The sequence below is a fragment of the Bradyrhizobium sp. HKCCYLS3070 genome, assembly GCF_051167575.1.
In the GTDB taxonomy this organism is placed as follows: Bacteria; Pseudomonadota; Alphaproteobacteria; order Rhizobiales; family Xanthobacteraceae; genus Bradyrhizobium.
Genome location: NZ_JBNPTI010000006.1, coordinates 111,431 through 168,141 on the forward strand (window position 1 = coordinate 111,431; position 56,711 = coordinate 168,141).

Below are 56,711 nucleotides of genomic sequence, written 5' to 3' on the forward strand. Positions count from 1 at the left end.
CCATCGGCACGCCCGTCGTGTCCGGATCGACCTTGTCGGCCGGGTGCAGCGTGTAGGCCCCGAGCAGCTCGGTCTGGCCGTAGAGCGTGCGCAAGGGCACGCCCATGGCGCGGAAGAACTTGAACGTGTCGGGCCCGAGCGCGGCGCCGCCGGTGGCGGCCGAGCGCAACCGGGTGAAGCCGAGCCGGTCGCGCAGTGCCCGGAACAGCAGCATGTCGGCAAGGCTCGAATGCTGGCCCCTCTCCAGCGCGGCAAGGCCGGTCGACATGCCCAGATGATACAGCCGCTGCTTCAGCGGCGAGGCGTCCATGACGGCGGCACGGACGTCGGCCGCGATCTGCTCCCACACCCTCGGTGCGAACAGCACGAAGGTCGGCGCGATCTCGCGGAAGTCGTTCATCATCGTATCGGGCTCTTCGACGAAGTTGACCTTCATCCGGCAGAGCAGACCTTTGCCGAGCACATAGACCTGTTCCATGATCCAGGGCAGCGGCAGCACCGAGACGTATTCGTCCTCCGGTCCCTTGGGATCGAAGGCGAGATAGGTGGCGCAATGCTTGAGCACGCGCGCGGCCGAGAGCATCGCGAGCTTTGGATGCGAGGTCGTGCCCGAGGTGGTGCAGAGGATGGCGACGTCGTCGCCGACGGTTGCATCGACCATGCGGTCGTAGAGATCGGGCTCGCGCGCCGCCCGGTTGCGGCCGAGCTCGGCGAGCTTGTCCGCCGGCAGCAGCCTGGGATCGTCATATTTGCGCATGCCGCGCGGATCGGAATAGACGATGTGCTTGAGCGCCGGCACGCGCTCGGCGAGGTTGAGCAGCTTGTCGACCTGCTCCTCATCCTCAGCGAACACCAGTCGCGCCTCGCCGTAATTGAGCAGGTAGGCGGCCTCGTCGTCGAGCACGTCCCGATAGAGCCCGAGGCTCATGGCCCGGATCGCATGCGTCGCGACCTCCGCGGCAACCCAGTCCGGCCGGTTGTCGCCGATGATGCCGATCACGTCGTCCTTGCCGAGGCCGAGCTCCACCATGCCGAGCGCGAAATCGCGCACGCGCGCCTGGTAGTCGGCCCAGGTGAAGGTGCGCCACAGCCCGAGATTCTTCTCGCGCAGCGCGATCTCCGTCCCGTGCTCTTTCGCGTTCAGCCGTAGCAGCTTCGGATAGGTGTCGGCCTGCTTGACGCGACCCGCATAGTCCATCATGCCGCGTCCTCCGCGATGGACGGCGCCTCGTCGGGATCGACCAGCAGTTCGTCCTCCTCGCCGAGATAGGCACGCTTGACGTGAGGATCGGCGAGCACGGCGGCCGGGTCGCCCTCGGCGATCTTGCGGCCGAAATCGAGCACCATGACGCGATGGGAGATGTCCATGACCACGCCCATGTCGTGTTCGATCATCACGACCGTCATGCCGAATTCCTCGTTGAGGTCGACGATGTAGCGCGCCATGTCCTCTTTCTCCTCGAAGTTCATGCCGGCCATCGGCTCGTCGAGGAGGATCAGATGCGGCTCCAGCGCCATGGCGCGCGCCAGTTCGACGCGCTTGCGCAAACCGTAGGAGAGGGTGCCGGCGGGCGCCTTGCGCACCGACTGCAGGTCGAGGAAGTCGATGATCTGCTCGACCTTCTCGCGATGCTTCAGCTCCTCGCGCCGCGCGCCGGTGAGCCAATACAGAGAGCCGGTGAGGAAATTGTTCTTCAGCAGGTGATGGCGCCCGACCATGATATTGTCGAGCACGCTCATGTGGTGGAACAGCGCGAGGTTCTGGAAGGTGCGGCCGATGCCGATGTTGGCGCGCGCGCTCGGTGGCAGGCCGGTGATGTCGCGGCCGCGATGGAACAGGCGGCCCTCGGTCGGCTTGTAGCGGCCGGAGATGCAGTTGACGATCGAGGTCTTGCCGGCGCCGTTCGGGCCGATGATCGAGAACAACTCGCCCTCGCGCACGCCGAAGCTGACGTCGGTCAGGGCTCGCACCCCACCGAAACGCAGCGACACTCCGCGCGCTTCCAACGTATAGTCCAAGTCGTCCTCCCGAACTGTCTTCGGCGCTTGGCGCGCTCTTCAAGGCATCGTGTCGCGCGACGTTGAGTTCGTCGCATTGGGTGCAATCCTATCCCGGGCATCGGTTCCGCGCCATCCGACGAATGACGGGCCACCCGGGCGGGCGCATTTTGCCGCATCTCGATGCGCCTCGTCCGTGTCCAGAGGCGCGAGTCGAAGACGGTGGTCCTCGATAGGGGAAAGCGCTATCAGGAATTGTCTTGCGCCTGACAATTCCCAGGCAATATTCACTGCAGGATTGTTGCGATGCAATATGGTCGCCGCGAGCTTCGACGAGACGAGATGCCGGCTTGATCTCTCCCGATACCCTTCTGCGCATCGCGCCCTGGTCCCGCCATCTGAAGCCCGAGGAAATCGACACGGCTGCGGCCGGCATCGTCGAGCGGTCGTTTGCGGCCAACGAGCACATCTTCCTTCGCGGCGATCAATTCGACTACTGGACCGGGATCGTCACCGGTCTCGCGCGGATGAGCACGGTGTCGCGCGGCGGCAAGGCGACGACATTCGCCGGCATGTCGGCGGGCGCCTGGTTCGGCGAGGGCAGCGTGCTGAAGAACGAGCTGCGCCGCTATGACGTCGTGGCGCTGCGCGATACGCGCGTCGCGCTGATGGAGCGGCCGACCTTCATGCGGCTGTTCGAGAACAGCGTCGGCTTCAACCGCTTCCTCGTCACCCAGCTCAACGAGCGGCTCGGCCAGTTCATTGGCCTCGTCGAGGTCGGCCGCACGCTGGATGCGACGGCGCGGCTCGCCCGCAGCATTGCCTCGCTGTTCAATCCGATCCTCTACCCGAATACGACCCGCCATCTGGAGATCACCCAGGAGGAGATCGGCGCGCTGTCGGGCCTGTCGCGGCAGAACGCCAATCAGTGTCTCAAGACGCTGGAGCGCGAGGGCCTGCTGCGGGTGGAGTATGGCGGGGTGACGGTGCTCGATCTCGACCGCCTGCGCTGCTACGGGGATTAGGTCCTGCTTTTCGTTGCGCCGATACGGGATTGATCCAACGCCTGTTTTCCGTTGAGCTTGACCGGCGGCTTCGGCTGTGGACTGCTCGCCGGGAACTTCGGCCCGAGGGGGCGCGACGGTGTTGGAGTGAGCATGGCGGGGAAGGATTGCAGCGGCCGCGTGGCGCTGATCACGGGCGTCACGGGCCAGGACGGCGCGTATCTGGCCGAATATCTGCTCGGTCTCGGCTACACCGTGCACGGGATCAAGCGGCGGTCATCGTCCTTCAATACCGCGCGGATCGACCATCTCTACCAGGATCCGCACGAAGGCAACGTGCCGTTCCTGCTGCACTACGGCGACATGACCGATTCCACCAACCTGATCCGGCTGGTGCAGCAGATCCGCCCCGACGAGATCTACAATCTCGCCGCCCAGAGCCACGTCGGCGTCAGCTTCGAGAGTCCGGAATACACCGCCAATGCCGACGCGCTCGGGGTCCTGCGCTTGTTGGAAGCCATTCGCATTCTCGGCATGGAGAAGCAGACGCGCTTCTACCAGGCCTCGACCTCGGAGCTGTACGGCCTGGTGCAGGAGATCCCGCAACGGGAGACCACGCCGTTCTATCCGCGCTCGCCCTATGGCTGCGCCAAGCTCTACGGCTACTGGATCACGGTGAACTATCGCGAGGCCTACGGGATGTTCGCCTGCAACGGCATCCTGTTCAACCACGAGAGCCCGATCCGTGGCGAGACCTTCGTGACCCGCAAGATCACCCGCGGCGTCGCCCGCATCGAAACCGGCCTGGAGGAGACGATCTATCTCGGCAATCTCGAGGCCAAACGCGACTGGGGCCATGCGCGCGACTATGTCGAGGGCATGCATCGCATCCTGCAGGCCGATACGCCCGACGATTTCGTGCTGGCGACCGGTGAGACCCATTCGGTGCGCGAACTGGTCGAACTCGCCTTCGCCGAGGTCGGTCGCCGCATCGAATGGCGCGGCGAGGGGGTCGAGGAGACCGGGATCGACGCCAAGTCCGGCAAGGCGGTGGTGCGGATCGACCCGACCTATTTCCGACCGACCGAGGTCGACCTCTTGATCGGCGATTGCAGCAAGGCGCGCGACAAGCTCGGATGGAAACCAAGGACGAGCTTCGCCCAACTGGTCAAGGAGATGGTCGCCAGCGATCTGTGCGCCGCGCGGCGGGAGGCGAGCAGTGGCCACGCCGTTTGATCTCCGCGGCAAGCGTGTCTTCGTCGCCGGCCATCGCGGGATGGTCGGCAGCGCGCTGGTGCGGCGGTTGGCGAGCGAAGGCGTCGAGTTGCTCACGGTGCCGCGTGGCGAGGTCGATCTGCGCGACCAGGCGGCGGTGTTCGCATGGTTCGCGCGCGCCAGGCCGCAGGTAGTGTTCCTTGCTGCGGCGAAGGTCGGCGGCATCGTCGCCAACAACACGCTGCGCGCCGAGTTCATCTACGACAACATTGCCATTGCTGCCAATGTCATCCACGCCGCGCATGTGAATGGCGCCGAGAAGCTGATGTTTCTCGGTTCCTCCTGCATCTATCCGAAGCTTGCCGCGCAGCCACTGCGCGAGGACGCCATGCTGACCGGGCCGCTGGAGCCGACCAACGAGCCCTATGCGATCGCCAAGATCGCCGGCATCAAGATGGTCGAGGCCTATCGCAGCCAGTACGGCGCCGACTTCATCAACGTGATGCCGACCAATCTCTACGGTCCCGGCGACAACTACCATCCTGAATACAGCCACGTCGTCGCGGCGCTGATCCGCCGTTTCCACGAGGCCCGGCTCGCCGATGCGCCCGAGGTGGTCGTCTGGGGCACGGGAACGCCGCGGCGCGAATTCCTCTATGTCGACGACATGGCGGATGCCTGCGTGCACCTGATGAAGACCTATTCCGACGCCGGGCTGGTCAACATCGGCACCGGCGAGGACATCACGATTGCCGATTTCGCCCGTGTGGTCGCGGCAACGGTCGGCTATCAGGGACGGATCAGCTTCGACACCTCGCGGCCAGACGGCACGCCGCGCAAGCTGCTCGACGTGTCGCGCCTCGCCGCGCTCGGCTGGCGCGCGACGACGTCGCTGAAGGACGGCATCGCGCGCGCGTATCAAGCGTTCCTGCAGGAGAGGGGGCACGCGCAAGCGTAACCCTCCGCTGTCGTCCCGGCCTTGAGCCGCGACCCATAACCACCGAATGCTGTGAGACGCGCGGAATGTGCCGTTTGCCCATGTCAGACATCACGCGGTACGGGTCCCGGCGTTCGCCGGGACGACACCATTAGTTTGGTGAAGCGCGTGGCACTTTCACGCCCAGCGCCGTGGCCATCGCCGAAATCAGCGGCTTCATGAAATAGGCCTCGCCCGCCGGCGTGATCGACGGCGCCAGCCCATGCGCAGCCAGCTCCTCCGTCACCACGGGCCCGACCGAGGCGATCTGCGTGCGTGCCAGCCCCTCGCGCAGGCGTGCCTCGACGCCGTGCGCCCTGGCCACGTCGAACAGCCGCCGCGGCTGGCCGGAGCTCGTCAGCGCGATCGCATCGACCTTGCCGGCGATCATCTCGTCGATCGCGGTGAGGATGTTCGCATCCGCCGCCTTGGCGTCATAGACGTAGGGCAGCACGGGATCGACCTCGGCGCCCGCGGCCTTGATGGCGCCGATCAGTGCCGAATGGTCCTTGTCGGGATAGAGCTGCAGGCCGAGCCGATGACCCTGGAGATCGTAGCGCGACAGCAGCTCAGCCACGCCTTCGGATGTCGGCTTCTCGGTCGTGACCTGCGGCTCGAGCCCGAGCTCGCGCAAAGCGCGACCCGGCTTCGGGCCACGGGTGAACTTGCGTGTTTTGCCGAGCGCGGCGATGAACTCCGCTTGGAGGCCGATCCGGCGCACCACGGTCATCAGCCGCCGCAGGCCTTCGCCGGTCATCAGCACCACGTCATCGAACGGCCGCTCGATGCAGCGGCGGATCCAGGCCTCGATCGGCACCGGGTCCGGCGCATCCTCGATCGTGAACATCGGACATTGCAGCACGTCGGCGCCCTGCTCGGCGAGCAGTCGCGAGAACTGCGCCTCCTCGCGGGTTTCCAGGATCAGGATGCGGTTGCCGGTCAGCCTGTCAGCCATGGCGATGCTCGAAGTTTGAGAGTTGATGTTTTGTTCATCCTGCCCCCGCGCCGGGCGTTGGCGCAAGCGCGCGGAGGGTGATAGAGCAGGGCCCGAACGGGCGCCAAGCCTGCCGCATCATTCACCCCTTCGTCATCCGCCCGGTAACGTCACGCCATGTCCGACCACCAGTATGTCCTGACCCTGTCCTGCCCGGATCGTCCCGGCATCGTCTCGGCCGTCTCCACCTTCCTCGCCCATAACGGCCAGAACATTCTCGATGCCCAGCAGTTCGGCGACTTCGAGACGGGTCACTTCTTCATGCGCGTGGTGTTCACGGCGGCCGACCTCGCGGTCAACCTGCCGGCGCTGCAGACCGGCTTCGCCGCGATCGCCGAGCGGTTTGCGATGGACTGGCAGATGCGCGACCGCGCCGGGCAGCGCCGGGTGATGCTGCTGGTGTCGAAGTTCGACCATTGTCTGGTCGACATCCTCTATCGCTGGCGCACCCGCGACCTCGCGATGATTCCGACCGCCATCGTCTCCAACCATCCGCGCGAGACCTATGCCGGGCTCGATTTCGGCGACATCCCGTTCCACCACATGCCGGTGACCAAGGACACCAAGCGCGACCAGGAACAGGCGATCCTGAAGCTGGTCGATGAGACGAAGACCGATCTCGTCGTGCTGGCGCGCTACATGCAGATCCTGTCTGACGAGATGTCCGCCAGCCTGTCGGGCCGCTGCATCAACATCCATCATTCGTTCCTGCCGGGCTTCAAGGGCGCCAAACCCTACCACCAGGCCTATGAGCGCGGCGTCAAGCTGATCGGTGCGACCGCCCATTACGTCACCCGCGATCTCGACGAGGGCCCGATCATCGACCAGGACGTCGAGCGCATCAGCCATCGCGACACCCCCGACGATCTCGTGCGCAAGGGCCGCGACATCGAGCGGCGCGTGTTGGCACGGGCGATCCGCTATCACCTGGAGGACCGTGTCATCCTCAACGGCCGCAAGACCGTCGTCTTCATGGATTGATGTCGTCACCGCTTGTCAGCGGCCGGGGACGGTCGCCTGCGCGTTGGCATTGGACTGCGTCTCCTTGTCGCGTTCGGCGGCCGGCATCTGCCGCTGCCGCTCGCGCTCCTGCATGAACCGGTCGTATTCGGCGGTGCCCGGCCGGGGTGGCGCGTCGGCCGGCAGACCGCCGGCCCATTGCGGCATCAGATCGCCCATCCCCGCGCCGACCTTCTCATTGATCGACGAGCAGCCGGAAAGGATCGGCCCGGCCATGGCGAGAAGCATCATCGCGGCCGGAAACAGTCTGGTCCGGTGGGGGTGTCTGGCCGGCATTGATGGGTGACCTTTCGTGCTGCGGGCGACCCGCGGCCTGGACCCTAACGACTTGCCATCAATTGGCAAAATTTGGCCGTTCGATGATTTGGGTATTAATATACCAATCACGGATTGGTGGTCCGTTGCGGAAACCTACCGTTCACGAAGCCTCCCATGATCGCCATTGACAACGGGGTCCCGAGTCCGCAGCGATGCGCCCGCGGTATCGTGAACGAGATCGCACGGTTAAGACAACAATGGCCGGGGGCTGCGGTCCTGATCCGACCAGGGAGGTAGTTTCAATGTTCGTGCGAAGCAAGACACTGACGCTCGCCAGTGCGGCTCTTGCCGCGGCTGCGCTCGCGTCGGGTGCGGCGCGGGCCGAAGACGTATTCAAGATCGGCCTGATCGTGCCGATGACCGGCGGCCAGGCGTCGACCGGCAAGCAGATCGACAACGCGATCAAGCTGTACATGCAGCAGAACGGCGACACCGTCGCCGGCAAGAAGATCCAGGTCATCCTCAAGGACGACGCGGCGCTGCCCGACAATACCAAGCGTCTGGCGCAGGAACTGATCGTCAACGACAAGGTCAACGTGATCGCCGGCTTTGGCGTGACGCCGGCGGCCTTCGCCGCCGCGCCGCTCGCCACCCAGGGCAAGATCCCGGAAGTCGTCATGGCGGCCGGCACCTCCATCATCACCGAGAAGTCGCCCTACATCGTCCGTACCAGCTTCACGCTGCCGCAGTCCTCCACCATCATCGGCGACTGGGCGGTCAAGAACGGCATCAAGAAGGTCGCCACGCTGACCTCGGACTACGCGCCCGGCAACGACGCGCTGGCCTCGTTCAAGGAGCATTTCACCGCTGGCGGTGGCGAGATCGTCGAGGAAATCAAGGTTCCGCTGGCGAACCCCGACTTCGCTCCCTTCCTGCAGCGCATGAAGGACGCCAAGCCGGACGCCATGTTCGTGTTCGTGCCGGCCGGCCAGGGCGGCAACTTCATGAAACAATATGCCGAGCGCGGCCTCGACAAGAGCGGCATCAAGGTGATCGGACCGGGTGACGTCACCGACGACGACCTGCTCAACGACATGGGCGACGCCGTGCTCGGCGCCGTCACCGCGCACATCTATTCGGCGGCGCATCCGTCGGCGAAGAACAAGGAGTTCGTCGCGGCCTACAAGAAGGCGTTCAACAGCCGTCCAGGCTTCATGGCGGTCGGCGGCTACGACGGCATCCATCTGATCTACGAGGCGCTGAAGAAGACCGGTGGCAAGACCGACGGCGATTCCCTGATTGCTGCGATGAAGGGCATGGCGTGGGAGAGCCCGCGCGGTCCCATCTCGATCGATCCGGAGACGCGCGACATCGTTCAGAACGTCTACATCCGCAAGGTCGAGAAGGTCGACGGCGAGCTCTACAACGTCGAATTCCAGACCTTCGACGCCGTCAAGGATCCGGGCAAGGCCAAGAAGTGACGCGATAGGCGTCATCGAGGGACGCGCGGCACGACAGGTGCCGCTCCCTCTCCCGCTTGCGGGGGAGGGCTGGGGTGGGGGCGCCCCACGGCGCGCTGGTCGTGTGCAGAGAGATCCCCCACCCGGATCGCATCTTCGATGCGATCCGACCTCCCCCGCACGCGGGGGAGGCGCAGACCGAGCGAAGCGTGACATGTGTGCCCTTCCCTGGAAGGGATAGGACCGGGGACCGACTTACACTTCAATGACCGCCATCCTCACCAACCTGTTCGACGGCGTCGCCTACGGCATGCTGCTGTTCGTGCTGGCCTGCGGGCTCGCCGTGACGCTCGGCCTGATGAACTTCGTCAACCTCGCCCATGGCGCCTTCGCCATGGCCGGCGGCTATGTCTGCGCCGTGCTCGTCAACCGGATGGGATGGCCGTTCTTCGCGGCGCTGCCGCTGGCCTTCGTCGCGAGCGCCATGATCGGCGCGCTGCTGGAGCGGACGCTCTATCAGCATCTCTATGCGCGCAGCCATCTCGATCAGGTGCTGTTCTCGATCGGGCTCGTCTTCATGACGGTGGCCGCGGTCGACTACATCATGGGCTCCTCGCGAATCTTCATCAATCTGCCCGACGTGCTGCAGGGCCAGTTCGACGTCTTCGGCGTCGGCATCGGCCGCTATCGGCTGATGATCATCGTGATCTGCGGGCTGCTCACGGTGGGGCTGCAGCTGGTGCTCTCCAAGACCCGGTTCGGCAGCCGACTGCGCGCCGCCGTCGATGATCCCCGCGCGGCGAGCGGCCTCGGCATCAACGTGCCGCAGGTGTTCGCCTTCACCTTCGCGTTCGGCTGCGGGCTCGCTGGCCTGGGCGGCGCGCTCAGCGCCGAGATCCTCGGCCTCGATCCGTACTTCCCGCTGAAGTTCATGATCTACTTCCTGATCGTGGTCACCGTGGGCGGCTCGTCCTCGATCACCGGGCCGTTCCTGGCCTCGCTGCTGCTCGGCATCGGCGACGTCGCCGGCAAATACTACGTGCCGAAGCTCGGCCCCTTCGTCATCTACACCATCATGATCGTGATCCTGATCTGGCGTCCGAACGGCCTGTTCGGTCGCACGGCGACGCGGTGAGGATCGCATGACCACGAACGCACAAGCCGAGGTCGGATTTCACGCCAGGCAGCATGGCCGCTGGCACTGGAGCGAGTTCGCCTTCTGGATCGTCGTGCTGGCGGTCGGACTGGCGTTTCCCTCGCGCTACCTGATCATGACCGAGATCCTGCGGCTGGCGCTGTTCGCGCTCTCGCTCGACCTGATCCTCGGCTATGCCGGCATCGTCTCGCTCGGCCACGCCGCCTTCTTCGGCGTCGGAGCCTATTGCGCGGGCCTGCTCTCGGTGCACGGCATCATCAACGAGCCGGTGCTGGCGCTGATCGTGGCCGGCCTCGCCGCCACCGTGCTTGGCTTCGCCACCAGCTTCCTGGTCATCCGCGGCGTCGACCTGACGCGGCTGATGGTGACGCTCGGCATCGCGCTGTTGATGGAGGCGCTGGCGGAGCGCTTCTCCAACATCACCGGCGGTACCGACGGTCTCCAGGGCATCGACATCCAGCCGATCTTCGGCGTGTTCGCCTTCGACATGTTCGGCAGGACCGGGTTCTTCTATTCGCTTGCGGTGCTGTTCGTGCTGTTCCTGCTGGCGCGGACGATCGTGCATTCCCCCTTCGGTCTGTCGCTGCGCGCGATCAAGAACAATCCTTTGCGCGCGGCCGCCGTCGGCATTCCCGTCAACAAGCGCCTGATCGCGATCTACACCGTGGCCGCGTTTTATGCCGGCATTGCCGGGGCGCTGTTCACCCAAACCACGGCACTGGCCTCGCTCGACGTGTTCTCGTTCGAGCGCTCCGCCGATCTGGTGCTGATGCTGGTCATCGGCGGCTCCGGCTATCTCTATGGCGGGCTGATCGGCGCCGCCGTGTTCCGGATGCTGCAGGAGCTTTTCCAGTGGATCACGCCGCAATACTGGATGTTCTGGATCGGCCTGGTGCTGGTCGTCATCGTGCTGGTCGGCCGCCACCGCATCCACGCCTATGCGCTGTGGCTGCCCAACCTCGTCCTGCGCCAGATCGCCGGCCGCAAGGCCGCGGTGGCCCTCACCGATAACGAGGCGCCATGACCTACGCATTGGAGACCCGCGGCCTCGACAAGCATTTCGGCGGCCTTCACGTCACCCGCGACCTGTCGCTGCAGATCGCACCGGGCGCGCGCCATGCGCTGATCGGTCCGAACGGCGCCGGCAAGACCACGGTCATCAATCAGCTCACCGGCGTGCTGGAGCCGAGCGCGGGCCGCATCCTGCTCGAAGGCCAGGACATCACCGATCTGCCGGTGCACAAGCGCGTGCTGCGCGGCCTGTCGCGCACCTTCCAGATCAACCAGCTGTATCCCGACCTGACGCCGTTGGAGACCATCGGGCTTGCGGTCTCCGAGCGGCTCGGCGGCGGCGGCAATTGGTGGCGGCGCATGGGCACGCGCGACGACATCAATGCCGAGATCGCCGAGACGCTCGAGCGCTTCCGGCTGCTCGACGTGATGAACGACCGTACCTCGACCTTGCCCTATGGCAAGCAGCGCCTGCTGGAGATCGCGGTCGCGATCGCCGCGCGCCCGCGCGTGCTGCTGCTCGACGAGCCCGCCGCCGGCGTGCCCGAGGGCGAGCGCAAGGACATCCTCGCCGCGGTCGCCGCGCTGCCGCGCGACGTCACGGTGCTGCTGATCGAGCACGACATGGACCTCGTCTTCTCCTTCGCCGACCGCATCTCGGTCCTGGTCTCCGGCGCTCTGCTGGTCGAAGGCACGCCCGACGAGGTCGCGCGTGATCCGCAGGTCAAGGCGGTCTATCTCGGCGAGGCTGCGTGATGACCGATCTGCTCGCGATTGAAAATCTTCGCGCCGGCTACGGCCAGGCGGTCGTGCTGCCGAACATGTCGCTCAAGCTGCCCGAGGGCCAGGTGCTGGCGCTGCTCGGCCGCAATGGCACTGGCAAGACCACGTTGATCAACTCCATCGTCGGCGTCACCCGCCGCTTCTCCGGCAAGCTCGCGCTCGCCGGCACCGACATCACGGCTCTTCGCGCCGACCAGCGCGCCCGCGCCGGCATCGGCTGGGTGCCGCAGGAGCGCAACATCTTCCGCTCGCTCACGGTGGAGGAGAACATGACGGCGGTGGCGCAGCCGGGACCCTGGACGATCGAGCGCGTCTACCAGATGTTTCCGCGGCTCAAGGAGCGACGCAACAATTTCGGCAATCAGCTCTCCGGCGGCGAGCAGCAGATGCTGGCGATCGGCCGCGCGCTCACCCTGAATCCCAAGGTGCTGCTGCTCGACGAGCCGACCGAGGGCCTCGCGCCGATCATCGTCGAGGAGCTGCTGGCCGCGATCGGCACGATCAGTCGCGCCGGCGGGCTGTGCTCCGTGATCGTGGAGCAGCACGCGCAGAAGCTGCTCGCGCTGGCTGACCGCGTCGTCATCCTGGAGCGTGGCACCATCGTGCATGACGCGCCGTCGAGCGCCTTGAAGGCCGATCCGGCGCCATTGGAGCGGCACCTCGGCGTCGCGAGCGCGGCGGCGCATTGACCTGATCGTCGGGCTTGAACGCTACGGGGCGAAGCGTCATCCTTGGTTGCAGGGACGGTGTGGCTCGCGCAGTCAGCGTGAAGGCCATGCCGGAAGATCCGGCGGTATGGTGCGGCCGCCGTGGACACCGGTATGCAGGATCCGGTCGTTACAGCAGGAAGGCTGGCCAGCGCCGTTGTCGCGATGGCACTTCACCTGGAGGCGGATTTGATGGGTTCACCTCAGGATGCCCCATTGAACGAGGTCAGGGTAGGTCAGCCCATTGCTCGGGCCATGGATTGCGCCATGCCCCTCCACGATCTCTCCTCGATAGAATTGTATACCGACCGGATACGGGGTAGGGGATGGACCCAGTCCATCACGCTTTGCCCAGGTAACCAGCCAGGACAGATCGCAGCCGGTCCAACAACCCTATCCAACGAATCGACGCCTTCCAAGGAGTGAGCACATGCAACGCACCAAGCCCCCATTCCGCGCCGACGAAGTCGGCAGCCTCTTGCGGCCGCAGAAGATCAAGGAAGCCCGCGCCAAGCTCGAGAAGGGCGAGATCTCGGCCGACGATCTCCGAAAGATCGAGGACATGGAGATTGAGAAGGTCGTGCATCGCCAGGCCTCGACCGGTCTCAAGCTCGCCACCGACGGAGAGTTCCGTCGCTCCTGGTGGCACTTCGACTTTCTCGCCAAGCTGACCGGATGCGAGCTGTTTCACCCGGACACCGGCATCCAGTTTACCGGCGTGCAGACCCGTCATGACGCGGTGCGCGTGATCGGCAAGCTCGACTTCCCGGATAGTCATCCGATGCTCGACCACTTCCGCTTCCTCAAGAAGCACGCCGACACCGCGCATGTCACGGCGAAGATGACGATCCCATCACCGGCGGTGCTGCACTTCCGTGGCGGCCGCAAGTCGATCTCCAAGGACGTCTATCCCGATCTCGACGCCTTCTACGAGGATCTCGGCAAGACCTATCGCAAGGCCGTGAAGGCCTTCTACGACGCCGGCTGCCGCTACCTGCAGTTCGACGATACGGTCTGGGCTTATCTGTGCTCGCAGGACGAGCTCAAGAAGGCGCGCGAGCGCGGCGACAATCCCGACGGTCTGCAGCAGATCTATTCGCGCATCATCAACTACGCGATCGCCGAGCGGCCCGCCGACATGACGATCACCACGCATGTCTGCCGCGGCAATTTCCGTTCGACCTGGATTTCCTCGGGCGGCTACGAGCCGGTCGCCGAGACCATGCTCGCCAATACCAATTACGACGGCTATTTCCTGGAGTATGACAGCGAGCGCGCCGGCGGCTTCGAGCCGCTGCGCTTCCTGCCCAAGGGCAACAAGGTCGTCGTCGTCGGTCTCGTGACCTCGAAGGTCGGCGAGCTCGAGAAGAAGGACGACATCAAGCGCCGCCTGGAAGAGGCCTCGAAGTTCGCCCCGCTCGACCAGCTCGCGCTGTCGCCGCAATGCGGCTTCGCCTCGACCGAGGAAGGCAACATCCTCTCCGAGGAAGAGCAGTGGGCCAAGCTGCGCCTCTGCGTCGAGCTTGCCGAGGAGATCTGGGGGAAGTAAGCGCGCCGTGAACACTGCACGCCTCGACATGGGGCGTGCTGATCAGTGATGCGGAAGCGGGGCGGGAGCAATCCGCTCCGCTTCTTTTTTGCGCAGCAGCGCGCGGCGGATCAGCCGCTGTGCCGGGGCCTCGAACCCGGAATAGGTGAGATACGCCGCGGTCAAGGTCAGCCCCATGAAGCCGACCCAGAACGAGGGGCTGCCGTAGGGGATCGCTCGTCCAAGCGCGCCGAAAGCCAGCGCGATCGTGAGCTGGATCGGGAAGTGCAACAGGTAGCACGAATAAGTCATGTTGCCGGCGGCCTGCAGCAGGACTTCGGTGCGCCGCGGCAGCGTGATGGGCGTCGCGCAGACGAACAAGAGGATGGGTGTATAAACGAGCAGGAGCGCTGCGGAGCGCTCGGCAAGCTCAACGCCGGAGAGCCAGAGGGCCGGCGGAATTGTAACGACGGCGCACGCGGCGAACGCTTCCAGCCGCGCGCGGTACGGGGCATCGGCGACGCTCTGCCGCACCATGGCGGCCAGTCCGCCGGCATAGAAGAACACGAAACACTTGCCGACCAGTGTCCCGCTCGCGATGCCGGCCAGGATCATCGCCAGGTTCAACAGCGGTGATGTGGTGACGAAACGCAGCGCCAGGAAGAAGGCCGCATAGACCAGAACCTCGATCGAGACCGACCAGATCGGGCCGTTGAAGCTGACCCCGGTCGGCGGCAGCCAGTCGCTCGCCATGAAAAGCTGGGTGACGAAATGAGCGAGATCGTTGCTCTGGTAGACGAAGAAGACGCCGTGCTGCGCGGCATAGAGGGCCTGCAGCCCCGCGACCAGCAGCAGCGTTGCGAGATGCAGCGGATAGAGCCGCGACACCCGGTTGACGAAGAAGGTCCAGCCATCGACCGTGCCATCCGGGATGATCGCGCTGTACTTCCAGAAGAAGATGAAGCCCGAGATGCACCAGAAGATCACCACGCCGTATTCGCCGAGCTCATAGAACGGAAACAGGACATTGTAGAACGGCAGCTCGCTGCGGACGAGATCGACAGGGGCATCGGCGATGTAGGCGAAGTGCGGGTAGTGCCACAGCAGCACCGAGATCGTGGCGAGGAAACGCAGCAGCTCCAGTCCGAGCAGCTTGTGAGTCCCAGGCGATGTCGATGTGTGAAGCGGGGCCATGCGGTGATCGTTAACCGTCTCGACGGGATGTGCGCCCCCATCCTAGCCGGCGCGAAGTGAAGGATTGTTTTCGCAGCCTGCGGGATCAGCGGCAGGCGAGCTCGGTTCCCTGCAGGATCGCCTGGTCCCAGGACCGATAGCCCATGGCATTCAGGTGGATGCCTTCGAGCGTGAACGGCGATTCCATCGGCGGCAGGGGCAGGAAGGTCGCGCCGGTGCGCCTCGCGAGGTCCGGCAGCATGGCGCGATAGCCGGTGATGTTCGCCATGGCGGCCTTCTCCATGGCCGGCGTGAATGGCCCGCGCGCCTCGACGGAGGGAAACTCGGTGACGAAGATGCGCGTGGTGAGGTTTGATAGCTCGCGCAGCAGGGCCTCGTAGCGCCCGGCGAAGGCCTCGCCGGAGTCGGACTTGGCGGTCAGCGCATCGTTCACGCCGAGGGAGACGATGATCGCGAACGGCCGTTTCGGGCCGAGTGCGGGCTTGAGCCAGCCGGCCAGGTCGCTGCGCGTCCCGGCGCCGGCGAGACCGGCGTTGACGATCGGATGTCCGCAGGCGCTGGCCGGCAGCGTCGCCGCCTCGACGATGCTGTCGCCGAGCACGACGATCGGGTCATCGGAGCGCGCCATCAGGTTGTAGTGGACGATGAGCTGGCGAACCGTGCGGTGGTCGCTGCCCGACGGCGTCGCGGAGCGGCGCGCCAGCACGAACGTCGCGGCTGCTGCGGCAATCACCGCAAACAGCACGAATCCCAGCCGCGCCTGCGTCTTTGCTGCCATATGGACGTCGATGCCTTGATGCGACCCGACCGTAGTCTGAATTCGCAAACGGAGCTCTAATTCGCCCGCGTCCAGGTCGAGGAACGGCAGATGACGCCGCCAAAGGCGCAACCGGCGGTCGTCAGGGTGCCGCCGGTGAGCGTCATCTTGGCATCATAGGTCTTGCCGTCATCGGGATTGCTGTAGCTGCCGGCCCAGGCATTGGGGCCGGTCGGCTTCATCCCGGAGAACAGCCGCTGTCCGACCTTGGCGGGAGTGTCGGTGCCTTCCTTGATCCAGACCAGCGTGCCGCAGACGGCGCCGCCGCAGGGCGCGAATTTGACCTTGGAGGCGCCGCTTTCGCGCAGCCAGACGCCGGTGACATCGTCGGCGAGCGCCGGGCCTGCGGCCAGCACGAGTGACAGACCAAGTCCAACAACGAAACGACCGATCATGCGAGCCTCCCTGATCCTTCGAGACGAGCTTGTTGCCGGCGGATCGTGTCGGCGATTGGGCGGGCCGACGGCGATACGCTTCGTCTCCATTGTGCGGCAGCATATCAGGATTCGGGCATGCTGCACCTGACTCCCCGAGGGCCGTGACGGTCGGGCTGGAGCAGCGCCTGCCCAGCCGCAGGTCTATCTCGCCGCCAGATAGACCTCACCGAGCAGCGAGGAGTTCGACCACGGCACCTGCTTGTTCTTGGTGCCGGCCACGACCTCGGCGCGAACGCGCGTCAGCATCTGCTGCACCTCGAGACCGGGCGTGCCGATGTGGCGGGTCAGCGCCGCCGAGAACGGGCTGTTGTCGCCGTCGCCGTCGAGCGCGACCTTGCCCGGCGCCGTCGCGAACGCGATCAGCGTGCCGGCCCCGGACGTCGCGCCGGTACCGAGCGACGTTGGTGCGGCGAGCCCGCTGGCGCTGAGACCCCGGCCGGGGCCGGCGCCTGCCGTCTCCGGCGGGGCGAACGGATTGTTGCGGCAGGCATCGAGGATCAGGATGTTGGTGCGGACCTGGTCGTCGAGCCCGGCCAGGATCTGGTCCATGTCGACCATCGCCGTGACCACGTCGCTGCCTGCAGACGGCGCAATGTCGGTGGGGACGAGATAGTTGCGGCCGTCGATCTGCACGCCGTGGCCGGCATAGAACACCACGGCGACCTGCGCCCGCGCCGCCTCGCGCAGGAAGTCGCGCGTCTTCGCCTGCATCGCCGCGCGGTCGAGATCGAGGCCCTCCGTCACCGTGAAGCCGATGTCGCGCAGGCTCCTGGCGATGGCTCGCGCGTCGCGCGGCGGATTGGGCAGCGGCTGCACGTGCGTGTAGGCGCCGTTGCCGATGACCAGCGCCATGCGCTGCCCGGTCGGCACCGCTGCGGCCGAGGAGGGGGCCGGGGATTCCGGCCGCTGCTGGGGGCGCGCCGCCGGCTCCGACAGCAGCGACAGCCGCACCCTGGCGGTGGCCTGGCTGGCCTTGCTGCCGGCATCGGATGCGGTGGGCTTCAGCGCCGCGGCGTAATCCGCCTTGGCCGCATCGAACTCGCCCTTGGCCTCATAGGCCAGCGCGCGATGCACGTGGGCTGAGATGACGACGCTCCCCGGCGGTGTCATCACGTTGGCCGGCGGATTCTGCGCCAGCCGGACCGCCTCGGAGGCGTCGGCAACGGCGCGGTCGAGATGGCCCTTGGCGCGCCAGATCACGCTGCGGTTGATCAGCGGCGAGGCCAGCGCCGGATCGAGCCGGATCGCCTCGTTGATGTCGCCGAGCGCGTCGTCGAGGTCGCCGGTCGCTTCCTTGGAGATGCCGCGATTCTGCCAGGACAGCGCGGATTTCGGCGTCAGCCTGATCGCCTGGTCATAGTCGGCAATCGCCCTGGCGTAGTCGCCGGTGCCGCGATAGGCGTTGCCGCGGTTGTGGAAGAGCGTGCCGCTCGGCGCGCCGCTCTTGATGGCGTCGTTGAAGTCGGCGATCGCGATCTCGTACTCGCCCTTGTCGTAATAGGCCGAGCCGCGCAGATTGTAGATCGCCTGCGCCGGCTGCAGCCGCAGCGCCTCGGTGGCATCGGCGATGACGTGGGTGTAGTCGCCCTTCTTGTTCCAGCCGACCGCGCGCCAGAAATAGATCGTGGCGAGCTGGCTGCCGGAGAACACCTTCAGCGCGATGATCTTGGTGCAGGCGGCGATCATCTGGTCGGCCGGCGTCGTCTCGGTGGTACAGAGGGGGCCAAGCTGGGACTTCGACTGGGCGAGGCCGGGAGACGCCCAGAGGGCAGCCAGCAGCGGTATCAGCAGCAGGAGGGAGCGGCGCATCGGCACGGACCGTGGGGGACGAGAGGCGGGAACCTATCCGGTTTGTTGCGTCCGGAAGGTTCCGGGTTCAGGCTCTTTCCAATGGTGGGCAGATGGTGCTAGGAGGTTGGGCCAAGGGCGCGTTGCCCACTCCTATTTCCCACCCGTCGGGCCGAATGAAGAACGACCAGCTGCTCGCCCAGATCACGGAGTTCTGCCGCCAGTCGGACATGGCGGAATCGACGTTCGGCCGGCGCGCCGTGAACGACGGCAAGCTCGTGCAGCGGCTGCGCGAGGGCAAGCGCATCACCATCGACACGCTGGATCGCATCCAGGCCTATATCGCGGCCTCGACTGGCACGCTGCCGCCGCCGCGGCTCGACGTCGTGCCCGAAAAGCGCGATCCCAAGAGCAATTTCCGCTTCTTCGAGAACCGTCAGAAATACCTGCTGTTCGTGCACACCTGCAGCGAGAAGCGGGTGGTGGCCGAGCGCGTCGGTCTCGAACTCGCCAGCATCCATCCGCGGCCGCCGGCGCTGCGGCTGTTCGACGCCGGCGTCGGCGACGGCACCGTGCTGTCGAAGGTCCTGCGCACCATGCACGGCCGTTTTCCACACATTCCGTTCTATGTGGCCGGCAAGGAGCTGAGCCTCGAGGATGTCAGGCTGACACTGGAGAAGGTCCCGGACCGGCTGTTCGAGCATCCGGCCAGCGTGTTCGTGTTCACCAACATGAACTATGCCGAGGCGCCCTGGCTGACGCCGGCGTCGCCTTCGGTAGCCGCCTCGATGATCTGGCACGAGGTCGTGCTGCAGGGCGATTCGTCCGGGGATTTCGAAGCCCAGATCACGGCGCTGAAGCCGTTTCTGGAGCAGAACTGGCGCGCCAACGTCTCCCCGCGCACCGGCATGCCGGTCTATGAGCGGCCGATCGCCCTGGTGCTGTATCGCGAGGATCACCGCTTCCTGCTCGACGGCATCATCCCGCGGGCCGGTCGGGTCGAGGCCAATTTCGACCTGATCATCGCCTCGCAGCCCTACCGGGCCCGGTCCTCGGTCAATTTCCGCGCCAAGCGCATCATCGCACCGCTGGCGCGGGCGCTGAAGCCGGGCGGCCGGCTGATCGGAATCCACTCCCACGGCCAGGATCCGGGCCTGGACATCATCCAGGCGGTCTGGCCGGGAGAAAATCCTTTCTCGGTCAGCCGCCATGAGCTATTGCGCGCCGTGAAATACGAGCTCGGCTCCAGTGGGCGGGACTTAAATTTTAACGCCTATGCGGACAATCGCTCGATTTTCAGGTATGAGATGGAGGCTCTGCCCAACGAGGTCACCGGTGCGATCGGAACCTCGACGGCCTTTGCAGCCTGGAACGCGGCGGTGTATGTCGCGCAGATCGAGGAAGACCGCCTGACCGAGGTGGCCCACTCGTCCCGCGCGCTCGACGCCGCCAGAGAGGTTCTGCGAAAGCACAACGGGCTGTGGTTCTACGATGAATCCTACGTCATCTCGCGGCGTCGCGACTGACATTCCTTAGGGATCAATACAAACGACCGCCGTGGGCGGCGAAGAAGGGGTTGCTTGATGCGCGCGTCATATCTGTTCACCTCGGAGTCGGTGTCCGAAGGCCACCCGGACAAGGTCTGCGACCGTATTTCCGACGAGATCGTCGACCTGTTCTACCGTGAAGGGCCGAAGGCCGGCATCGACCCCTGGCAGATCCGCGCCGCCTGCGAGACGCTCGCCACCACCAACAAGGTCGTGATCGCCGGTGAGACCCGCGGCCCGGCTTCGGTCACCAACGAGCACATCGAGCACGTCGTCCGCGAGGCCATCAAGGACATCGGCTACGAGCAGGAAGGTTTTCACTGGAAGACCTGCGATATCGAGATCCTGCTGCATCCGCAGTCGGCCGACATCGCCCAGGGCGTCGACGCGCTGCAGCCCGGCGAAGTCAAGGAAGAGGGCGCCGGCGACCAGGGCATCATGTTCGGTTACGCGACCAATGAAACGCCGGATTTGATGCCGGCGCCGATCTTCTATGCCCACAAGATCCTGCGGCTGATCTCGGAAGCCCGCCACGCCGGTGTCGAGAAGGTGCTCGGTCCGGATTCCAAGAGCCAGGTCACCGTGCAGTATGAGAACGGCAAGCCGGTCGGCGTGCGCGAGATCGTGGTGTCGCACCAGCATCTGGTCGAGGACATGACTTCGGCGCAGGTCCGCGAGCGCGTCGAGCCCTATGTGCGCAAGGCGCTGCCGGAAGGCTGGATCACGCCGAAGACGATCTGGCACATCAACCCGACCGGCAAGTTCTACATCGGCGGTCCCGATGGCGACGCTGGTCTGACCGGCCGCAAGATCATCGTCGATACCTATGGCGGTGCTGCCCCGCATGGCGGCGGCGCGTTCTCCGGCAAGGATCCGACCAAGGTCGACCGCTCCGCCGCCTATGCCGCGCGCTACGTCGCAAAGAACATCGTCGCCGCCGGTCTCGCCGATCGCTGCACATTGCAGCTCGCCTATGCGATCGGCGTGGCGCGGCCGCTGTCGATCTATATCGACACCCACGGCACCGGCAAGGTGCCGGAGGAGGTGCTCGAGAAGGCGGCCGCTCAGGCGATGGACCTGACGCCGCGCGGCATTCGCACCCACCTCGACCTCAATCGCCCGATCTATGCGCGCACCTCGTCCTACGGCCATTTCGGCCGTACGCCGGACAATGAGGGCGGCTTCTCCTGGGAGAAGACCGACCTCGTCGAGGCGCTCAAGCGTGCGGTGTAGCTCTTAGTGCCGTCATTCCGGGGCCGCGCGACAGCGCTGAACCCGGAATCTCGAAGTGATGGATTCCGGGTTCGCGCTGACGCGCGCCCGGAATGACGCCTTTTACAGACAGGAACCCCACATGACCGCCAAGCCAGGTTTCAACGACTACATCGTCAAGGACATTTCGCTCGCCGAGTTCGGACGCAAGGAGATCTCGCTCGCTGAGACCGAGATGCCCGGCCTGATGGCGACGCGCGAGGAGTATGGCCCGAAGCAGCCGCTGAAGGGCGCGCGCATCGCAGGCTCGCTGCACATGACCATCCAGACCGCGGTGCTGATCGAGACGCTGAAGGCGCTCGGCGCCGACATCCGCTGGGTCTCCTGCAACATCTATTCGACCCAGGACCACGCGGCGGCCGCGATCGCCGCCGCCGGAATTCCGGTGTTCGCCGTCAAGGGCGAGACGCTTGTCGACTATTGGGACTACACCGCCAAGCTGTTCGACTGGCACGGCGGCGGCCATCCCAACATGATCCTCGATGACGGTGGCGACGCCACCATGTATGTCCATCTCGGCCTGCGCGCGGAGAACGGCGACACCGCGTTCCTCGACAAGCCGGCGTCCGAGGAAGAGGAGGTGTTCTTCGCGCTGCTGAAGAAGCAGCTCAAGGAGAAGCCGAAGGGCTACTTCGCCGAAATCGCCAAGTCGATCAAGGGCGTCTCGGAAGAGACCACCACGGGCGTGCACCGCCTGTACGACATGCAGAAGGCCGGCACGCTGCTGTGGCCCGCGATCAACGTCAACGACAGCGTCACCAAGTCGAAGTTCGACAACCTCTATGGCTGTCGTGAGTCGCTGGTCGACGGCATCCGCCGCGGCACCGACGTGATGATGTCGGGCAAGGTCGCGATGGTCGCCGGCTTCGGCGACGTCGGCAAGGGCTCGGCCGCCTCGCTGCGCCAGGCCGGCTGCCGCGTCATGGTGTCCGAGATCGACCCGATCTGCGCGCTGCAGGCGGCAATGGAGGGCTATGAGGTGGTGACGATGGAGGACGCCGCGCCGCGCGCCGACATCTTCGTGACCGCCACCGGCAACAAGGACATCATCACCATCGAGCACATGCGCGCGATGAAGGATCGCGCCATCGTCTGCAACATCGGCCACTTCGACAACGAGATCCAGGTCGCCTCGCTGAAGAACCTGAAGTGGACCAACATCAAGCCGCAGGTCGACGAGATCACCTTCCCTGACGGCAAGCGCATGATCCTGCTGTCCGAAGGCCGCCTCGTGAACCTCGGCAATGCGATGGGCCACCCGTCCTTCGTGATGTCGGCGTCCTTCACCAACCAGACCTTGGCCCAGATCGAGCTCTACGCCAACAACAAGGACGGCAAGTACAAGAAGGAAGTCTACGTGCTGCCGAAGTCGCTGGACGAGAAGGTGGCGATGCTGCATCTCGCCAAGATCGGCGTGAATCTCACCAAGCTGCGCCCCGACCAGGCCTCCTACATCGGCGTCAAGCCGGAAGGCCCGTTCAAGTCGGACCACTACCGCTACTGATATCCGGCGCACCGCGCGGCTGACATGGCGAAGGCCGGGGCATTGCCCCGGCCTTTTGCTTGCTTCGGCGTAGTTGTGAGTTGAATCTGCGCCTGCCTCCGATCGGCATTGCGAGCCACCTTGTCCCCGCAGGTGCGCGGCCCGATGACAAGCTCCGCGAAGCAATCCAGAGTCGTGGACGGGACTCTGGATTGCTTCGTCGCTTTGCTCCTCGCAATGACGGAGATCGCGGCGCACTCTATGAAATCAGCGGAACGCCGCGACCTGCGGTGAACGTGACAATCAGCTCGTTCGCCGCGAGGCCAGCGCCGACGCGCGGATCGCCTTCGCACGCTTCGCCGCATGATGCTCAGGCCGTGCCGCGATCCGCTTGTGCTTCTTCGTCTCCGCCGCTGCCACCTTCACGGCCGGCGCGCGATGCTTGGCATATTCCTCGCCGTCGACCGGGCCGACATGCGGCGGGTCGTGATCGAGATAGGGCCGGCCGATGCCGAACGTCTTGCCGTTGGCATCGACCCATTTCCACAGCGCCTCGGTCGCCACCCAGCGCTGTGCGCGCGTCGCGCCGTTGACGCTGACGATGTCGGCCGCGAGTCCGTGGCCGTAGCCGCCGCGCAGGCTGCCGCCGTGATAGGAGCGGTTGCTGGCGGCCTTCAGGCCGCTCGCGATCTCCTGCCGGTAGTCGTCGCGGAAGCCGCTGGTGATGCCGGGCGCGAGCCCTGCGGCCTCGGCGGCATGCAAAGTGTGAAACAGCTTCAGCTTGAAGCCGCGGTCCATGCCGCCGATCACATACTCCATCATGCTGCGGCCGATGCGCTCGGCCGCCTTCGGATCCTTCCAGGTGAAGTCGTTGTCGACGAGCTTGGTGAAGCTGCGCGTCACCTTCACCATGCGTCCCTTGCGCTTGACCGTGACGACGCGGCGCTCGGTCTCGCGGATCTTGTCGAGCTTCGGTGCGCGCTCGTACAGCGCCCACAGATAGCGGTCGATGCAGGCATCGATGTCGGGGCACTCGTCGAGGATCTCGATGCGGTCGGCGCTGGCGACAGTGGGCCGGGGCGGTTCGGTCGCCGCGCCGGGCGCGGCCTGTTCGTCCGCCGGCAGGACAGCCGATGGAGTGATCGACGCGGTCGTCAGCGCAGTCTCGGCTGCGGTCGGCTGCGGCGACGTCGCGATCGGCTCCGCGGCGACGGGCGGCGTCGCTGCCTCGATCTCGGCGGCGGACGCGGGCCAAGCCGCCGCACAAGCTACCAGGACAACGGACCGACACAACGCACGCGTCAGAAACTGCTGCGAGCTCATCATCCGGCCTCCCCAAAATCCGAGCCCCTGCTGGTGAGGGGCGGTCAGGCATCCGAGACCTGCGATTGTTCGGCGCAAGACGGCCCGGCGCAATAACACACCTCCGCACCCGTGCAGCTTTTGCGAGAACTGTGGCCTGCGTGCAACGATCGTGAGTTCCGTGTGTGGCGCGACTCGCTGCGAACGATCGTTCAGCGATGACAGGTGGCGGAGACCGCAGGGCCTTCGGCCGACGCTCGGTTGCCAACGACAGCCGCGCCGCGTACTCTCTTGGAACTCGTTCGTGGAGCTGGCTACATGAGCACCATCGAGATCATCGTCGGCGGCACGAGGTTGATCCGGGACTACGCGCCCGAGGACTCGATCTGGTCGCTGCCCGAGGAAAAGCGCGAACGCAAGGCGCTGGCCGATGCGCAGCGCGATCTCGCCGTGGGGGCCGACCATCTGGCGCAGACGCGCTACGCCGTGCGCGGCTGAGCCGCCCGGTCAGCGCGAGCCGCGCCGCAGCAGCTTGCGCCCCGTCAGCATGGCGCGGGCGAGATTCTCGCGCTGCAGGCGGCTCACCAGCACGACGCCGGCGACATGCAGCACCACCAGCGGGATCAGGAGATATGACGTCACCTCGTGGGTGTCCTCGACCCACCAGATGCCGAAGAAGCGCACGGTCACCTGCATCGCGCCGGTCATCGCGGAGACTATGAGCAGAAGCAGCAGTGCGAGCTGCATCGCCGTGCCCGCGGGATTCAGCCCGAGATAGCGCCCGGTCTTGCCGCGCCGCAGATTCCACAGGTAGGCCGGCGTCGCGCGCAGCCGGAGCTTGAGACTGCGGAAGCGCGAATGGCGGGTACCGATGATGCCCCAGATCAGGCGAAAGGCGAGCAAGCCGAGGATCGCGTAGCCCGCGATCCGGTGCAGGCCGTCATGGACGTTCGGCGTCACCCAGGCGATGAGCACCAGCACGACCAGCATCCAGTGCCACAGCCGCAGCGGCAGGTCCCAGACCTGCACGGTGTCGGCGGTGTCCTGGCGTTTCAGGCTGGCTCGGGGGGCTGTGCCGTGCATGGCTCTCACGTCACGTCGTCCAGCACGCTGGCCGACGCCTGCGCCAACTACTTGGCGATCGTGTGCTTCAGGCTGAGATCCTCCGGGCTGTAGAACAGCTCATGGAGCTTGCCGCCCTTGACGCCGTAGACCTCGTAGCAGGAGCCCTCGACCTTCGAGCGGCGCACCTCGTAGCCCGCTTCCTTGGCCTTGGCTTCCGCCTCGGCGGCCGGCTTCCACTGGGCCTTGTCGAGCTTGGTGCAGTCCTTGTAGCCGTCGGCCAGAGCCGGCGAGATGGCGAAGCCGGCGAGTGCGGCACCGAGCACGGCCGCGATGGTCAGTCTCATCAATCCCTCCAATGAGCAAATTCAAATACGATGCATCGTGGGATCAGTGGAGACGGCAACCGCCCCGATGTGTCAACGGAGCGGCGGCTGGAATCGCTCTTAGAGCTTTTCCAAGTTCGTGAGAGCGGCGATTTCGGCCGAGAATCGCAGACGGCGTGATGCGCGACGTTACGTCTCGCTCGTGCCGCTCGTCGCGACGCCGTGTCGTCTGGCGCCCGCTCTCGCCCTGTCCCGCTGGCGGGACAGGGCGAGATGCCGGCGTCAGAATTCCAGGTTCGCACCCAGATAGAACGAACGTCCGGGGCCGGGAACGGCGGTGCCCCACATCGTCGCGGTGCCCGATACGCCGCCGCCGGTGGCAGCGACGGTGCCGGCCTCCTTGTTGAACGACATCGATGCGCCCTCGCCGATATAGGCGCCGCCGAGCGGCAGGTAGTAGAGCTTGTTGAACAGGTTCTCGACGCCGAAGCTGATGCGCAGCCTCTGCCAGGTGTAGTTGCTGCGCAGGTTCACCAGGCTGTAGCCCGGGGTCTTGAGCTCGTTGCGCGCGACGGAGACGTCGGACTTGCGGCCTACCATCACCAGCTCGAGGCCGCTGTCCCAGCCGTCGAGCCGGTGCGTGAGCGTCAGCTTGCCATTGATCGGCATGATGTTGTAGAGGCCGCTCCCGGTGTCGAGGTTCCTGCCGTTGGTGTAGCTCAGGACTCCCTTCAGGCCGAAATCGCCGATCGACGTCGTGCCCAGCGGCACTTTGCCGGACAGATCGAACCCGTACAGCCGCGCCTGCTGGTTCATGTATTTCATGATTACGAACTGGTTGGCGACGGCAGGCACGGCGGCGGTGTTGGTGGCGGCCTTCCACTGCACCGCATCGATGTAGTCGCGCACATGGGTGTAGTAGGGGGTGAGCCGGAGCTCGGCCTCATGGTCGGCGCTGTGCCAGGCGCCGGTGAAGCTCACGGTATGGGCGACCTCGGGTCTCAGATTGGGGTTTCCGAGATAGCCGTTGCCGTCGCCGACGAAGTTGTTCATCTCCAGCGCCATGGTGTTGCGCGACCAGGAATAGCGCTCGTAGAGATTCGGCGACCGGGTCTTCTGCATCGCGCCGAACTCGAAGGTGAGATGGGCGCTCGGCGTGTTTCGGAACAGCGCCGTCAGATCGACATTGTTGTCCTTTCGCGAGCGATCCATGGCGTTGAACGCCGCGCGGGAGCCGACCGAGCTCGTCTCGTACATGCCGGACATGAATCCCGATGTCAGCGGCGTGGTGCTGGTGTTGTAGCCGACGACCGGTCCGGTGTCGGTCTCGACGCGTTCGAACCGCACGCCCAGCAGCGACAGCCAGGACGGGCTCCACTTCGCCTCCCACTCGCTGAACACGCCGGCCCGGTCGCGCTTGCCGCCGTTGATGTTCCAGAACGTCAGCGGCGCCATGCCGCCGATGCAGTTGCCGACGCCGCAATCGGGGGCCGGCGGCCACCAGTCGTCGAGACGGTAGGTCTGCAGGTCGACGCCGACGCGGACCACGTCGCGGGACGACGGCGTGATGTCGGCCTTGGAGGTCAGGCCGTTGGTCTTGGTGCGCGTATACATCGGCATGCCGTTGACCGGATAGCGCGCACCCGTCGTGTTCGGCGGGCTGAGTGTGCCATACGAGAACAGCCGATCACCGCCGAAGTTCATGTAGTGATCGACGGACTGGTGATAGAGGCGGGTGTCCAGATCGCCCCAGTCGAACCGGCCGAGATGGTGCAGGTTGAAGCTGTAGGCATCGTTGCCCAGCATGTCCATGCGCTGGTTCGGGTAGAGCTGATAGGGCACCTCCTGCACTCCCGCCTTCAGCTCGATGAGCTGGCCGTCCTTGCTCCAGGCGATGCCCATCAGATGATTCCTGGTCTCGTAGGCGGACGAGCCGACCTGATCGAGGGGAAGCACCGGCGTGATCGAACTCCTCAGGGTGAAGTTCTTGAAGTTGCCGCCGGCCGTATAGTTGTCGGCCTTGACCGCAGCGCCGCTGTAGCTGACGCTGTAGTTCTCGGTGGCCATGGTGGCCGACAGGTTGACGCCGCGCACGTTGCCGTTGCTGCGGTAGAAGGTGCCGATGCTGCCTTTGGTCAGCAGGCTCTGCCCCGGCGCCGCGAACAGAGCCGCCGGCGAGCTGACGGCGACGGTGCCGCCGATCGAATCGCCGCCGACGCTCACGGGCGTGATGCCCGCCCAGACCTTGGCCGCGGCGACCTGGGCCGGATCGATGTAGGACAGCGCCGGGTTCATGTGATTGGGACATGAGGCGATGGTGTCCATGCCGTCGACCTTGATGCGCAGGCGGTCGTCGGCGAGGCCATGGATCGCCGGCAGGCTGGAGACCCCTCCGGCCGAATAGAGGCTGACTCCGGGGACATCCGCAAACAGCGCAGCCGTGTCGTTCGTGGTGGCCCGCTTCGCCAGGATGTCATCCGGTGCAACCGAAGTGGCGCCGGGAGGCGCGCCGACGCCGTCGGATGAGGCCGCCTGCGGCGGTGGCGCGCTGGCCGGATTGGTCGCCGCATGTGCGCCCCTGCGGCGGACTGCCGTTCGGGCGGCCGGCCGGGGCTTCGGGACAGCGACCGTCACCTGCGGCAGCGTGGCGGCGGAGCGAGCCTGCGATGGGTCCTGCGCGAGCACGGGACTCGAAAGGGCGAATGCCAGCAGCGCCGGCGATGTGAGCACGGTGGTTGAGCGGAGCAACCGCTGCCGGACGGGTGTCGAACAATGGTCCATGAGGGGATCTCGGAATAGGAATGGGAGAGGCGCCCGGCTGCGAGCGCGCCGTGGCCTCGTGAACATGTCGCGACGAGGCGGCTCCGGGCACGGCTGCGGCGACCGCCGGACGGCAGCCCACAGCGCGCGCGGACGAGACCGGCCGCATCGTGACGGGATGAGATGTCTGGAGTATCGGCCTAGAGGGCCGCCGGTGGTCCGCGAGCGACCGGCAGTTCGAGCGCAGGCCGAGGCGCCGCAACGAGGTCTGTCCGCTCGATCAGGATCGCCACGACCACCGGCATCGGCCGCGCCACGGCGGGGACGTGCGGGACAGTGACGCCGCGCCCGAGCGCACAGAACGGACAACTCGCGCATTGCTTGGCCGCAGTGCCGATGTCGTCCGACGTTGGATCGTCGGCGGAGCTCTGACAGATGATGGCGACGGCATCGGGGGCCGCAACCGCAGCGCTCATCGCGGAGAGCGCCAGCGCGGACTGGAAGATCAGGGCCCATGCCGCGAACCAGACGAGAGCGCCGCCGAGCCGCGACAGCGCTGCGCGCCGCCGCGCCGAGCGCATGCGCGCCTCACGTCGTCCTGATGCGATGCCTTGTAGTTGACGCCCTTGACGAGCCACCGACTGACGCCCCCGTCCCTCGCAACTACCTACAGGAGCGGACATCCGGTTGGCAATGGACGACACGCGGCCGGCTCGACTCCCGTCGCAGTGGATCAATTCGGCCACAGTGAAGTGACTTCAACTCATTCGCGAGCGGCCGGTGCGACTGAAATGCGCGCGGGCCATTCTTGCGAGTCGAACTCAATCGCGGCGCGGTCTCGCGACGGATGACGGCCGGGCCTGGACGCCGTCAGCGACATCTGTCAAATATATCCTCATGACCTTCCGCATTCGCATCGCAGGCGCTGCCGTCAGCAGCCGAATTACCGACCCGGCCTGATCCGTCGGGCCGGGCGCTTCTGCCTGCGAGAATTGCCTGTGAATGTTGTTGGCGCCCGAAAAGGCGCTGTATGCGAGGTCTGTATCCGTGTCTCCCAACCAACCGACGCTGCACCTCGTGTGCGGCAAGATCGCTGCCGGCAAATCGACGCTCACCGCGGAGCTCGGCCATCGCCCGGCCACCGTCGTGGTCGCCGAGGACGACTGGCTGTCGCGGCTCTATCCTGGCGAGCAGAGCAGCCTGGCGGACTACGTGCGCAATTCGTCACGGCTGCGCAGCGTGATGGGGCCGCACGTCGTCGCGTTGTTGCGAGCCGGCGTTTCGGTCGTGCTCGACTTCCCCGCCAACACGCCGGCGAGCCGCGCCTGGATGCGCGGTCTGTTCGAAGCCGCGGGCGTGCCGCACCAGCTGCATCACCTCGACGTCCCCGACGAGGTCTGCAAGGCACGGCTGCGCGCGCGCAACGCAGAAGGCCGCCACGCCTTCACCGTGACCGACGAGGAGTTCGACCTGTTCACTTCATACTTCGTGGCGCCGACCCCGGAGGAAGGATTCGACGTGATCTTGCATCGGCCGTGACCTTGCGGCGGCGACTGGGACTGCTGTCGTCCCGCTGGCTTGTTGGCGGCAATCCTGGCGGTGCGCGTCGCCGCGCAACCGTCAGCCGTGCCGCGGCGATCACCGCCTGGTCTCAGAAGATTGCGTCCAGCGCGCTTTCGGCAGCGGAGATGAGCTCGCGCACCTTTGCGCTTTCAGACAGCAGCGCGGCGAATGACGGGGCCGCGCCGATGTGCTGATCCAACTCATCCAAGGCGTTGCGCCACTGCTGCAACTCTTGCTGGAGGCGTTCGGTCTGGGGACGCAGGAGCGCCCGACAAGCCGCCACGGCGTGCTGTTCGACGAATCGCGAGGAATCGGGAGCAGGAAAATGAATGATGTCGGCCACGGTCTTCTCGTCAGCGCCTTCTTGTGAACGCCCGCATTCGATCGCCAATGGGGCGGCGGCCCGCCGGGCTCCGCCGCCCTGGTCGCGCGCAGCTAAGGCGCGGTCCGGGCGGCCAAGGCCTGAGCTTCGGCTGCGGCGCGGGCCATGCTGGACGACATCTCGTTCGTCACCGTGCTCTGCTCTTCCACCGCCGCCGCCGTCGAGGTGACGTATTCGCTGACGCTGTTGATCGCCTGCTTGATCGAGTTGAGCGCCGTCACGACGTCGCCCGAGATGCCGTTGAGGTTCTCGATTTCCTGGGCGATCTTGTCGGTGGCCTGCTTGGCCTGGTTGGCGAGGTTCTTGACCTCGGCGGCGACGACCGCAAAGCCACGCCCGGCTTCGCCGGCGCGGGCGGATTCGATGGTGGCGTTGAGCGCGAGCAGGTTGATCTGCCCGGTGATGTTGTTGATCATCTCGACGATGCCGCTCATCGCCTGCGTGGCTTCGGACAGCCGTTGCGCCTGGCCGTCGGCGGATGCCACCTGACCGACGGCGCCCATCGCCGTCTCGCGGGACTTGGTCATGGCTTCGGAAATCTCCCGCACAGACGCGTTCAACTCCTCGGAGCCCGCTGCGACGGATTCCATCATCGCACGGACGCGCTCGTTGCCTATGCGCACCAGCACCTGCCTGGTGACGTCGGTCGCATACTTCACGACCTTGAACGGCTTGCCGTTGAGATCGAGGATCGGATTGTACGAGGCCTGAATGTAGACCTCCTTGCCGCCCTTGCCGATGCGTTTGTATTCCGCCGCCTGATACTGCCCCCGGTTCAGGTCGGCCCAAAACTCGCGATAGGCGGCACCATCGCGCTCCGAAGGCTCCACGAACATGCTATGATGTTTGCCTTTGACCTCGGCCAGGGTGTAGCCGAGCACATGCAGGAAATTGTCATTCGCGGTGATGATCGTGCCGTCCATGTTGAACTCGATCACAGCCTGCGACTTGCCGATCGCATCGATCTGGCCGGCCAGATCCGCGTTCCTGAGCTTCTGCGCGGTGACGTCGGTCGCGAACTTGACCACGCCGAACGGCTTGCCGGCGGTATCGAGCATGGGATTGTAGGTGGCGAGAATCCAGACCTCCTTGCCTCCCTTGCCGATGCGCTTGTATTCGCCGCCTTGATATTCGCCGCGATTGAGGGCCGTCCAGAACTCGCGATACGCCGCGCTGTCGCGCTGTGACGGCTCGACGAACATGCTGTGATGCCGGCCCTGGATCTCGTCGAGCCGATAACCCAGAACGTCGCAAAAGTTCTGGTTCGCCGTCACGACCGTTCCGTCCAGCTTGAACTCGATCACGGCCTGGGCGCGATCGATGGCAGCGATCTTGGAGCCGTCCGCCATGCTGCGCAGCTTTTTCGCGGTAATGTCGGTCGCGAACTTCACCACCTTCACCGGTCGGCGGTTGCCGTCGAGAACCGGATTGTAGGACGCCTCGATCCAGACCTCGCCGCCGCCTTTGGTGATCCGCTTGAATTCTGCGGCTTGGAATTCGCCGCGGTTGAGAGCCGCCCAGAACTCGCGATAGGCCGCGCTGTCCCGCTCGGCCGGCGCCACGAACATGCTGTGATGCTTGCCCTGGATCTCATCCAGCCGGTATCCGAGCGTATCGAGGAAGTTCTTGTTTGCCGTGATGATCGTGCCGTCCATGTTGAACTCGATCACGGCCTGCGAGCGGCTGATCGCGTCGAGCATGGCCTGTGCGTCACCCTTGGCGTGTCTGCGGCCGAACATTCTCTTTCCTCTCTAGGTCTGCTCTGCCGGGGTTTCGGCACATGCACGTCTGTCGATTTCCAGGACCTTGGTTCGCTGGGGCCAAACGCCGCCGCGAGGCCCGACTCTGGTCCAGAGTGAGCGGATCGTAGTCGAATCGAATTATCCAAGTATTTGTCCGATCCCCGACAGATCGGCCGTATGCTGCCGCTCCGATGACCCCGATACCCATCGCATTTGGCCGCTTGGTCCGTCGTTGTTCCGAGCGAGCCATTGGACGACCCGGCGCAGACCACGGCCAGCCCCGCGAGGCAGCATTCTGTCCGTAACAATACGGGGTGTTCGGTTATCACCGCGAAAATCGTACGCTCCCTCGCGCCGGGACGTTGTCCGAACCGTGGAACTGAATGAAATTCGTGCTTGCCACGTGCCCTAACGCACGGCCTTGTGCTCATGCGCCTGACGATTGCACAAGGGTTGACCAGGTGGTGATGCCGATCGGGCGGAGGAGCTGTTTGGGTCAAATCTCATATCTCGATCGATATCCGCTGTTTCGCTCGCGTGATCGCGAGTTCGCGCGCGATCGCTTGTTCAGCATCTACGCCGTCGATCGTTTCGACAGCTCCGACTCCAGCTTCGGCATCGAGGCCAATCTTGCGCGGCTCAGCACCGCGGGGCTGGCGTTCTGCTCATATGCGGGCGCGGCGTCGGTGTCGTTTCCGGAATCGACGATCTACAGACAGTTCTTCTCGATCCAGGGCACTGCCGGATACAGGACTGCGCGAGGCCACCAGGCGATCGTCGCCTGGAGTCCCCTGATATCCGGGGATTCAAGACTGGATCTCGAATTTCCTGCCGGCTACTGCCAACTGGTGGTCAGGGTCGAAAGCGCGCCTTTGCACCAGCTGTTGAGAGCCATGCTCGGCGATGACAGAGATACGAATCTGACCTTTGACGAAGGCCCAACCGATCCTGCTGTCATGGCTCTCGTCCGCCAGGACGTTTTCAGGCTTGCCGGTGAGTTGCAGATGTTCGGAGCGGACTACTCGCCGATAGCCATTGCAGAGCTCGAGCGGAGCTTGATGATCCGGCTCCTGCTTGCAAATCGGCACAGCTTTAGCAGCCGCCTGCTGAATGCGCCCCAGCGAGTCAACCGTATGGTTGTCGATACCGTCGAGTCCTATATCGAGGCACATTGGGACGAGCCTCTGGACCTCGAGAAGATCGCCGCGGTCGCGGGGGTCAGCGTCCGGTCGATTTTCCGCGAGTTCTCGGAGTCGGGACGCGGATCACCCGGCCAGTTTGCCAAGCGCGTCCGACTTCAGCGGGCATCTGAACTTCTGCGACGGCCCGATGCCAACACAAGCGTCGTGTCGGTCGCCTTCAAATGCGGCTTTGGCAATCTGGGCCGCTTTGCCAGCGAGTACCGCCAGATGATGGGTGAGTTGCCCTCGGAGACGTTGCGGAACGCAAGGAAGACGTGAGCTTCCATGGGATCACGGACGCGCCTGCGCTACAATCGTATCGGACGTCGAGCGATGATATACGCGTTTGACAATGTGCATTGCGACGCCGGCCGTTTCATCGCGAGCCGCGCGATTCTCAAGCCGTGACGAATCCGATCCTCAACCGCCGATTCTGCCGGCCCTTGTTGTCGACCTTGAGAATGCGGATGCGCCGCGCCTGCGCCGTCGAAACCAGGTGCGTGCCGCCGCAGGCCTGGCGGTCGAGGCCGTCGATGTCGACGATGCGGATCAGGCCGTCGGCCTGGCGCGGCGGGGCGACCGACTTGGCGCGAAACAGTCCCGCGGTCGCCTGCGCGTCGTCATAGGGCATGTCGAAGGCACGCACCGGACGATCGTCCGAAATCGCGGCATTCACCGCATCCTCCACCGCGCGCAGTTGCTCCGGTGTGACCTTGGGCAGGTCGAAATCGACGCTGAACTCGTCGGTCTCGGTCATGCGGACGCCGGTCAGCAGCGCGCCGTCGAACAGGGTGTAGACGGCGCTGTTGACGAGATGCGCCATCGTGTGCTGCTCGCTCATGCGCTGCCGGAACGCCGGATCGACGCGCAGCTCGATCGCCCCGTCCGGGATGGCGTCATCACCGATCAGGTGCCAGATGCCGTCGGCGGTCGGCTCGAACCCGGTGACGTCGCGGACGATCCCGTTCCACGCGATCGCGCCGCGATCCGGCAACTGGCCGCCGCCGCCGGGATAGAACGGCGAGCGCGCCACCAGCACCGCGCCGGGGCGCGCGTCGAGCGCGGTGATGTCGAGATCCAGCACGTCGGGACGATCGACAGCGAAAGGGCGGGGCAGGAAGTCGGTCATGCAGAACGGCTCGCAATCGCATCGCCCGGATGAGCGGAGCAACATCCGGGTTCATCGAGACGGCGCGTGAGGCCCCGGATATGGCTGCGCTCATGCGGGCCACGAAGCTACGACGATACGCAGCATCGCCGCGCTGCGCAAATGGCCGTTCCTGTCTCGGCCGCAGCGCCGGGTCTCAACGGCATGCGGCCACCGTGAACCACGCCATGCGAAACGCGCCATCGCCGAGGCGCAGGCACACGGTGTCGCCCGGCTGCAACCTTTCGTACAGCGCCTGCGCAACATGTGCATCGGTGGCTCTCGCGAACGGGCCCCACGGCTCGAGCGTCACCTGATGCGTGGCGAGCCGGCTGTGGCCGAGATGCTTGGCGAGCACACGGCTGCGCAGCAGCGCCGGCGCCGAGCGGTCGAGTGCGGTGTTGAACTGGCCAAGCGTCCCGAACGCATAGGCGGCGACGAACAGAGCGGCGAGCAGCAACCGCCAGCCGCGGCGGCGGAGCTGGGTTTCGAACCGCGCCGCGACGATGAGGAAAATGATCGCGACCGCGGTCGCGAAGGCCGTCAGCGGCAGCCAGTCGACGAGGTTGATGTCCGACAGCGTGCGCGCGGCGAGCGTGCCGGCCGCCACGATGCAACCGGTGCCGAGATTGGCGCCGTAGCCGGAGCCGAGGCCGATGCGGAACCGCCCGGGAAAGCGCAAGGTGAGGATGAGCGCCAGCAGCGGGATGACGGTGACGACCGCGATCAGCTGGCCGGCCGGAAAGCTCGGGAAGAGCGACCAGGCTGCGAGCCCGATTGCGAACAGCGAAAAGCCCAGGGCGATGCGCTGCGACGGCGCGCCACTGCCGTCCCGGCTGTCGCTGTCGCCGGGCCTGTCGTCGCGCGGGTGGGGAGCGTTCATCACCGGATCCGTATCGAGGGTGTTTCCCGCTGATAGCGGAGGAGGGTTGACCGACGACGAATGCGCCGGCGATTTGACAGCGACGAGCCGGGTTGCGACTGTCCGCAGCCAGAGCAAGAAAGCCGCACCAGGAAACGCCAGGAACACCTCATGTCAACAGAGCATGTCGACGTGCTGATCGTCGGCGCCGGGCTGTCCGGCATCGCCGCCGCCTATCATCTGCAGCACAAGTGCCCGGGCAAGCGCTTCGCGATCCTGGAGGGGCGAGGCGCGATCGGCGGCACATGGGACCTGTTCCGCTATCCCGGCATCCGCTCCGACAGCGACATGTACACGCTCGGCTATTCGTTCAAGCCGTGGACCGATCCGAAGGCGATCGCCGACGGGCCGCAGATCCTGAAATACGTCCAGGACACCGCGACCGAGAACGGCATCGACCGCCACATCCGGTTCAACCATCGGGTCCGGCGCGCGTCGTGGTCGAGCGCGGACGCACGCTGGACCGTCGAGGCCGAGCGCCGGACGGAGCAGGGCACGGTCGAGACCGTGCGGATGACCTGCGGCTTCCTGTTCATGTGCTCCGGCTACTACCGCTACGAGTCGGGCTATCTGCCGGACTTCAAGGGCATGGCCGATTTCAAGGGCCGCATCGTGCATCCGCAAGCCTGGCCTGAGGATCTCGACTATGCCGGCAAGCGCGTCGTCGTGATCGGCTCCGGCGCGACCGCGGTCACATTGGTGCCGGCGATGGCCAAGTCCGCCGCGCATGTGACGATGCTGCAGCGCTCACCGACCTATGTGGTGTCGCGCCCGGCGCAGGACGCGCTCGCCAACAAGCTGCGCCGGCATCTGCCCGCTGGCCTCGCCTATCACCTGATCCGCTGGCGCAACGTGCTGTTCGGGATGTATTTCTTCCAGCTCAGCCGGCGCAAGCCGCAGCGGGTCAAGCAGCTGATCCTGGGAGGGGTGCGCGCCGCGCTGGGCCCCGATTACGACGTCGCCACCCATTTCACGCCGCGCTACAACCCGTGGGACCAGCGGTTGTGCCTGGTGCCGGATGGCGACCTGTTCAAGACCATTCGCGAGCAGCGCGCCTCGGTGGTGACGGCCGGGATCGAGACCTTCACCGAGCGCGGCTTGCGCCTTACCGACGGCCGCGAAATCGAGGCCGATATCGTGGTCACCGCGACCGGGCTGGTGCTGCAGGTGCTCGGCGGCATCGAGGTCGTCGTGGATGGCCGCACTGTCGATTTCGCCAAGACGCTCAACTACAAGGGCATGATGTATTCCGACGTGCCGAATCTGGCGGCGACGCTCGGTTACACCAACGCGTCGTGGACGCTGAAATGCGATCTCACCTGCGAATATGTCTGCCGGCTCCTGAACTACATGGACCGGCACGGCTATCGCCAATGCGTGCCGCACAATGACGATTCCACCGTTACGCCGCTGCCGTCGCTGAGCTTCAGCTCCGGCTATGTGCAGCGCGCGGTCGCCGACCTGCCGAAACAGGGCTCCAAGCGGCCGTGGCGGCTGTACCAGAACTACGCGCTGGATATCGTCTCGCTGCGCTTCGGCAAGGTCGACGACGGCGTGATGCGGTATTCGTGAGGGCAGGGGGCACGAGCGGCGCTCGCCTCTATGACGTCAGCTTGGGGCGGCTCTCTCCACATCGTCATGGCCGGGCTGGATCCGGCCATCGATGTCGTTGGGCTTGGAAGAACGCGGATGCCCGGAACCGGTCCGGGGCATGACGGGTAAGCAACCAGCAGTTTTGCTTGGGCTTACCGCTCCGCCGCCCCCTCCCGCAGCGGCGCGCGGCTGAGATCGTTGCCGGCGGCGATCGCCTTCTGCATGAGGCGGACCAACTCCTTCGCCTCGGCCTCGCTGAGGCCGCGCACCATCAGCCGCTGCGCTGCCTCGACCGCCGGCGTGATCGCCTCCAGCGTCCTTCTCCCCTCATCGGTGATCAACAGCTCCCGTGACCGGCGGTCGCGCGCGCTCGCACGGCGGACGACGAGGCCCTTCTGTGCGAGCCGGTCGATCACTCCGGTGATCGTGGTGCGGTCATAGGCGATCAGGCCAGCGAGCGTGATCTGGTCGATGGCCGGGTTGGCCGCGATCGCCGCCAGCGCCGCATATTGCACCGGCGTCAGGTCGAAGCCGGCCGCTTCCACCTCCGCCAGGAACACCGCCACGGCGATCTGCTGAAACCGGCGCGCCAGGTGCCCCGGCATGTCCCGCATCTCGGTCAATTCGAATCTCCTGTCACCAGCTTGACAAGCATACTGATGATCAGCATACTGATCAATAAGAATGGCGAGGGAGGGTGGTCACGTGCAGTTTCATCTCAACGGCTTCCAGCCGGGCGATCCCGAGATCTTCGACGCGGCCGAACGTGTCGCGAGCGCCGGCGCGACCGGCCCGCTGCCGCCCGAGGCCGATGTCCTCATCGTCGGCTGTGGCCCCGCCGGGTTGAACCTCGCTGCCCAGCTTTCCGCTTTTCCGGACATCAGGACCTGCATCGTCGAGCAGAAGCCGGGCCGGCTGCTGCTCGGCCAGGCCGACGGCATCGCCTGCCGCACCATGGAGATGTTCCAGGCCTATGGTTTTGCCGAGAAAGTGCTGAGGGAAGCGTGCTGGATCAACGAGACCACGTTCTGGAAGCCGAGCGACCAAGACAGCAAGCATATCGCGCGCAGCGGTCGCGTGCAGGACGTCGAGGACGGCCTGTCGGAGATGCCGCATGTCGTGCTCAACCAGGCTCGGGTCCACGATTTCTTCCTGGACGTGATGCGCCGTTCGGCCGCGAAGCTCGAGCCGCACTACGCGCGGCGACTGCGTGATCTGCGGATCGATCCGGCCGCGGGCATCGACGCGCACGGCGTGACAGTCAGCTTCGATCGCATTGATCCGGAGCATGAAGGCCAGGTGGAGACGGTGCGCGCGCGCTACGTCGTCGGCTGTGATGGCGCGCGCAGCGTCGTGCGCAAGGCGATCGGCCGCGAGCTGCACGGGGATTCCGCCAACCACGCCTGGGGCGTCATGGACGTGCTCGCCGTGACCGACTTTCCCGACATCCGCTTCAAGTCGCTGATCCAGTCCGCCAAGGACGGCAGCCTGCTGGTGATCCCGCGCGAGGGCGGCTATCTCGTCCGGCTGTATGTCGAGCTCGCCAAGCTCGAGGTCGGCGAGCGCGTGGCCGGGCGCAACATCACCGTCGACGAGGTGATCGCCAAGGCGCAGCGCATTCTCGCGCCCTATACGCTTGAGGTGAAGGAGGTCGCGTGGTGGTCGGTCTACGAGATCGGCCAGCGCATCACCGACAAGTTCGACGACGTGCCGGAGGCCGAGGTCGCAACGCGGCTGCCGCGCGTCTTCATCGCCGGTGACGCCTGCCACACCCACAGCCCGAAGGCGGGGCAGGGCATGAACGTGTCGATGCAGGACACGTTCAATCTCGGCTGGAAGCTCGCCGCCGTGCTGGGCAGGCGTTGCGCGCCGCAGCTCCTGCACAGCTATTCGGCCGAACGGCGGGCCATCGCCCAGGAGCTGATCGATTTCGATCGCGAATGGTCGGGAATTCTTGCCTCCGCCGCCAAGCAGGGCGGCGCCGATGCGGCCAGGACGCAGGACTATTTCGTCCGTCACGGCCGCTACACGGCGGGCACCGCCACGCACTATCGGCCCTCCGTCCTCACCGGCGACGACACTTTCCAGCCGCTCGCCACCGGCTTCGTCATCGGCAAGCGCTTTCACTCGGCGCCGGTCATCCGGCTCGGCGACGCCAAGCCGGCGCAGCTCGGACATGTCGTGCAAGCCGACGGCCGCTTCCGCATCTTCGCTTTCGCGGCCGCGGAGGATCCGGCCGCGCCGGGGTCCGCGATCCGCCGCCTGTGCACATTCCTCAGCGAGGATTCGGCCTCGCCCGTGCGCCGCCACACCCAGGTGGGCGCCGACATCGACTCCGTGATCGATCTGCGCGCGGTGTTCCAGCAGGGGCATCGCGAACTCGCGCTCGAACGAATGCCGGAGCTGCTGCTGCCGCGGAAGGGCCGTTACGGTCTTATCGACTACGAGAAGATGTTCTGTGCCGATCTGAAGAGCGGCCAGGACATCTTTGCGATGCGCGGCATCGATCGCGCCGCGGGCTGCATCGTGATCGTGCGGCCCGATCAGTATGTCGCCGACGTCCTGCCGCTCGACGACGTCGGGAGGCTGTCGGCGTATTTCGATCGTGTGCTGCTGCCGGTCCGCTGAGGGATGCAGAGGGTAAACGAAACCCAAATCCGGTCGCCGGATTTCCGGGCTTGGCGCTAGCCAGATCCCAAGGTTTCCTCGCTACAAACGAGGTCTCCGGATTGGACGATTGAGTGGGTGAGACGTCGAAATGTTGATGTTGGCGAACCGTCGCAAGAGTGAACGTCGGCTGTGCAGGAGGATCGCGAAGATTCACTATGGCAACGGCAGCCTGCCGCGGGACTGCACGGTCACGGATATTTCCGACGGCGGCGTCAAGGTGATCGCCGAATTCGTCGAGATTCCCCCGCAGTTCACCATCGTCTTCGCGCCCGACCACCAGCGCAAGTGCCGGCTGGCCTGGCGCATCGGCTGCGAGTTCGGCGCCGAATTCATCGATTGAGCGGGCCGGCCGCGCCCGCTTAACGGGACCTTAGGGTTAATCTGCCAGCGTGCAGATCATCTGGTCCCGAAGTAGTTCAGTTGCATGCGTACGCGGCCCCTTCGCTCTCTCCCTCTGCTCCGGCCGGCCGCGTTCGCGCTGTCGTTCACGGCCGTGCTGCTCGGTCTCGGCGCCTGCCAGACCACCGATCTCAGCGAGGTCACGGGGGCACTGGGCGGCAATCCCGAAAAGAGCCGCGCGGCCGCCGCCGACCCGCGCGCCGAGATCGACCAGCTCCGCGAGCGCTTCCGCGCCAATCCCAACGATCCCGAGGTGGCGCTGCGCTATGGCAGCGCCCTGCGCGGCACCGGCCAGCGCTCGCAGGCGGTCGCCGTGCTCGAGCAGGCGACGATCGCCAATCCCGGCAACAAGGCGCTGCTGGCGGCCTTTGGCCGCGCGCTTGCCGACAATGGCAATTTCCAGCAGGCGTTCGACGTGCTCAGCCGCGCGCATTCGCCCGAGGATCCCGACTGGCGCATCCTGTCGGCGCAGGGCGCCACGCTCGACCAGATGGGGCGCAACGAGGAGGCCCGGCAATACTACATGACGGCGCTGAAGATCGCCCCTGACGATCCTTCCGTGCTGTCCAATCTCGGTCTCTCCTATGCGCTCTCCAACGAACTGCCGAAGGCCGAGGAGCAGTTGCGCAAGGCCAGCGCGCACCCCGATGCCAGCCCGCGGGTCCGGACCAATCTCGCCGTCATCGTCGGCCTGCAGGGCCGGATGAGCGAGGCCGAGAGCATCGCGCGTTCGGGGCTGCCGCCGGAGCAGGCCAGCGCCAGCGTCGCCTATGTCAAGCGCATCCTGGAGCGCCGCAAGATCGCGCAGCGCGAGCTGTCGCCGCGCCGCGACCGTCCGGTGGCCGGCGAGCCCGACAAGGCGCTGGCGCGGGCACTCAGCCGGTCCGACGACTAGAGCATGATCCGGAAAGTGGAAACCGGTTTTCCCTCGCGACAAACGCCAACGGCATTTACGCGGAGATCATGCCCAAACAAAGAGATGAGATCATGATGCGAGTCCCTGGAATCGCATCATGATCTCAGGCGCTATTTCGCGCCGAGCAGTTTCGCGATCGGCGCCAGCAGCGAGCCGCGCTGCGGCTTGTGGTCGATCCGTCCGGTGAGCCGGTTCGCGATGTCCTGGAACAGTTTTGGCGTGCGGCTCAGCCCCGATATCTCCGCGATCATCTGGCCGTTGTTGGCGGCGGTGCCGAACAGTTTGCAGTCGAACGGGATGACCGCGACCGGCTCGGCCTCGACGGTCTTGGCGAAGCGCTTCAGGTCGATCTCCGGCCGCTTGGGCATGCCGACCTGGTTCAGGCAGTACAGCGGCGGCCGGTCGTTGGGACGGGAGGCCTTGAGCACGCCGAGCAGGTTCTTGGCGTTGCGCAGGTTCGCCAGATCGGGCTCGGCGACCACGAGGATGTCGTCGGCATTGATCAGCGCATGCCGCGTCCAGGCCGACCATTGGTGCGGCACGTCGAGCACGATGCATTGCTGGGTCATGCGCAGGGTGTCGAAGATCGCGTCGAATGCGTCGGCGCCGAAATCATAGACGCGGTCGAGCGTCGCGGGCGCGGCGAGCAGGTTGAGATTTTCGGTGCATTTGGCGAGCAGGCGCTCCATCAGCGCCGTATCCGGCCGGTCCGGCTGGAACACGGCGTTGGCGATGCCCTGCAGCGGATCCTGGTTGTAGTCCAGCCCCGCGGTGCCGAACGCCATGTCGAGATCGATCACGACCGAATCCAGCGTCAGGTCGCGCGCCATGCTCCAGGCGACGTTGTGGGCGACGGTGGAGGCGCCGACGCCGCCCTTGGCGCCGACCACGGCGACGATGCGGCCGGTGATGACGGCCTCCGAGGCCGAGAACAGGCTGCAGACCGAGCGGATCACGTCGATGGTCTCGACCGGGCCGAGCACGTAGTCGTTGACGCCGCGCCGGACCAGCTCGCGATAGGCGACGCCGTCGGACGGGCTGCCGATCAGCACCACGCGGGTGCCGGGATCGCAGACGCTGGCGAGATCGTCGAGGCCGCCGAGAATGTCGCCGCCGGGCCTGGTCTCGATCACGATGACGTTCGGCGTCGGCTGCGAATGATAGGTCTCGATGGCGCGCGGCATGCCGCCCGCCTTGATCGTGATGTGCGCCTTGCCGAGCCGGCGGTCCTGGCTCGCGGCGAGGATCGCGGCCGAGGTCTGGTCGGTTTCGCAGAATGCCTGCACCGAGACGCGCGGGACCGGCGCGATGTGATCGTCGAGGGCCGGGCCGGTGGGGCCGGGCTGCTCATCCTGGCTCTGACGGGACGCGTTGATCATTTGCCTGTATCGCTGAGCTTGGCCTTGTCGGACTCCGGATACGCCACCGCCGTCGACTCGCCCTTGCGGTACTTCTCGAACAGCGCGGAGCGGCGCGGCGTGTAGGCGGCCATCTCCGAGCGCGGCTGCTCGAGATCGGCCGGGTTGTCGATCATCGCAGCGAGGTTGCGCTGCGTGGCGCAGCCGAAATTCTGATAGTGCTGGTTGCTGCTGTAGCCGGGATTGCTGAAGTTCGGCCCGAGGTCGTCGGGCCACAGCCCGCAGGGACCGGCGACGGCGGCGATCTTCGGATAGCTCAGCCGGATGACGGCGAGCTGCCGCGGATCGTCGGGCATGGTGTTGCGCAGGGTGATCGCGTGCGAGGGAACGCCGCCGGCGGTCAGCACGGCGCGGATCTCGCGGTAGGCGTCGGCCGCGGCGCGCGCATTCGACGTGCCTGTCGGCACCTCCGCCATGATCCCGCCGGTGCCTTCGCGCAGCCATGAGCGCGCGAGCCCCGCGACATCCACGCGTTGCTGGTAGGTCAGGCCGCCGCGGCCGCTGCCGATGAAGACGACGGTCGACTGCCGGCCTTCCTCGATCGCGATCGGATGGCGGATCTTGTAGTCGTCCGGGATCGTCGCGACGACCTCACCGGTGGTGGTGTTGCAGGCGCCGAGCGTGAGCGCCAGCCCCGCGATGGCGACGATCCGGCGCAGCGCGCGCCTGCCGTCTGGTATGGATGTTGCCGACATGATCGTTCCCCCGTGCCCCGTCGTCCCGCAATCTCAGTCGATGATGAAGCCGAAGCCGGCCGGCTGCCCCGTGGCCGCGTCGACCCTGGCGGCGATGCCGTACAGCCGGTTCATGCGGCCGAGCAGCGCCGACTCTGAGTCGGTGGCCGGCGCGAAGCCGTCGTCCGGACGCGACAGCTCCTTCTGGGCGACGGCGCGCACGACATAGGGCGTCACCAGCACCATCAGCTCGGTCTCGTTGTTGACGTAGTCCTGGCTGCGGAACAGCTGGCCGAGCACCGGCAGCTGGTTGAGCCCGGGCAGGCCGTTGATCGCCTGCTTGGTCTGGTTCTGGATCAGGCCGGCCATCGCCATCGAGCCACCGGAGGGGATCTCGACCGTCGTCTCGGCGCGGCGGGTGCGGATCGCGGGGATCGTCACCGACGAGGTCGAGGCCGAGGTCAGCGCATAGGAGACCGTGATCGCGTTGTCGTTCGACAGCTCCGACACCTCCGTCATCACCCGGAGGCTGATGCGGCCTTCGCCGAGCACGACGGGCGTGAAGTTGAGCGAGATGCCGAACTTCTTGTAGGTGATCGACGTGCTGCAGACCCGCGTGGTGGGATCGCAGGAATAGCCGCCGGGAATCGGGAATTCGCCGCCCGCGATGAAGGTCGCGGATTCGCCGGAGATCGCGGTCAGGTTCGGCTCGGCGAGCGTCTTGACGACACCGGCCGTCTCCATGGCGCGCAGCGTCGCTGAGACCGACGACAAGCCGCCGCCGGTGGCGGAAAGGCCGTTGGGGCCGACCAGCGACTTGCCATAGGCGGTGAACGGGTTGGTGTTGTTGAAGTTCACCACCGCGGTGCCGTAGTTCAGGCTGGCGCTGAGATCGATGCCGAGCTGCTTGACGATCTCGCGCCGGACCTCCGACACGTTGACCTTCAGCATCACCTGATCGCGGCCGCGCACGACGATCGAGTTGACCACCTTGTCGGCACCGCCGACCAGGCGTGCGGCGATCTCGCCGGCCTGCTGCGCCTCGACCGGGCTCGACACCGATCCGGTCAGGATCACGCCTTCGCCGACGCCGTCGATCTTGACGCCGGGAATGCTCTGGCTCAGCGCCTGGCGCACGCCGTTGAGATCGCGCTTGATCGCGATGTCATAGGCGGCGACCTGCTGTCCCTCGCCGTCGAAGAACACGACGTTGGTCTGGCCGACTGCGGCGCCGATGATGTAGGCGCGCCGGGCCGAACGGACGACCGCGTTGGCGACCTTGGGATCGGCGACCAGCACGTCCTTGACGTCCTGCGGGAAGTCGACGACCACCGACTTGCCGATGCCGAGCGAGAGGAAGCGCACCTTCGACGAGCCGACCGAAACCACCGGCGTCTCCAGCCTGTCGTCGGCCGCCTTCACCGGCGTCAGCGCCGGATTGAGCGCAAGCCCGATCACGGCCGATGTCGATAGCGCGCGGACGACCCACGTCCCGAACTTTGCGCGTTGATGCCCACCCATCATCTTCCTCGTCCTTTCGGTCACTTCTGCGCCGTCAGCGAGCTCGTGATCCCATAGCGAATGATCTCGATGGCGCTGCCCCGTCGCGCCATCTGCTGCTGCTGTTGCTGCGCCTCGGTCTTGTTGCCGTCGGCGGCGTTCACGTCGGCGATGCTGCGCAGCGCCAGCGCCAGCGAGCCGGCCTGTCGCGCGCGCGCCAGGGTCTCGGCCTGCTCGGGCCTGAGCTCGAGCGTCACCGTCTTGCCGACGACGGTGTTCTGGCCTTCCTTCTCCTTCGGCGCCTGATCGATCGCGAGCACGCGGACGTTGGAGAGAATGATCTCGGAGCTGACGAAGTCGGCGGCGCCGGGCTTGTCAGGGTTCTTGTCGCGCTTCGACAGGATGACGTCGACGCGGTCGTTCGGCAGGATGAAGCCGCCCGCGCCGGTCTCGGGTGAGATCTCGGTGGAGATCGCGCGCATGCCCGCGGGCAGGATCGCCGCCATGAAGCCGGAGCCGTCCGCCTTCACCAGCTTCTGCTCGCGGATCGGCTCGCCGATCACGAACGGCGAACGGGCGATGGTGCCGACCAGCTGATTGGCCGCCTCGGGACGGTCGCCGCGCCGGATGAAGATGTTGCTCGCGGCCTCGGGCCAGGTCTGCCAGATCAGGTCGCCGGGCTTGATCGCCTGTCCGAGCCCGATGTCGGTCTTGGCGACCAGCACCTCGACCGTCGGCAATTGCACGACCGGCGCCGCCGGCGTCTGCCGCTGGCCGTCGGAATTGCTGACCAGATAGGCCGCAACGCCGCCCGCGCCGAGAGCGATGGTTAACACCACGATGCGTGCGGTCATCATACGCGTGACTACTTTGCTTACTCATACGCCTGGGGCGACGCGCGAGCCGACTGACAGCCGTCCCCCTCACTTACGACTAAGCGGCAATAGTATAAGCGAAATTGAACGGCATGGGCTGCAGCAGCTGCCGTGCGGACCGATTGCGCAAGTGGTGAACAGGTTGTTAGCAAGCAAATAGCGAAACGACGCGAATGTGTTAGCTGTTTGCTCGCAGCGCGGTTGCGCGCGCTGATAGTTGCTCACCAGATTGAATGAAATTGTGAGTTGCATCCGCGCCTCGGTGGTCGCGCGTTAGGATGAATCATTGACTAATCACGTTGGACGCGAACGCACGGTCATCGTGAGACGGTGTGCGTCGTGGCGCGATGGCGCCGCGGCTGATGCGATCAGCCGCTCGTGCCCGCGACGAACAAGTGCCGCGCCGCACCGTAGTCCGACGGGCCGGCATTTTTAGAAAGCGGAAACGGGTTGGACATACGATTCCGTTGAGCGGGATTTCCGTCTCGGATTCAGATTTCCTCAACAATTTGCGCGCACGGTCCGGGCATGGCGGCTTTGCCCAATTCGATTTAGTTCGACCGAAAATGCACGCAGAAATTGTAACAGGCATATCGTGCCGCGGCGTCGGCCGGGCCATCGTCGGGGACAGCATGGGTTCGGGGGGAGACGTGCAATGTCGGTTGCTCGATTCCTGAAGCAGCGCGCGGTCAGGATTCAGACGGTCGGGTCCTACACGCTTCCGAACTGGTATTCCCCTGAAGGACGGCTGCGGTCTTTCGCATGCCGCACCACGCGGGTGTCGCCGTTCCGCGCGCTGCTCGAGGTGCCCGTGGTCGGCAAGGTCGGCGATCGCCTGACCTCGTATTTCCGCGACTTCGGCAAGTTCGAAGGCGAGATCAGCGACACCGTGCATGGCGGCTTTCTGCTCGAGCTGGAGATGACGCGCGCCGAGCGCGCCAAGCTCGCCGAGAAGCTGGTCTGGCTGGAGAAGAAGCAGAAGGATCCGTCGATCCGCGATTCCCGCCGCGATGCGCGCTTCGTGCCGAACTCGCCGCATTCGGCGCTGACGCTCGCCGACGGCAGCTGCATCCCGTGCTTCGTGATCGATGCCTCGATGTCGGGCGCCGCGGTCTCGGCGGAGATCCAGCCGGAGATCGGCACGCCGCTGGCGGTGGGCAGTTGCATCGGCCGTGTCATCAGGCATTTCCCCGACGGCTTCGCCGTCCGCTTCGTCGACCAGTTGCCAGGCGCCAACGAGCTCGAACGGCGGGTCATCACACCGCCGGTGCGCCCGATGCGGCGGCAGCTCGTGGTGCACGGCGATGACCGCCTGATCGGGGCGCCGGAGGACTTCTTCCTGGTGTGACGGCGGCGCTCCTGCGGCGCTCGACGGCGGCCGCTCCGGCCTGCGCGGTTTCGCGTATGGAGCGGCGGCAGGAATCGCGGCATGGGAACCGGCGGCCGTCCGCACGGTTAACGCGATGTTAATCGGCATCGTGACAGCTTGCGCGTGCCGGGTGCATTGCCAGGAGGACCAGTCCCATGGAGGCCCAGAAGACCGCGGTGGATGCCATCGTCGTCCTGACCGGCTGCGACCGCGACGCGGTGGCCGCCTTCATCCGCCGCATGTATCTGGCCGGCGTCCGGGACCCCAAGCGGCTGACCTTCAAGGGCCTGCAGGAGCTGACGCGGGCTTAGCGGGATCGAGAGCCGGGGCCGGCGGCTGTTGCAGCCGGGTCACGCCGCAGAACTTTCAACCCCGATTCCCGTTCACAACCCTCGTGCGAAGGGATGCGGCCGGTCGCGATTGCGGCTAAATTGAGGCCCTTGGCCGGCATCAGAGCACCCCTTCGATCTCGCCCAGAAGGCGACACATCTGCGCAACACGCTCTGAGCGGCCGGATCATGGGTCCCGGACATGCTCAGACAGCTCTTCGCGCCACAGCTCATCGGCCTCTACATCCTGATCGGGGCCACCATCTACGTCCACTTCCGCGGCAAGCAGCGGCTGCGCTTCGCCCGCCAGCTCGGCGACCACTCCACCTATCTCGCCCCCTACAACGTGCTGATGTATGCCGGCTCGGCTGTGCCCAACACGCCGGTGATCCCGGTGGAGCAGTTTCCGGAGCTCTCGAGGCTCACCGACAACTGGCAGGAGATCCGCGAGGAGGCCGTGCGTCTGTTCGACGAGGGCTTCATCCGCGCCGCGGCGGCGAACAACGACTGGGGCTTCTACTCGTTCTTCAAGAGCGGCTGGAAGCGCTTCTATCTGAAATGGTACGACGACTTCCTGCCGTCGGCGCGCACGCTGTGCCCGAAGACGGTCGAGCTGCTGAACGCCATCCCGAACGTCCATGGCGCGATGTTCGCGATGCTGCCGCCCGGCGGCAAGCTCGGCGCCCACCGCGATCCCTTCGCCGGCTCGCTGCGCTATCACTTGGGGCTCGTCACCCCGAACTCCGACAAGTGCCGTATCCTGGTCGACGGCGTGCCCTGCGTCTGGCGCGACGGCGAGGCCTTCATGTTCGACGAGACCTTCATCCACAGCGCCGAGAACGCCACCGACGTCAACCGCATCATCCTGTTCTGTGACGTCGAGCGCCCGATGAAGCTCGGCTTCATCGCCGCCATCAACCGCTGGGTCAGCCACCACATCGTCAAGGCCTCGGCGACCCAGAACGTCGAGGGCGAGCATGTCGGCGTGCTGAACAAGGTGTTCGGAAAGCTGTATGAATTTCACTTGGCCACGCGTAAGGTGAAGGCGTGGAACCGGACGGTGTATTATGCGGCGAAGTACACGTTGACGGTGGCGATCGTCGGCGCCATCGTGGTGTCGGCGTTTCGGTGAAGGGGAGTAGGACGGATTGGCGGAATGCAATCCGCCGTTCTTCGGCAACAAGGAACGCGGCCAAGCATGCATACGCCCTTCGATTGTCGCGTCTATGCGCAGCATTCTATGACGACTCCGCAAAATCGTACTCGAAGGCAAAGTTGTAGTCTGCTCGAATTTGCGCGGCCATACGCCTTAACTCGATTGCGTCAGGTGCAAGAGTTTCAGCTAGCTCTGCTTCGACCTCCAATGCTTTGGCGTATAGGATCCATTCCTCCGGTCCTTTTTCTGGAAGCTTATCTAGGAGTTGTCTTGCATCCTTCGGTCGCTTCTGTTCAATCAGCAGGCTTGCGTCGAGACTAACCACTGCATCGCTCGACCCTGGAAAGCTCTTGACAAAATCGATATCCCTTCTCGCGACGTCGTACTTGCCGTGTTTTGCTGCGCAAACTGCTCGAATGGAGCGAACTCGTATGCTGTCGACGCTTTCGGTCGTAAGCAAATGATTAAGTATCTCCAATGCAGCCTTGAAGTTCTGCTTCTTCATAAGCAGTTGCGCCATGCGTATGTCTGATTGACCGTTATCATCAGGCATCTGTCGAAGTCCACGAATCGCTGCTTCTGCTGCAGCGAAGTCATTTCGCGCTAAATCTACTCCGATCTGAAAATCAGCAAACATCGCGCTATCGCGTATTAAGTCAGAATTGTTGCGGAGCAATTTTCGTAAGTCCGCTAGTCGGCCAGATTTCTTATAGGCAAGAGCTAGTTCGTGGACCGCCGATCTATTCAGTTTTTTGTCTCGTGCCGCTTCGATTAGTAGTTCTATCGCTTTCGAATACTTTCTTTGTCGTCTAAGCGAGTGTCCACGTAAAAAGGCAACTGACCGGTAGCGCTTTTTCTGCATTGTTTCGATAATCTCATCCGCATCTAAGTATTTTCCGAGCCGAATATTGGCGCGGGCGACGGTCGATAGCACCTCTTCTCTAGCGGCCTCGCTCATCTTCATTTGATCGGAAAGATGACCCCACCGGATTACGAGGTTAAGTTTTTCAGGGTCGTCTTTTCCGCGAGCGTACGTGTCTCTCAAAACATCTACTAGCATACCGGGAGTCAGTAGAGGGCGAAGTTCGGGCGGAAGTGATGATCCCTCCAGGGAGTGCATAAAAACGAACGCCTCGAAAAGATCGTTGTTAAACTTCCCCTTTGCCTGCGCTTCTTTCCATTCTGCGGACATCTGCCTTGCGAACTTCTTCAGGAGTTCGGGCGAAGTAACATTGAATCTGCGATAGAGGAAGCGGATGGCTGGCGATATTGAGTATAGCGGTCCTGTCGCTGTAATAAGGCAGCCAAGGACCAAATCGTCGACGGCTTTGAAAAAACGTTCGTGGCTAATGTTGTTGTCTGATGTAAGTATTCTCTCCAAAAGCCCTCCATTCAGGGACGGTACCCAGCTTAGCAGAGAAAGTATTTTGCGTTGATCGTCAGAGAGTGCTTCGGACTCAATGTTTTCACCGAGTATAGTGTTTTGAATATTGAAGAGTTGGCGAGGGTCGCGCTCTAGAGTGTGTGCTCCTTTGATTGCCGCCAGTCGGATCGCTGCGTTTGCAACGTCGGCATGTCCGCCGATTGCACGAATAAGCTCATTTGAAATCGACATATTCTGTAAGCCGAATCGCTCAGAGGTTCTAATCATGAGCGCTCGGATATCTTGATCATCTAGTTCTTCAACTCGCATTTGTACCACATTGTCGGTCGCTTCGACGGTCTCGTGCGGAAGTTGGCGGTTGCTGATAGCGAACAGAAGTGCCTCTTTAGGTATGGCTGAAAGCAGTGGAAGTACCCAGTCTTTCGGTGCTCCTGAGTCTTCAAAAAAGCCGCCGGCCGAAACAACCGTAACGGCTTGTCCAAGGCGACTAAAGTGATCGATTAATCGGATGACTTCTGCAACTTGATTTGCAAGGCTCAGATCTTCAAATGTCTTCCGTTCTCGTATAGCTTCTGTCGTTGGAATAACGGGCGAGATCTCCGTTCTGAGCGACTGAAAAAGGTCGATTAAATCAGCTGAACCCGACAGAGCTAGGGTGGGTCCAAAAGTTAGATTGGCATCAGTGGAGAGTGCGCTGCGCATAAAATACGCGGCAAATGTCCGCCTACCCACCCCACGGAAGCCAGTCAGAAAATATGCATTCGGACTTCTGCGCTTGCGCGCAACGTGGTCAGCAGCGATTCTTTCAAGCCTGTCTAATGTCTTGCCTCGACCAATTACCCTGGGGGCTCCTGGTGAAAGCCCGACGTTTGGTTCCAGCAGGATGCCTGTGATGTATCGTGCTATGTCAGCCTCAGACCAGCCCGCTCTCGGTATCCAGTAATTTCGGAGCCACTCAGGTAGGTCTGAAAGTTGGACGTCGTGGTCAGTAGGAAATACGAGGATACGATGGTTCTTCTTCTGTATTTGCTGTAGCCTTGCAACGTCGATTTCAAAGCCAACCCAAGGTGATTGTTGGCTGATCTTTGAGGCAAATAGTACGAAGATAATGGAATCTTGTACGTACCTCGCCATTTCTTCGAGGAGGCGCTTGCCATTGCTGAAGCTCTCTTCGTAGAAGTAGGCTAATCCGGCTGGAAGTCGGCGACGAACTGCGGCTACAAACTCTTTGTCTACATAAGATAGGGAGAGAAACACCTTTGTGCTCATGAATGCCTCACAAGTTGTTGTTTCTACTCAATTCGGAATTGCGTTGGAAAAATCGAAGTCGTCGTGCTGGGCGTGAATCGGGTTATGATATACGTTTACGAGTGGATTGTTTAGAAACAATCGGGTGACTTCACTTGGGTTCCGGGCTCGTCATCCGCATTGCTCTAGATCTTCGCAGACTCGTCAAGTGTTCGGTAAAACATTAGCCTCTTGACGTATTCGCCAAATCAGCATTAGAATATTACCCATCCCGTTGCACGGTAGGGGACGGTTCGCGGTCGTCACGGACGTTGGCAAGGGGATGCGGTGGACGCGGGCGGCGGCGTGTGATGAGCACGGACGAGCGCTTGGCTCGCGGACGGTGAAGGCGCGTGGTTCTGATACTCCGATGCTAGTGTCAACGTCGCGACGAGGCTATGCCTCGCGCGGGGGATGGTGGCCAGAAAGCCCGGTGCACCAGGAAGAGCGCGCTATAGCCTGTTAAAACCATCGCGCGGGGAAGGCCGGGTGTATTCGGCCAGACCTGTGGTGACTGCCGCCTGCTTTTTTTCTGCAGGCGGGCCACGGGCGCGGCCAGCGCCCGGCCTTCCCTGCGCCCTCCATCTGGAGAGGGCGGGAATTGGAGCATCACTCGGGCGCGGGATGCGTCGCGAGAGCGTGGGTGCTCGTCTCTTCCTTGATGCTGTTTGAGATTGTGGATCAGTGTTGCCGCTCGGCCGGTGCCCACCCTCCCCTGGAGGGGGAGGGTCGCTCGCGCGCGAAGCGGGCGAGCGGGGTGGGGTGATCTCTCCACGCGCACCGGTGCCAGAGGAGAGATCACCCCACCCCGCCTCACGTGTCGCTTCGCTCCTCGTGAGGCGACCCTCCCCCTCCAGGGGAGGGTGAACCAGTCCTCGGCTGCGATTGGGCTTCAATGAAGGAAAGCCGTTCAGGGCGCGGACTGCGTCGCGAGAGCGTGGATGCTCGTCTCAGCCTGAACGCTGTTTGAGATTGTGGATCAGATGATGTCGCAAAGCAGGTCTGACCCTCCCCCTCCAGGGGAGGGTGACCCCGGTGCTTGGCTGCGATCGGGCGCCAGACCGAAAAAAGCCGCGCAGAGCGCGGCCTTTTTGGAAGTGTTGCGAGGGACCGTGGGCGCCGCTTACGCCGCCGCAGGCCCGATCGAGACCTTCAGCGTGCCCACGCCGTCCACGCCGCATTCGATCTTGTCGCCGGGGACGACCGCCGCGACGCCGGCCGGCGTGCCGGTCATGATGATGTCGCCGGCGGCGAGCTCGACCTGCTGGGAGAGCTTCCAGATGATCTCCGGCACGTTCCAGATCAGCTCGGAGAGGTCGCCCTTCTGGCGCTCGGTGCCGTTGACCGACAGCCAGATCTTGCCCGTCGCGGGGTGGCCGATCTTGGCCGCGGGCACCACCGCCGAGCAGGGCGCGGAATGGTCGAACGATTTGCCGACCTCCCAGGGGCGCTGCATCTTGCGGGAGGCGAGCTGCAGGTCGCGGCGGGTGAGGTCGATGCCGACGGCGTAGCCGTAGACGTGGTCGAGCGCCTTGTCGGTGGGGATGTTGAGGCCGCCGCTCTTCAGCGCGACCACCAGCTCGACCTCGTGATGCATGTCCTTGGTCAGCGGCGGGTAGGGGATCACGGCGCCGTCCGGCTCCAGCATGTCGGCATGCTTGGCGAAGAAGAACGGCGGATCGCGCTCGTCATTGCCCATCTCGCGGATGTGCTCGAGATAGTTGCGGCCGACGCACCAGATGCGGCGAACCGGAAAGACGCTGGCTTCGCCGACAACGGGAAGCGAAGGCTGCGGGAAGGCCGGGATGACGGTGGAGGCGCTCATGAAATGGATCTCGGGTGCGGTGAAATAAGCGGGTCAGGACGTCGCGGTCATGGGGATGACGTTAGGCCCCATGTCGCGCTGTTGCAGGCGGAAGAACGAAGCATAGCGGCCGCCACGGCGCAACAGATCGTCATGCCGGCCGCGCTCGACGATCTCGCCGGCCTCGACCACCAGGATGGCGTCGGCGTTCATGATGGTGTGCAGGCGATGCGCGATGACGATGGTGGTGCGGTTCTGGCAGAGATGCTCGATCGCCTCCTGCACCTGGCGCTCGGATTCGGAATCCAGCGCCGCGGTGGCCTCGTCGAGCAGGATGATCGGCGCGTTGCGGATCAGCGCGCGGGCGACCGCGATGCGCTGGCGCTGGCCGCCGGAGAGCTGGGTGCCGTGCTCGCCGACCGGCGTGTCGTAGCCGAGCGGGAAGCTCATGATGAAGTCGTGCGCGCAGGCCGCCTTCGCCGCCTCGATGATCTCGGCCTCGGTCGCGCCCGGCTTGCCGAAGGCGATGTTGGCGCGGATGCTATCGCGGAACAGGTAGACGTCCTGGCCGACATAGGCGGTCTGCTCGCGCAAGCTGCGCCGCGACACCTGCGCGATCGACTGGCCGTCGATCAGGATGTCGCCCGCGGTCGCCTCGTAGAACCGCAGCAGCAGCGCCAGCACCGTCGACTTGCCGCCGCCGGACGGGCCGACCAGCGCGGTGACCTTGCCGGGCTCGGCCGTGAAGCTCATGCGGTTGAGCACCGGTTCGTTGTCGCGATAGGCGAAGGAGACGTCGCGCAGCTCGATCTTCGCCTGCGTCAGCTTCAGCGCCGGCTTGTCGTCGTCGGGCTGCTCGCTGGCGGGGCTGTCGACCACTTCGAGCAGCATGCGGGCGCCGACGAGCTGGCTGTTGAGATCGATGTTGAGCCGCGCCAGCCGCTTGGCCGGCTCGGTCGCCATCAGGAAGGCGGTCATGAAGGAGAAGAACTGGCCGGGCGTGGCGTTGAGCGCGACCACGGCATAGCCGCCATACATCAGGCAGCCGGCGACCGCGAAGCCGCCGAGCATCTCCATCAGCGGGTTGGAGCGGTTGGAGACGCGGGCCATCTTGTTGGCGTTGCGCTCGACCACCGCGATGTTCTCGTCGATGCGCGCGCGCATCGCGTCCTCGAGCGTGAACGCCTTGACGGTGCGGATGCCCTGCAGCGATTCCTGCATGGTCTCCAGGATGTCGGCATTGCCGGTGAACTGGCTGTGGGCGAGGCCCTTGATGCGCTTGACCAGCTTGCGCAGCACCAGCATGGCCGGCGGCACGACGACGAGGCCGAGCAGCGACATCCAGGGGTCCTGCGCGACCATCACGGCGATCATGCTGATCAAGAGCAGCAGGTCGCGGCCGATCGCGTTGATCAGCATGGTCAGGACGTCGGTGATGGACTTGGCGCCGGCGGTGAGGCGTGCCAGGAACTCCGACGAGTGCCGCTCGGAGAAGAAGCCGATGCTCTCGCTCATCAGCTTCGCGAACAGCGCGCGCTGGTTGTTGGCGAGGATCGCGTTCGAGATCTTCGACAGGATCACCGCATAGCCGTAGGTCGAGACGCCCTTGACGAACAGCAGCAGCACGGTGACGCCGGAGAGCACCGCGATGCCGGGGATGCTCTTGTCGACATAGGCCTTGTTGATGACCTGGCCGAGGATGTAGGCGGCGCCGGCGCTGGCGCCGGCCGAGACCGCCATCAGCGCGAAGGCGGTGAGATAGCGGCGCCAGTAGAGGATGCCCTGTTCCATCACGAGGCGGCGGATCAGGATCGCGGCGCCATAGGGATCGTCGGTGATCTTCTTCGGAAATTCGGCCATTCTGGTCCCTGGCCGCCGGGACAAATCGCCGGGCGGACAGCAGTGCTTGCCCGCTCGGGGCGGCTTTTTCAAGCCCCCCGGCGTCCGGCTAAGTCGTTGATTCTAGGCCGAGGCCCGCTGCAGCGTGCCGCTGTGGCGTTCCAGGAACAGTTTCTCCTCCCAGGCCAGCGCATGGGCGGCGATCGTTTCCAGATCGTCATAGATCGGCGTCCAGTCGAGCAGCGCCTTCAGACGGCTGGTGTCGGCGACCATGCTCATGATGTCGCCGGGGCGCCGCGGCGCGTATTGGACGGGAATGGCGCGGCCGGAGACGCGCCGGACGGCCTCGATGGTCTCGAGCACGGAATAGCCGCGGCCGTACCCACAATTCAGCGTGACCGAGCTGCCGCCGGCGCGCAGATAGGCCAGCGCGGAGCGGTGCACCTGGGCGAGATCGCAGACATGGATGAAATCGCGGATGCAGGTGCCGTCGGGGGTCGGATAATCCGTGCCGTAGACGTCGATCTTGGCGCGCTGGCCGGTGGCGACCTCCATCGCGATCTTCATCAGGTGCGTCGCCCCGACGGTGGCAAGCCCGGCTCGTCCGAACGGATCGGCGCCGGCGACGTTGAAGTAGCGCAGCACCACGTAGTTGAGGTCATGTGCCGAGGCCACGTCGTGCAGTATGATCTCGGCCATCAGCTTCGAGGTGCCGTAGGGCGAGGTCGGACGGGTCGGCGCGCTCTCGGGCACCGGCACCTCGTTCGGATTGCCGTAGACGGCCGCGGTCGAGGAGAACACGAAGCGGCTGACGCCGCGCTTGACCGCCGCATTCAACAGGCTGCGCGTGGTCATGGTGTTGTTGCGGTAGTAGAGCAGCGGATCGCGCACCGATTCCGGCACCACGACCGAGCCCGCCAGATGGATGATGCTGTCGACGCCGTGCTGGCCGATGACGCCGTCGACGAGATTTTCATCGCCGGCATCGCCGATGAACAGCGGCACGCCGTCGGGCACGAAGGCGGAAAAGCCGCTCGAAAGGTTGTCGATCACCACGACGCTTTCGCCGGCTTCCGCCAGCGCGAGCACCATGTGGCTGCCGATATAGCCGGCGCCGCCGGTCACGAGCACGGTCATTGTTTGACGCGATCCCTGTTTGTTTCCGGCAGACTAACGCCCGCGAAATGAACGACCTGTTGCGTGCATAGCGAACTGGCGGCGATGCTTAATGTTGCGTATAGGGAACCGCTGCAATTGGAGTTGAGTGTGCAAGCCGAGCCGTTTTCCGCCGCAGATCTCGACGTGATCGTGCCCAACCTGCACCGGCGCTATTCCGGCGTGACCGCGACCAACCGGATGGTGGCGCCGAAGCTGGCGAGGCTGGTGCGCGCGGCGTGGCTCGGCTCCTACGCGCCCGAAGGGATCGCGCGGATGCGCGCGAGCGATCTGTTCAAATTGTGGGGCCGGCGGCGGCCGCTGATCTGGCATGCCCGCCGCAACGACGAGATGATCGTCGGCGTGATCATGCGGGCGCTCGGCTGGCCGTTGAAGCTGGTGTTCACCTCGGCCGCGCAGCGCCATCACAGCTGGATCACGCGCTGGCTGATCCGCCGCATGGACGCGATCATCGCGACCAGCGACATCTCGGCGTCCTATCTGAAACGCGAAGCGACGGTGGTGACGCATGGCGTCGACACCGACGTGTATTCCCCGCCGGCGGATCGCGCCGCGGCCTTCGCCGAGAGCGGACTGCCGGGCAAATATGCCATCGGCTGCTTCGGCCGCGTCCGCGCGCAGAAGGGCAGCGACGTGTTCGTCGCGGCGATGTGCCGGCTGCTGCCGCGTTTTCCGGATTTTTCCGCGGTGCTGGTCGGCGCCGTGACGCCCGAGCAGATGCCGTTCGCGAGCGAGTTGAAGAAGCAGATCGCCGCCGCGGGCCTGGAGCAGCGCATCATCATCACCGGCGAGCTCGACATCGCCGACGTGCAGCGCTGGTACCAGCGTCTCACGATCTACGCCTTCACCTCGCGCAACGAAGGTTTTGGTCTCACGCTGATCGAGGCGATGGCGGCAGGAGCGGCGCTGGTCGCGGCGCGCGCCGGCGCGGCGGAGATCGTGGTCGAGGATGGCGTCACAGGCGTGCTGGTCCCGCCCGGCGACGTCGATGCGCTGGTCGCAGCGCTCGAGCCGTTGATGCGGGATCCGGATGCCGCACTGGCGATGGGCGCGCGGGCGCGGCAGCGGGTGGTGGAGAGGTTCAGCCTCGAGGCCGAGGCCGACAAGATCGCAGCCGTCTATCGCGAACTGGTCTGAGCGATGATGTCGGCGACGAACGCATCGAGATCGCCGCCGGCGAACAGGAAGCCGGGCAGGCCGGCGGCTTCGGCCGCCGCGATGTCCGAGGCGCGGTCGCCGATCACGAAGCTGCCCTCGCGCCTGATGGGCCAGTGCTGCATCAGGTCG

The 56,711-nt window shown here is 65.1% G+C and carries 51 protein-coding genes (2 of these 51 running past the window's edge); 24 read left to right on the forward strand and 27 right to left on the reverse strand.

Translation table 11 applies throughout. The annotated features are described in order from the left end of the window. On the reverse strand, nt 1-1,201 hold the 5' portion of the coding sequence (locus tag ACQR03_RS20410) for a long-chain fatty acid--CoA ligase (protein ID WP_316174085.1). Its footprint begins 731 nt before the window's first position; only the first 1,201 of its 1,932 coding nucleotides appear in the window; its start codon is at nt 1,199-1,201; its stop codon lies beyond the left edge, outside the window. Further along, on the reverse strand, nt 1,198-2,019 hold the full coding sequence (locus ACQR03_RS20415) for an ABC transporter ATP-binding protein (RefSeq protein WP_315712912.1): 822 nt from the start codon (nt 2,017-2,019) through the stop codon (nt 1,198-1,200). Before ACQR03_RS20415 ends, ACQR03_RS20410 begins: the two co-directional genes overlap by 4 nt. A gap of 329 nt (nt 2,020-2,348) precedes the next feature. Between ACQR03_RS20415 and ACQR03_RS20420 the strand changes: the two genes are divergently transcribed. The 3 genes from ACQR03_RS20420 (at nt 2,349) to fcl (ending at nt 5,175) form a co-directional block, all read left to right on the forward strand. Further along, nucleotides 2,349-3,023 carry a Crp/Fnr family transcriptional regulator gene (locus ACQR03_RS20420; protein WP_315753574.1) on the forward strand — a complete coding sequence of 225 codons (675 nt, stop codon included), beginning with the start codon at nt 2,349-2,351 and terminating at the stop codon, nt 3,021-3,023. Between the two features lie 132 nt (nt 3,024-3,155). Then, nucleotides 3,156-4,238, forward strand: a complete 1,083-nt coding sequence (gene gmd, locus ACQR03_RS20425) for a GDP-mannose 4,6-dehydratase (RefSeq protein WP_315768775.1) — start codon at nt 3,156-3,158, stop codon at nt 4,236-4,238. Continuing rightward, nucleotides 4,222-5,175 carry a GDP-L-fucose synthase gene (fcl, locus tag ACQR03_RS20430; protein ID WP_315753578.1) on the forward strand — a complete coding sequence of 318 codons (954 nt, stop codon included), beginning with the start codon at nt 4,222-4,224 and terminating at the stop codon, nt 5,173-5,175. The genes gmd and fcl overlap by 17 nt, the downstream gene beginning before the upstream one ends. A gap of 130 nt (nt 5,176-5,305) precedes the next feature. Here the strand turns inward: fcl and ACQR03_RS20435 are convergent, their stop codons facing one another. Then, nucleotides 5,306-6,148 (reverse strand): uroporphyrinogen-III synthase, encoded by an 843-nt coding sequence (locus tag ACQR03_RS20435; protein ID WP_315753580.1) that lies wholly within the window; start codon nt 6,146-6,148, stop codon nt 5,306-5,308. A gap of 156 nt (nt 6,149-6,304) precedes the next feature. Here ACQR03_RS20435 and purU point away from each other — a divergent pair, with 156 nt between their 5' ends. Then, nucleotides 6,305-7,168 (forward strand): formyltetrahydrofolate deformylase, encoded by an 864-nt coding sequence (purU, locus tag ACQR03_RS20440; RefSeq protein WP_316201822.1) that lies wholly within the window; start codon nt 6,305-6,307, stop codon nt 7,166-7,168. Nucleotides 7,169-7,183: 15 nt separating this feature from the next. Here purU and ACQR03_RS20445 read toward each other — a convergent pair whose 3' ends face one another. Continuing rightward, entirely contained in the window at nt 7,184-7,423 is a 240-nt protein-coding gene (locus ACQR03_RS20445; RefSeq protein WP_315768769.1) for a hypothetical protein, read from the reverse strand. Nucleotides 7,424-7,767: 344 nt separating this feature from the next. Here ACQR03_RS20445 and ACQR03_RS20450 point away from each other — a divergent pair, with 344 nt between their 5' ends. The 6 genes from ACQR03_RS20450 to ACQR03_RS20475 all read left to right on the forward strand — a co-directional run bounded on the left by ACQR03_RS20450 (nt 7,768) and on the right by ACQR03_RS20475 (nt 14,131). Next, nucleotides 7,768-8,946, forward strand: a complete 1,179-nt coding sequence (locus tag ACQR03_RS20450) for an ABC transporter substrate-binding protein (protein WP_315768767.1) — start codon at nt 7,768-7,770, stop codon at nt 8,944-8,946. Between the two features lie 244 nt (nt 8,947-9,190). After that, nucleotides 9,191-10,060: a branched-chain amino acid ABC transporter permease gene (locus ACQR03_RS20455; RefSeq protein WP_315712905.1), complete on the forward strand. Its 870-nt coding sequence runs from the start codon at nt 9,191-9,193 to the stop codon at nt 10,058-10,060. A gap of 7 nt (nt 10,061-10,067) precedes the next feature. Further along, nucleotides 10,068-11,105, forward strand: a complete 1,038-nt coding sequence (locus ACQR03_RS20460) for a branched-chain amino acid ABC transporter permease (RefSeq protein ID WP_315825107.1) — start codon at nt 10,068-10,070, stop codon at nt 11,103-11,105. Next, nucleotides 11,102-11,848, forward strand: a complete 747-nt coding sequence (locus ACQR03_RS20465) for an ABC transporter ATP-binding protein (RefSeq protein WP_315712902.1) — start codon at nt 11,102-11,104, stop codon at nt 11,846-11,848. The genes ACQR03_RS20460 and ACQR03_RS20465 overlap by 4 nt, the downstream gene beginning before the upstream one ends. Next, a complete protein-coding gene (locus tag ACQR03_RS20470; protein WP_315712901.1) occupies nt 11,848-12,564 on the forward strand; it encodes an ABC transporter ATP-binding protein in 717 nt (238 codons plus the stop codon). The genes ACQR03_RS20465 and ACQR03_RS20470 overlap by 1 nt, the downstream gene beginning before the upstream one ends. 448 nt (nt 12,565-13,012) lie before the next feature. Further along, complete coding sequence (locus ACQR03_RS20475; RefSeq protein WP_315712900.1) at nt 13,013-14,131, forward strand: cobalamin-independent methionine synthase II family protein; 1,119 nt, start codon at nt 13,013-13,015, stop codon at nt 14,129-14,131. Between the two features lie 42 nt (nt 14,132-14,173). Here the strand turns inward: ACQR03_RS20475 and ACQR03_RS20480 are convergent, their stop codons facing one another. The 4 genes from ACQR03_RS20480 to ACQR03_RS20495 all read right to left on the reverse strand — a co-directional run bounded on the left by ACQR03_RS20480 (nt 14,174) and on the right by ACQR03_RS20495 (nt 18,367). Then, nucleotides 14,174-15,304, reverse strand: a complete 1,131-nt coding sequence (locus ACQR03_RS20480) for an acyltransferase family protein (RefSeq protein ID WP_316187624.1) — start codon at nt 15,302-15,304, stop codon at nt 14,174-14,176. An 85-nt stretch (nt 15,305-15,389) separates the two neighbouring features. Continuing rightward, the gene (locus ACQR03_RS20485) at nt 15,390-16,082 is read right to left on the reverse strand and encodes an SGNH/GDSL hydrolase family protein (RefSeq protein ID WP_316191402.1); all 693 of its coding nucleotides are present in this window, start codon (nt 16,080-16,082) and stop codon (nt 15,390-15,392) included. A 56-nt stretch (nt 16,083-16,138) separates the two neighbouring features. Then, the gene (locus ACQR03_RS20490) at nt 16,139-16,516 is read right to left on the reverse strand and encodes a DUF2147 domain-containing protein (RefSeq protein ID WP_315753596.1); all 378 of its coding nucleotides are present in this window, start codon (nt 16,514-16,516) and stop codon (nt 16,139-16,141) included. Nucleotides 16,517-16,699: 183 nt separating this feature from the next. Further along, nucleotides 16,700-18,367: a caspase family protein gene (locus ACQR03_RS20495; RefSeq protein ID WP_315712894.1), complete on the reverse strand. Its 1,668-nt coding sequence runs from the start codon at nt 18,365-18,367 to the stop codon at nt 16,700-16,702. Nucleotides 18,368-18,522: 155 nt separating this feature from the next. On the opposite strand from ACQR03_RS20495, the gene ACQR03_RS20500 reads away from it, so the two are divergent. The 3 genes from ACQR03_RS20500 (at nt 18,523) to ahcY (ending at nt 22,669) form a co-directional block, all read left to right on the forward strand. Beyond that, nucleotides 18,523-19,872, forward strand: coding sequence for a hypothetical protein (locus ACQR03_RS20500; protein WP_315712892.1), 1,350 nt, complete (start codon nt 18,523-18,525; stop codon nt 19,870-19,872). A 57-nt stretch (nt 19,873-19,929) separates the two neighbouring features. Then, nucleotides 19,930-21,126 (forward strand): methionine adenosyltransferase, encoded by a 1,197-nt coding sequence (metK, locus tag ACQR03_RS20505; protein ID WP_315712890.1) that lies wholly within the window; start codon nt 19,930-19,932, stop codon nt 21,124-21,126. A gap of 121 nt (nt 21,127-21,247) precedes the next feature. Next, a complete protein-coding gene (gene ahcY, locus ACQR03_RS20510; RefSeq protein WP_315712889.1) occupies nt 21,248-22,669 on the forward strand; it encodes an adenosylhomocysteinase in 1,422 nt (473 codons plus the stop codon). 282 nt (nt 22,670-22,951) lie between these two features. On the opposite strand, the gene ACQR03_RS20515 is transcribed toward ahcY, so the two are convergent. Beyond that, nucleotides 22,952-23,974 carry a hypothetical protein gene (locus ACQR03_RS20515; RefSeq protein ID WP_434841807.1) on the reverse strand — a complete coding sequence of 341 codons (1,023 nt, stop codon included), beginning with the start codon at nt 23,972-23,974 and terminating at the stop codon, nt 22,952-22,954. Between the two features lie 294 nt (nt 23,975-24,268). On the opposite strand from ACQR03_RS20515, the gene ACQR03_RS20520 reads away from it, so the two are divergent. After that, nucleotides 24,269-24,448: a hypothetical protein gene (locus ACQR03_RS20520; RefSeq protein ID WP_316225652.1), complete on the forward strand. Its 180-nt coding sequence runs from the start codon at nt 24,269-24,271 to the stop codon at nt 24,446-24,448. A 9-nt stretch (nt 24,449-24,457) separates the two neighbouring features. On the opposite strand, the gene ACQR03_RS20525 is transcribed toward ACQR03_RS20520, so the two are convergent. The 4 genes from ACQR03_RS20525 to ACQR03_RS20540 form a co-directional block, all read right to left on the reverse strand. After that, nucleotides 24,458-25,033: a cytochrome b/b6 domain-containing protein gene (locus ACQR03_RS20525; protein ID WP_434841808.1), complete on the reverse strand. Its 576-nt coding sequence runs from the start codon at nt 25,031-25,033 to the stop codon at nt 24,458-24,460. Between the two features lie 47 nt (nt 25,034-25,080). Next, the gene (locus ACQR03_RS20530; RefSeq protein WP_434841809.1) at nt 25,081-25,359 is read right to left on the reverse strand and encodes a PepSY domain-containing protein; all 279 of its coding nucleotides are present in this window, start codon (nt 25,357-25,359) and stop codon (nt 25,081-25,083) included. 261 nt (nt 25,360-25,620) lie between these two features. Further along, entirely contained in the window at nt 25,621-28,068 is a 2,448-nt protein-coding gene (locus ACQR03_RS20535; protein WP_434841810.1) for a TonB-dependent receptor, read from the reverse strand. 230 nt (nt 28,069-28,298) lie between these two features. Then, nucleotides 28,299-28,679, reverse strand: a complete 381-nt coding sequence (locus ACQR03_RS20540; RefSeq protein WP_316187621.1) for a DUF2946 family protein — start codon at nt 28,677-28,679, stop codon at nt 28,299-28,301. A gap of 466 nt (nt 28,680-29,145) precedes the next feature. On the opposite strand from ACQR03_RS20540, the gene ACQR03_RS20545 reads away from it, so the two are divergent. Then, nucleotides 29,146-29,637 carry an AAA family ATPase gene (locus ACQR03_RS20545; RefSeq protein WP_315753608.1) on the forward strand — a complete coding sequence of 164 codons (492 nt, stop codon included), beginning with the start codon at nt 29,146-29,148 and terminating at the stop codon, nt 29,635-29,637. A gap of 112 nt (nt 29,638-29,749) precedes the next feature. Here ACQR03_RS20545 and ACQR03_RS20550 read toward each other — a convergent pair whose 3' ends face one another. Further along, entirely contained in the window at nt 29,750-30,004 is a 255-nt protein-coding gene (locus ACQR03_RS20550; protein WP_315825097.1) for a hypothetical protein, read from the reverse strand. Between the two features lie 92 nt (nt 30,005-30,096). After that, nucleotides 30,097-31,782: a PAS domain-containing protein gene (locus ACQR03_RS20555; protein ID WP_434841811.1), complete on the reverse strand. Its 1,686-nt coding sequence runs from the start codon at nt 31,780-31,782 to the stop codon at nt 30,097-30,099. Nucleotides 31,783-32,276: 494 nt separating this feature from the next. On the opposite strand from ACQR03_RS20555, the gene ACQR03_RS20560 reads away from it, so the two are divergent. Then, nucleotides 32,277-33,245, forward strand: a complete 969-nt coding sequence (locus ACQR03_RS20560; protein WP_434841812.1) for an AraC family transcriptional regulator — start codon at nt 32,277-32,279, stop codon at nt 33,243-33,245. Between the two features lie 118 nt (nt 33,246-33,363). On the opposite strand, the gene ACQR03_RS20565 is transcribed toward ACQR03_RS20560, so the two are convergent. Together ACQR03_RS20565 and ACQR03_RS20570 are read right to left on the reverse strand one after the other, a co-directional pair. Then, nucleotides 33,364-34,095: an alanyl-tRNA editing protein gene (locus ACQR03_RS20565; protein ID WP_434841813.1), complete on the reverse strand. Its 732-nt coding sequence runs from the start codon at nt 34,093-34,095 to the stop codon at nt 33,364-33,366. Between the two features lie 175 nt (nt 34,096-34,270). Then, nucleotides 34,271-34,996, reverse strand: a complete 726-nt coding sequence (locus tag ACQR03_RS20570; protein ID WP_434841814.1) for a hypothetical protein — start codon at nt 34,994-34,996, stop codon at nt 34,271-34,273. Between the two features lie 60 nt (nt 34,997-35,056). Here ACQR03_RS20570 and ACQR03_RS20575 point away from each other — a divergent pair, with 60 nt between their 5' ends. Then, the gene (locus ACQR03_RS20575; protein ID WP_410052253.1) at nt 35,057-36,607 is read left to right on the forward strand and encodes a flavin-containing monooxygenase; all 1,551 of its coding nucleotides are present in this window, start codon (nt 35,057-35,059) and stop codon (nt 36,605-36,607) included. A 173-nt stretch (nt 36,608-36,780) separates the two neighbouring features. On the opposite strand, the gene ACQR03_RS20580 is transcribed toward ACQR03_RS20575, so the two are convergent. After that, entirely contained in the window at nt 36,781-37,233 is a 453-nt protein-coding gene (locus tag ACQR03_RS20580; protein ID WP_315825457.1) for a MarR family winged helix-turn-helix transcriptional regulator, read from the reverse strand. A 100-nt stretch (nt 37,234-37,333) separates the two neighbouring features. Here ACQR03_RS20580 and ACQR03_RS20585 point away from each other — a divergent pair, with 100 nt between their 5' ends. From ACQR03_RS20585 to ACQR03_RS20595, 3 genes are all read left to right on the forward strand, one after another. Further along, complete coding sequence (locus tag ACQR03_RS20585) at nt 37,334-39,256, forward strand: FAD-binding monooxygenase (protein ID WP_316192909.1); 1,923 nt, start codon at nt 37,334-37,336, stop codon at nt 39,254-39,256. Nucleotides 39,257-39,392: 136 nt separating this feature from the next. Further along, a complete protein-coding gene (locus tag ACQR03_RS20590; protein WP_315712872.1) occupies nt 39,393-39,638 on the forward strand; it encodes a PilZ domain-containing protein in 246 nt (81 codons plus the stop codon). Nucleotides 39,639-39,722: 84 nt separating this feature from the next. After that, nucleotides 39,723-40,592, forward strand: coding sequence for a tetratricopeptide repeat protein (locus ACQR03_RS20595; protein ID WP_315712870.1), 870 nt, complete (start codon nt 39,723-39,725; stop codon nt 40,590-40,592). 131 nt (nt 40,593-40,723) lie between these two features. On the opposite strand, the gene ACQR03_RS20600 is transcribed toward ACQR03_RS20595, so the two are convergent. Genes ACQR03_RS20600 through cpaB form a run of 4 tightly spaced genes read right to left on the reverse strand, consistent with a single transcriptional unit; the run spans nt 40,724 to nt 45,062 of the window. After that, nucleotides 40,724-41,992: an AAA family ATPase gene (locus tag ACQR03_RS20600; protein ID WP_316187617.1), complete on the reverse strand. Its 1,269-nt coding sequence runs from the start codon at nt 41,990-41,992 to the stop codon at nt 40,724-40,726. After that, nucleotides 41,989-42,726, reverse strand: a complete 738-nt coding sequence (locus ACQR03_RS20605; protein WP_315712867.1) for a CpaD family pilus assembly protein — start codon at nt 42,724-42,726, stop codon at nt 41,989-41,991. The genes ACQR03_RS20600 and ACQR03_RS20605 overlap by 4 nt, the downstream gene beginning before the upstream one ends. Nucleotides 42,727-42,759: 33 nt before the next feature. Continuing rightward, nucleotides 42,760-44,229 (reverse strand): type II and III secretion system protein family protein, encoded by a 1,470-nt coding sequence (locus ACQR03_RS20610; protein WP_315712866.1) that lies wholly within the window; start codon nt 44,227-44,229, stop codon nt 42,760-42,762. 17 nt (nt 44,230-44,246) lie between these two features. Next, the gene (cpaB, locus tag ACQR03_RS20615; RefSeq protein WP_316166163.1) at nt 44,247-45,062 is read right to left on the reverse strand and encodes a Flp pilus assembly protein CpaB; all 816 of its coding nucleotides are present in this window, start codon (nt 45,060-45,062) and stop codon (nt 44,247-44,249) included. Between the two features lie 673 nt (nt 45,063-45,735). On the opposite strand from cpaB, the gene ACQR03_RS20620 reads away from it, so the two are divergent. The 3 genes from ACQR03_RS20620 to ACQR03_RS20630 all read left to right on the forward strand — a co-directional run bounded on the left by ACQR03_RS20620 (nt 45,736) and on the right by ACQR03_RS20630 (nt 47,910). Next, a complete protein-coding gene (locus ACQR03_RS20620; RefSeq protein WP_316169703.1) occupies nt 45,736-46,428 on the forward strand; it encodes a PilZ domain-containing protein in 693 nt (230 codons plus the stop codon). Nucleotides 46,429-46,604: 176 nt separating this feature from the next. After that, nucleotides 46,605-46,760 (forward strand): hypothetical protein, encoded by a 156-nt coding sequence (locus ACQR03_RS20625; RefSeq protein WP_315712861.1) that lies wholly within the window; start codon nt 46,605-46,607, stop codon nt 46,758-46,760. A gap of 220 nt (nt 46,761-46,980) precedes the next feature. Continuing rightward, nucleotides 46,981-47,910 (forward strand): aspartyl/asparaginyl beta-hydroxylase domain-containing protein, encoded by a 930-nt coding sequence (locus ACQR03_RS20630; RefSeq protein ID WP_434841815.1) that lies wholly within the window; start codon nt 46,981-46,983, stop codon nt 47,908-47,910. Nucleotides 47,911-48,016: 106 nt separating this feature from the next. Here ACQR03_RS20630 and ACQR03_RS20635 read toward each other — a convergent pair whose 3' ends face one another. From ACQR03_RS20635 to galE, 4 genes are all read right to left on the reverse strand, one after another. Continuing rightward, complete coding sequence (locus tag ACQR03_RS20635) at nt 48,017-50,587, reverse strand: TIR domain-containing protein (protein WP_315738949.1); 2,571 nt, start codon at nt 50,585-50,587, stop codon at nt 48,017-48,019. 1,141 nt (nt 50,588-51,728) lie between these two features. Beyond that, entirely contained in the window at nt 51,729-52,430 is a 702-nt protein-coding gene (locus ACQR03_RS20640; protein ID WP_434841816.1) for a fumarylacetoacetate hydrolase family protein, read from the reverse strand. 33 nt (nt 52,431-52,463) lie between these two features. Next, entirely contained in the window at nt 52,464-54,269 is a 1,806-nt protein-coding gene (locus ACQR03_RS20645; RefSeq protein WP_315753285.1) for an ABC transporter ATP-binding protein, read from the reverse strand. Between the two features lie 102 nt (nt 54,270-54,371). Beyond that, a complete protein-coding gene (gene galE / locus ACQR03_RS20650) occupies nt 54,372-55,385 on the reverse strand; it encodes a UDP-glucose 4-epimerase GalE (RefSeq protein ID WP_315753283.1) in 1,014 nt (337 codons plus the stop codon). A 129-nt stretch (nt 55,386-55,514) separates the two neighbouring features. On the opposite strand from galE, the gene ACQR03_RS20655 reads away from it, so the two are divergent. Then, nucleotides 55,515-56,561: a glycosyltransferase family 4 protein gene (locus ACQR03_RS20655; protein WP_315753281.1), complete on the forward strand. Its 1,047-nt coding sequence runs from the start codon at nt 55,515-55,517 to the stop codon at nt 56,559-56,561. Here the strand turns inward: ACQR03_RS20655 and ACQR03_RS20660 are convergent. Next, nucleotides 56,543-56,711, reverse strand: the end of a protein-coding gene (locus tag ACQR03_RS20660; protein WP_315753279.1) for a D-glycero-alpha-D-manno-heptose-1,7-bisphosphate 7-phosphatase. The gene runs 359 nt beyond the window's last position; 169 of the gene's 528 nt are visible here — the last part of the coding sequence; its start codon lies off the right edge, out of view; the stop codon is at nt 56,543-56,545. The genes ACQR03_RS20655 and ACQR03_RS20660 overlap by 19 nt on opposite strands.

Bases quoted from the DNA above. Each gene is read 5' to 3' on its own strand.
- ACQR03_RS20450 (WP_315768767.1), top strand. From the start codon at position 7,768: ATGTTCGTGCGAAGCAAGACACTGACGCTCGCCAGTGCGGCTCTTGCC.
- cpaB (WP_316166163.1), bottom strand. From the start codon at position 45,062: ATGATGACCGCACGCATCGTGGTGTTAACCATCGCTCTCGGCGCGGGC.
- ACQR03_RS20445 (WP_315768769.1), bottom strand. From the start codon at position 7,423: ATGGCCGGGCCGATCCTTTCCGGCTGCTCGTCGATCAATGAGAAGGTC.
- ACQR03_RS20575 (WP_410052253.1), top strand. From the start codon at position 35,057: ATGCGCCGGCGATTTGACAGCGACGAGCCGGGTTGCGACTGTCCGCAG.
- ACQR03_RS20630 (WP_434841815.1), top strand. From the start codon at position 46,981: ATGCTCAGACAGCTCTTCGCGCCACAGCTCATCGGCCTCTACATCCTG.
- ACQR03_RS20645 (WP_315753285.1), bottom strand. From the start codon at position 54,269: ATGGCCGAATTTCCGAAGAAGATCACCGACGATCCCTATGGCGCCGCG.
- ahcY (WP_315712889.1), top strand. From the start codon at position 21,248: ATGACCGCCAAGCCAGGTTTCAACGACTACATCGTCAAGGACATTTCG.
- gmd (WP_315768775.1), top strand. From the start codon at position 3,156: ATGGCGGGGAAGGATTGCAGCGGCCGCGTGGCGCTGATCACGGGCGTC.
- ACQR03_RS20540 (WP_316187621.1), bottom strand. From the start codon at position 28,679: ATGCGCTCGGCGCGGCGGCGCGCAGCGCTGTCGCGGCTCGGCGGCGCT.
- ACQR03_RS20465 (WP_315712902.1), top strand. From the start codon at position 11,102: ATGACCTACGCATTGGAGACCCGCGGCCTCGACAAGCATTTCGGCGGC.
- purU (WP_316201822.1), top strand. From the start codon at position 6,305: ATGTCCGACCACCAGTATGTCCTGACCCTGTCCTGCCCGGATCGTCCC.
- ACQR03_RS20555 (WP_434841811.1), bottom strand. From the start codon at position 31,782: ATGTTCGGCCGCAGACACGCCAAGGGTGACGCACAGGCCATGCTCGAC.
- ACQR03_RS20455 (WP_315712905.1), top strand. From the start codon at position 9,191: ATGACCGCCATCCTCACCAACCTGTTCGACGGCGTCGCCTACGGCATG.
- ACQR03_RS20515 (WP_434841807.1), bottom strand. From the start codon at position 23,974: ATGATGAGCTCGCAGCAGTTTCTGACGCGTGCGTTGTGTCGGTCCGTT.
- ACQR03_RS20600 (WP_316187617.1), bottom strand. From the start codon at position 41,992: ATGATCAACGCGTCCCGTCAGAGCCAGGATGAGCAGCCCGGCCCCACC.
- ACQR03_RS20605 (WP_315712867.1), bottom strand. From the start codon at position 42,726: ATGTCGGCAACATCCATACCAGACGGCAGGCGCGCGCTGCGCCGGATC.
- ACQR03_RS20475 (WP_315712900.1), top strand. From the start codon at position 13,013: ATGCAACGCACCAAGCCCCCATTCCGCGCCGACGAAGTCGGCAGCCTC.
- ACQR03_RS20530 (WP_434841809.1), bottom strand. From the start codon at position 25,359: ATGAGACTGACCATCGCGGCCGTGCTCGGTGCCGCACTCGCCGGCTTC.
- ACQR03_RS20580 (WP_315825457.1), bottom strand. From the start codon at position 37,233: ATGCCGGGGCACCTGGCGCGCCGGTTTCAGCAGATCGCCGTGGCGGTG.
- ACQR03_RS20500 (WP_315712892.1), top strand. From the start codon at position 18,523: ATGAAGAACGACCAGCTGCTCGCCCAGATCACGGAGTTCTGCCGCCAG.
- ACQR03_RS20595 (WP_315712870.1), top strand. From the start codon at position 39,723: ATGCGTACGCGGCCCCTTCGCTCTCTCCCTCTGCTCCGGCCGGCCGCG.
- ACQR03_RS20640 (WP_434841816.1), bottom strand. From the start codon at position 52,430: ATGAGCGCCTCCACCGTCATCCCGGCCTTCCCGCAGCCTTCGCTTCCC.
- ACQR03_RS20470 (WP_315712901.1), top strand. From the start codon at position 11,848: ATGACCGATCTGCTCGCGATTGAAAATCTTCGCGCCGGCTACGGCCAG.
- ACQR03_RS20570 (WP_434841814.1), bottom strand. From the start codon at position 34,996: ATGAACGCTCCCCACCCGCGCGACGACAGGCCCGGCGACAGCGACAGC.
- ACQR03_RS20435 (WP_315753580.1), bottom strand. From the start codon at position 6,148: ATGGCTGACAGGCTGACCGGCAACCGCATCCTGATCCTGGAAACCCGC.
- ACQR03_RS20525 (WP_434841808.1), bottom strand. From the start codon at position 25,033: ATGCACGGCACAGCCCCCCGAGCCAGCCTGAAACGCCAGGACACCGCC.
- ACQR03_RS20625 (WP_315712861.1), top strand. From the start codon at position 46,605: ATGGAGGCCCAGAAGACCGCGGTGGATGCCATCGTCGTCCTGACCGGC.
- metK (WP_315712890.1), top strand. From the start codon at position 19,930: ATGCGCGCGTCATATCTGTTCACCTCGGAGTCGGTGTCCGAAGGCCAC.
- ACQR03_RS20565 (WP_434841813.1), bottom strand. From the start codon at position 34,095: ATGACCGACTTCCTGCCCCGCCCTTTCGCTGTCGATCGTCCCGACGTG.
- ACQR03_RS20620 (WP_316169703.1), top strand. From the start codon at position 45,736: ATGTCGGTTGCTCGATTCCTGAAGCAGCGCGCGGTCAGGATTCAGACG.
- ACQR03_RS20490 (WP_315753596.1), bottom strand. From the start codon at position 16,516: ATGATCGGTCGTTTCGTTGTTGGACTTGGTCTGTCACTCGTGCTGGCC.
- ACQR03_RS20590 (WP_315712872.1), top strand. From the start codon at position 39,393: ATGTTGGCGAACCGTCGCAAGAGTGAACGTCGGCTGTGCAGGAGGATC.
- ACQR03_RS20610 (WP_315712866.1), bottom strand. From the start codon at position 44,229: ATGATGGGTGGGCATCAACGCGCAAAGTTCGGGACGTGGGTCGTCCGC.
- galE (WP_315753283.1), bottom strand. From the start codon at position 55,385: ATGACCGTGCTCGTGACCGGCGGCGCCGGCTATATCGGCAGCCACATG.
- ACQR03_RS20495 (WP_315712894.1), bottom strand. From the start codon at position 18,367: ATGCGCCGCTCCCTCCTGCTGCTGATACCGCTGCTGGCTGCCCTCTGG.
- ACQR03_RS20520 (WP_316225652.1), top strand. From the start codon at position 24,269: ATGAGCACCATCGAGATCATCGTCGGCGGCACGAGGTTGATCCGGGAC.
- ACQR03_RS20485 (WP_316191402.1), bottom strand. From the start codon at position 16,082: ATGGCAGCAAAGACGCAGGCGCGGCTGGGATTCGTGCTGTTTGCGGTG.
- ACQR03_RS20635 (WP_315738949.1), bottom strand. From the start codon at position 50,587: ATGAGCACAAAGGTGTTTCTCTCCCTATCTTATGTAGACAAAGAGTTT.
- ACQR03_RS20480 (WP_316187624.1), bottom strand. From the start codon at position 15,304: ATGGCCCCGCTTCACACATCGACATCGCCTGGGACTCACAAGCTGCTC.
- ACQR03_RS20460 (WP_315825107.1), top strand. From the start codon at position 10,068: ATGACCACGAACGCACAAGCCGAGGTCGGATTTCACGCCAGGCAGCAT.